General features: G+C 76.7%; 56 protein-coding genes (1 of these 56 only partly in view). 19 read left to right on the plus strand and 37 right to left on the minus strand.

Annotated features, from left to right (window positions below):
• The 6 genes from SK069_RS12185 to SK069_RS12210 form a co-directional block, all read right to left on the minus strand.
• A protein-coding gene (locus SK069_RS12185; RefSeq protein ID WP_319954511.1) for a hypothetical protein crosses the window boundary here: on the minus strand, positions 1 to 353 show its 5' portion. 124 nt of this gene lie to the left of the window's left edge; the window shows 353 of its 477 coding nt (coding positions 1-353); it begins with the start codon at positions 351 to 353; its stop codon lies off the left edge, out of view.
• A 58-nt stretch (positions 354 to 411) separates the two neighbouring features.
• Positions 412 to 711, minus strand: coding sequence for a PRC-barrel domain-containing protein (locus SK069_RS12190; RefSeq protein WP_319954512.1), 300 nt, complete (start codon positions 709 to 711; stop codon positions 412 to 414).
• Entirely contained in the window at positions 708 to 1094 is a 387-nt protein-coding gene (locus SK069_RS12195) for a hypothetical protein (protein WP_319954513.1), read from the minus strand. Before SK069_RS12195 ends, SK069_RS12190 begins: the two co-directional genes overlap by 4 nt.
• A 2-nt stretch (positions 1095 to 1096) precedes the next feature.
• Positions 1097 to 2317, minus strand: coding sequence for an NRAMP family divalent metal transporter (locus SK069_RS12200; protein WP_319954514.1), 1221 nt, complete (start codon positions 2315 to 2317; stop codon positions 1097 to 1099).
• The gene (locus SK069_RS12205; protein ID WP_319954515.1) at positions 2314 to 2724 is read right to left on the minus strand and encodes a hypothetical protein; all 411 of its coding nucleotides are present in this window, start codon (positions 2722 to 2724) and stop codon (positions 2314 to 2316) included. Before SK069_RS12205 ends, SK069_RS12200 begins: the two co-directional genes overlap by 4 nt.
• 87 nt (positions 2725 to 2811) lie before the next feature.
• On the minus strand, positions 2812 to 3549 hold the full coding sequence (locus SK069_RS12210) for a SigB/SigF/SigG family RNA polymerase sigma factor (RefSeq protein ID WP_319954516.1): 738 nt from the start codon (positions 3547 to 3549) through the stop codon (positions 2812 to 2814).
• Positions 3550 to 3850: 301 nt separating this feature from the next.
• On the opposite strand from SK069_RS12210, the gene SK069_RS12215 reads away from it, so the two are divergent.
• On the plus strand, positions 3851 to 4906 hold the full coding sequence (locus SK069_RS12215; RefSeq protein WP_319954517.1) for an NAD-dependent epimerase/dehydratase family protein: 1056 nt from the start codon (positions 3851 to 3853) through the stop codon (positions 4904 to 4906).
• Between the two features lie 66 nt (positions 4907 to 4972).
• On the opposite strand, the gene SK069_RS12220 is transcribed toward SK069_RS12215, so the two are convergent.
• From SK069_RS12220 to SK069_RS12230, 3 genes are all read right to left on the minus strand, one after another.
• Positions 4973 to 5329 (minus strand): DUF1360 domain-containing protein, encoded by a 357-nt coding sequence (locus tag SK069_RS12220; RefSeq protein ID WP_319954518.1) that lies wholly within the window; start codon positions 5327 to 5329, stop codon positions 4973 to 4975.
• Positions 5330 to 5437: 108 nt separating this feature from the next.
• Positions 5438 to 5659, minus strand: a complete 222-nt coding sequence (locus SK069_RS12225; RefSeq protein WP_319954519.1) for a CDGSH iron-sulfur domain-containing protein — start codon at positions 5657 to 5659, stop codon at positions 5438 to 5440.
• Between the two features lie 4 nt (positions 5660 to 5663).
• Entirely contained in the window at positions 5664 to 6407 is a 744-nt protein-coding gene (locus tag SK069_RS12230; RefSeq protein ID WP_319954520.1) for a HemK2/MTQ2 family protein methyltransferase, read from the minus strand.
• Positions 6408 to 6510: 103 nt separating this feature from the next.
• On the opposite strand from SK069_RS12230, the gene SK069_RS12235 reads away from it, so the two are divergent.
• From SK069_RS12235 to SK069_RS12245, 3 genes are read left to right on the plus strand one after another with little or no spacing between them, the layout of a single operon-like run.
• Entirely contained in the window at positions 6511 to 7527 is a 1017-nt protein-coding gene (locus tag SK069_RS12235) for an iron-containing redox enzyme family protein (protein WP_319954521.1), read from the plus strand.
• 3 nt (positions 7528 to 7530) lie between these two features.
• The gene (locus SK069_RS12240) at positions 7531 to 8442 is read left to right on the plus strand and encodes an SDR family NAD(P)-dependent oxidoreductase (RefSeq protein WP_319954522.1); all 912 of its coding nucleotides are present in this window, start codon (positions 7531 to 7533) and stop codon (positions 8440 to 8442) included.
• Positions 8439 to 9290: an SDR family oxidoreductase gene (locus SK069_RS12245; RefSeq protein ID WP_319954523.1), complete on the plus strand. Its 852-nt coding sequence runs from the start codon at positions 8439 to 8441 to the stop codon at positions 9288 to 9290. The genes SK069_RS12240 and SK069_RS12245 overlap by 4 nt, the downstream gene beginning before the upstream one ends.
• 47 nt (positions 9291 to 9337) lie before the next feature.
• Here SK069_RS12245 and SK069_RS12250 read toward each other — a convergent pair whose 3' ends face one another.
• A complete protein-coding gene (locus SK069_RS12250) occupies positions 9338 to 9604 on the minus strand; it encodes a hypothetical protein (RefSeq protein WP_319954524.1) in 267 nt (88 codons plus the stop codon).
• Between the two features lie 234 nt (positions 9605 to 9838).
• On the opposite strand from SK069_RS12250, the gene SK069_RS12255 reads away from it, so the two are divergent.
• Both SK069_RS12255 and SK069_RS12260 read left to right on the plus strand, forming a co-directional pair.
• On the plus strand, positions 9839 to 10399 hold the full coding sequence (locus SK069_RS12255) for a cysteine hydrolase family protein (RefSeq protein ID WP_319954525.1): 561 nt from the start codon (positions 9839 to 9841) through the stop codon (positions 10397 to 10399).
• Positions 10400 to 10461: 62 nt separating this feature from the next.
• Complete coding sequence (locus tag SK069_RS12260; protein ID WP_319954526.1) at positions 10462 to 10899, plus strand: hypothetical protein; 438 nt, start codon at positions 10462 to 10464, stop codon at positions 10897 to 10899.
• A gap of 67 nt (positions 10900 to 10966) precedes the next feature.
• On the opposite strand, the gene SK069_RS12265 is transcribed toward SK069_RS12260, so the two are convergent.
• Positions 10967 to 12382, minus strand: a complete 1416-nt coding sequence (locus tag SK069_RS12265) for an aldehyde dehydrogenase family protein (RefSeq protein WP_319954527.1) — start codon at positions 12380 to 12382, stop codon at positions 10967 to 10969.
• A 235-nt stretch (positions 12383 to 12617) separates the two neighbouring features.
• On the opposite strand from SK069_RS12265, the gene SK069_RS12270 reads away from it, so the two are divergent.
• Entirely contained in the window at positions 12618 to 13811 is a 1194-nt protein-coding gene (locus SK069_RS12270) for a zinc-dependent alcohol dehydrogenase (RefSeq protein ID WP_319954528.1), read from the plus strand.
• A 55-nt stretch (positions 13812 to 13866) separates the two neighbouring features.
• Here the strand turns inward: SK069_RS12270 and SK069_RS12275 are convergent, their stop codons facing one another.
• From SK069_RS12275 to SK069_RS12300, 6 genes are all read right to left on the minus strand, one after another.
• Complete coding sequence (locus SK069_RS12275; protein ID WP_319954529.1) at positions 13867 to 14517, minus strand: TetR/AcrR family transcriptional regulator; 651 nt, start codon at positions 14515 to 14517, stop codon at positions 13867 to 13869.
• Position 14518: 1 nt separating this feature from the next.
• On the minus strand, positions 14519 to 15670 hold the full coding sequence (locus SK069_RS12280; RefSeq protein WP_319954530.1) for a thiolase family protein: 1152 nt from the start codon (positions 15668 to 15670) through the stop codon (positions 14519 to 14521).
• The gene (locus SK069_RS12285; RefSeq protein ID WP_319954531.1) at positions 15667 to 16968 is read right to left on the minus strand and encodes a phytoene desaturase family protein; all 1302 of its coding nucleotides are present in this window, start codon (positions 16966 to 16968) and stop codon (positions 15667 to 15669) included. Before SK069_RS12285 ends, SK069_RS12280 begins: the two co-directional genes overlap by 4 nt.
• Before the next feature lie 23 nt (positions 16969 to 16991).
• Positions 16992 to 18323: a protoporphyrinogen/coproporphyrinogen oxidase gene (locus SK069_RS12290; RefSeq protein ID WP_319954532.1), complete on the minus strand. Its 1332-nt coding sequence runs from the start codon at positions 18321 to 18323 to the stop codon at positions 16992 to 16994.
• 252 nt (positions 18324 to 18575) lie between these two features.
• Positions 18576 to 19163: a TetR/AcrR family transcriptional regulator gene (locus SK069_RS12295; protein WP_319954533.1), complete on the minus strand. Its 588-nt coding sequence runs from the start codon at positions 19161 to 19163 to the stop codon at positions 18576 to 18578.
• Between the two features lie 68 nt (positions 19164 to 19231).
• Complete coding sequence (locus SK069_RS12300) at positions 19232 to 19867, minus strand: TetR/AcrR family transcriptional regulator (protein WP_319954534.1); 636 nt, start codon at positions 19865 to 19867, stop codon at positions 19232 to 19234.
• A gap of 166 nt (positions 19868 to 20033) precedes the next feature.
• Between SK069_RS12300 and SK069_RS12305 the strand changes: the two genes are divergently transcribed.
• Positions 20034 to 20678, plus strand: coding sequence for a TetR/AcrR family transcriptional regulator (locus SK069_RS12305; RefSeq protein ID WP_319954535.1), 645 nt, complete (start codon positions 20034 to 20036; stop codon positions 20676 to 20678).
• Between the two features lie 70 nt (positions 20679 to 20748).
• On the opposite strand, the gene SK069_RS12310 is transcribed toward SK069_RS12305, so the two are convergent.
• The 5 genes from SK069_RS12310 to mobA all read right to left on the minus strand — a co-directional run bounded on the left by SK069_RS12310 (position 20749) and on the right by mobA (position 25190).
• Positions 20749 to 21894 carry a 5-(carboxyamino)imidazole ribonucleotide synthase gene (locus SK069_RS12310; RefSeq protein ID WP_319954536.1) on the minus strand — a complete coding sequence of 382 codons (1146 nt, stop codon included), beginning with the start codon at positions 21892 to 21894 and terminating at the stop codon, positions 20749 to 20751.
• Positions 21891 to 22406: a 5-(carboxyamino)imidazole ribonucleotide mutase gene (gene purE, locus SK069_RS12315; RefSeq protein ID WP_319954537.1), complete on the minus strand. Its 516-nt coding sequence runs from the start codon at positions 22404 to 22406 to the stop codon at positions 21891 to 21893. Before purE ends, SK069_RS12310 begins: the two co-directional genes overlap by 4 nt.
• Positions 22407 to 22491: 85 nt before the next feature.
• A complete protein-coding gene (locus SK069_RS12320) occupies positions 22492 to 23406 on the minus strand; it encodes a PAS domain-containing protein (protein ID WP_319954538.1) in 915 nt (304 codons plus the stop codon).
• Positions 23407 to 23524: 118 nt separating this feature from the next.
• Complete coding sequence (locus tag SK069_RS12325) at positions 23525 to 24574, minus strand: phosphotransferase family protein (protein ID WP_319954539.1); 1050 nt, start codon at positions 24572 to 24574, stop codon at positions 23525 to 23527.
• Between the two features lie 55 nt (positions 24575 to 24629).
• Positions 24630 to 25190: a molybdenum cofactor guanylyltransferase gene (gene mobA / locus SK069_RS12330; protein ID WP_319954540.1), complete on the minus strand. Its 561-nt coding sequence runs from the start codon at positions 25188 to 25190 to the stop codon at positions 24630 to 24632.
• 112 nt (positions 25191 to 25302) lie between these two features.
• On the opposite strand from mobA, the gene SK069_RS12335 reads away from it, so the two are divergent.
• The 3 genes from SK069_RS12335 to SK069_RS12355 all read left to right on the plus strand — a co-directional run bounded on the left by SK069_RS12335 (position 25303) and on the right by SK069_RS12355 (position 29418).
• Positions 25303 to 26559 (plus strand): molybdopterin molybdotransferase MoeA, encoded by a 1257-nt coding sequence (locus tag SK069_RS12335; protein WP_319954541.1) that lies wholly within the window; start codon positions 25303 to 25305, stop codon positions 26557 to 26559.
• Positions 26556 to 28508, plus strand: coding sequence for a cyclic pyranopterin monophosphate synthase MoaC (gene moaC, locus SK069_RS20300; RefSeq protein WP_406628286.1), 1953 nt, complete (start codon positions 26556 to 26558; stop codon positions 28506 to 28508). The genes SK069_RS12335 and moaC overlap by 4 nt, the downstream gene beginning before the upstream one ends.
• Positions 28509 to 28584: 76 nt before the next feature.
• Entirely contained in the window at positions 28585 to 29418 is an 834-nt protein-coding gene (locus tag SK069_RS12355) for an alpha/beta fold hydrolase (RefSeq protein WP_319954542.1), read from the plus strand.
• A 36-nt stretch (positions 29419 to 29454) separates the two neighbouring features.
• Here SK069_RS12355 and SK069_RS12360 read toward each other — a convergent pair whose 3' ends face one another.
• From SK069_RS12360 to SK069_RS12370, 3 genes are all read right to left on the minus strand, one after another.
• Positions 29455 to 30063 (minus strand): flavodoxin family protein, encoded by a 609-nt coding sequence (locus SK069_RS12360; RefSeq protein ID WP_319954543.1) that lies wholly within the window; start codon positions 30061 to 30063, stop codon positions 29455 to 29457.
• A 101-nt stretch (positions 30064 to 30164) separates the two neighbouring features.
• Positions 30165 to 30800 carry a TetR/AcrR family transcriptional regulator gene (locus SK069_RS12365; RefSeq protein WP_319954544.1) on the minus strand — a complete coding sequence of 212 codons (636 nt, stop codon included), beginning with the start codon at positions 30798 to 30800 and terminating at the stop codon, positions 30165 to 30167.
• A gap of 60 nt (positions 30801 to 30860) precedes the next feature.
• Positions 30861 to 32639 (minus strand): cytochrome P450, encoded by a 1779-nt coding sequence (locus tag SK069_RS12370; RefSeq protein WP_319954545.1) that lies wholly within the window; start codon positions 32637 to 32639, stop codon positions 30861 to 30863.
• 124 nt (positions 32640 to 32763) lie between these two features.
• On the opposite strand from SK069_RS12370, the gene SK069_RS12375 reads away from it, so the two are divergent.
• From SK069_RS12375 to SK069_RS12385, 3 genes are all read left to right on the plus strand, one after another.
• Complete coding sequence (locus SK069_RS12375; protein WP_319954546.1) at positions 32764 to 33432, plus strand: TetR/AcrR family transcriptional regulator; 669 nt, start codon at positions 32764 to 32766, stop codon at positions 33430 to 33432.
• A gap of 167 nt (positions 33433 to 33599) precedes the next feature.
• Positions 33600 to 34706 carry a phosphotransferase family protein gene (locus SK069_RS12380; RefSeq protein ID WP_319954547.1) on the plus strand — a complete coding sequence of 369 codons (1107 nt, stop codon included), beginning with the start codon at positions 33600 to 33602 and terminating at the stop codon, positions 34704 to 34706.
• An 11-nt stretch (positions 34707 to 34717) separates the two neighbouring features.
• The gene (locus SK069_RS12385; protein WP_319954548.1) at positions 34718 to 35710 is read left to right on the plus strand and encodes a DUF7065 domain-containing protein; all 993 of its coding nucleotides are present in this window, start codon (positions 34718 to 34720) and stop codon (positions 35708 to 35710) included.
• A gap of 95 nt (positions 35711 to 35805) precedes the next feature.
• Here SK069_RS12385 and cydC read toward each other — a convergent pair whose 3' ends face one another.
• The 4 genes from cydC to SK069_RS12405 are packed head-to-tail and all read right to left on the minus strand — an operon-like array spanning position 35806 to position 41863.
• Entirely contained in the window at positions 35806 to 37479 is a 1674-nt protein-coding gene (cydC, locus tag SK069_RS12390; protein WP_319954549.1) for a thiol reductant ABC exporter subunit CydC, read from the minus strand.
• Entirely contained in the window at positions 37476 to 39329 is a 1854-nt protein-coding gene (gene cydD, locus SK069_RS12395) for a thiol reductant ABC exporter subunit CydD (protein WP_319954550.1), read from the minus strand. Before cydD ends, cydC begins: the two co-directional genes overlap by 4 nt.
• 1 nt (position 39330) lies before the next feature.
• A complete protein-coding gene (gene cydB / locus SK069_RS12400; RefSeq protein ID WP_319954551.1) occupies positions 39331 to 40389 on the minus strand; it encodes a cytochrome d ubiquinol oxidase subunit II in 1059 nt (352 codons plus the stop codon).
• Between the two features lie 19 nt (positions 40390 to 40408).
• On the minus strand, positions 40409 to 41863 hold the full coding sequence (locus tag SK069_RS12405; RefSeq protein ID WP_319954552.1) for a cytochrome ubiquinol oxidase subunit I: 1455 nt from the start codon (positions 41861 to 41863) through the stop codon (positions 40409 to 40411).
• A gap of 241 nt (positions 41864 to 42104) precedes the next feature.
• Between SK069_RS12405 and SK069_RS12410 the strand changes: the two genes are divergently transcribed.
• A complete protein-coding gene (locus tag SK069_RS12410) occupies positions 42105 to 42335 on the plus strand; it encodes a dodecin (protein WP_319954553.1) in 231 nt (76 codons plus the stop codon).
• Positions 42336 to 42411: 76 nt separating this feature from the next.
• On the opposite strand, the gene SK069_RS12415 is transcribed toward SK069_RS12410, so the two are convergent.
• Positions 42412 to 43608 (minus strand): FAD-dependent oxidoreductase, encoded by a 1197-nt coding sequence (locus SK069_RS12415; protein ID WP_319954554.1) that lies wholly within the window; start codon positions 43606 to 43608, stop codon positions 42412 to 42414.
• Between the two features lie 126 nt (positions 43609 to 43734).
• Between SK069_RS12415 and SK069_RS12420 the strand changes: the two genes are divergently transcribed.
• Entirely contained in the window at positions 43735 to 44304 is a 570-nt protein-coding gene (locus tag SK069_RS12420) for a TetR/AcrR family transcriptional regulator (protein ID WP_319954555.1), read from the plus strand.
• Between the two features lie 51 nt (positions 44305 to 44355).
• Positions 44356 to 45234 (plus strand): DUF5718 family protein, encoded by an 879-nt coding sequence (locus tag SK069_RS12425; protein ID WP_319954556.1) that lies wholly within the window; start codon positions 44356 to 44358, stop codon positions 45232 to 45234.
• Between the two features lie 121 nt (positions 45235 to 45355).
• Here the strand turns inward: SK069_RS12425 and SK069_RS12430 are convergent, their stop codons facing one another.
• Both SK069_RS12430 and SK069_RS12435 read right to left on the minus strand, forming a co-directional pair.
• Positions 45356 to 46522, minus strand: a complete 1167-nt coding sequence (locus SK069_RS12430; protein WP_319954557.1) for a glycoside hydrolase family 3 N-terminal domain-containing protein — start codon at positions 46520 to 46522, stop codon at positions 45356 to 45358.
• A 117-nt stretch (positions 46523 to 46639) separates the two neighbouring features.
• Positions 46640 to 47125, minus strand: coding sequence for a hypothetical protein (locus SK069_RS12435; protein WP_319954558.1), 486 nt, complete (start codon positions 47123 to 47125; stop codon positions 46640 to 46642).
• A 205-nt stretch (positions 47126 to 47330) separates the two neighbouring features.
• On the opposite strand from SK069_RS12435, the gene SK069_RS12440 reads away from it, so the two are divergent.
• Positions 47331 to 47912, plus strand: coding sequence for a hypothetical protein (locus SK069_RS12440; protein WP_319954559.1), 582 nt, complete (start codon positions 47331 to 47333; stop codon positions 47910 to 47912).
• A gap of 93 nt (positions 47913 to 48005) precedes the next feature.
• The gene (locus SK069_RS12445) at positions 48006 to 50720 is read left to right on the plus strand and encodes a phosphoenolpyruvate carboxylase (protein WP_319954560.1); all 2715 of its coding nucleotides are present in this window, start codon (positions 48006 to 48008) and stop codon (positions 50718 to 50720) included.
• A 9-nt stretch (positions 50721 to 50729) separates the two neighbouring features.
• Here the strand turns inward: SK069_RS12445 and SK069_RS12450 are convergent, their stop codons facing one another.
• The 5 genes from SK069_RS12450 to SK069_RS12470 form a co-directional block, all read right to left on the minus strand.
• The gene (locus SK069_RS12450; protein ID WP_319954561.1) at positions 50730 to 51314 is read right to left on the minus strand and encodes a helix-turn-helix transcriptional regulator; all 585 of its coding nucleotides are present in this window, start codon (positions 51312 to 51314) and stop codon (positions 50730 to 50732) included.
• Between the two features lie 80 nt (positions 51315 to 51394).
• Entirely contained in the window at positions 51395 to 52858 is a 1464-nt protein-coding gene (gene cls / locus SK069_RS12455; RefSeq protein WP_319954562.1) for a cardiolipin synthase, read from the minus strand.
• Positions 52859 to 52932: 74 nt separating this feature from the next.
• Complete coding sequence (locus tag SK069_RS12460) at positions 52933 to 53988, minus strand: SAM-dependent methyltransferase (protein ID WP_319954563.1); 1056 nt, start codon at positions 53986 to 53988, stop codon at positions 52933 to 52935.
• A 105-nt stretch (positions 53989 to 54093) separates the two neighbouring features.
• Complete coding sequence (locus SK069_RS12465; RefSeq protein ID WP_319954564.1) at positions 54094 to 55434, minus strand: patatin-like phospholipase family protein; 1341 nt, start codon at positions 55432 to 55434, stop codon at positions 54094 to 54096.
• Positions 55435 to 55570: 136 nt separating this feature from the next.
• On the minus strand, positions 55571 to 55809 hold a 239-nt coding region (locus SK069_RS12470; protein WP_319954565.1), incomplete at its 5' end, for a hypothetical protein.

A 55809-nucleotide genomic window follows, 5' to 3' on the forward strand; every position in this document is an offset into this window, starting at 1 on the left:
CGCAGGGCGACCCAGAGCGCCCGCTTGCCGCGCACGGCGATCGTCAGCCCCTCGAGCTCGATCACCGTCGAGAGCGGCGAGCGACGCAGCACCGCGCCGTTGGGCTTCAGCCGCCCGACGAGCTCGCCGACCCGCCCCGCGACGACCTTCACCGGGTTCGGCCGGACCTCGAGCGCGCGCATCGCGTCGCGCAGCGCGCGGTGGTCCTCGCCGATCTGACGGGCGGCCTCGACGAGCGTCGCGTGCAGCTCCTGGTCGCGGCCGTCCTGGGCGTCGCGCGCCCGCTCGGCGAGCGCGAGGCCGCCGGTCGCAGCCGTGAGGTGGTCGTTGAGGTAGGTCTCGAGGTGGCTCATCGTCCTGGGGGTCGGGGACCGTCGCCGACGGGCTGCCCCAGCGCCGACGCTCGCAAACTCAGCCGGCGCGGAGCCGGACGACCCCGGGCGCGATCTCGGCGACGCGGTCCCACGGGACGAGGTCCCCCTCGTGCAGCGGCTCGGGACGACGCGCGGCGCGCGTGCCGAGCCGCGCGCGGATCCCGGCGGTGCCGAGCACGAGCCCCTCGACGAGGAACCGGTCGTCCTCGCGCCGGGCCCGGACGTCGCGGACCCGGCCGACGACCCGCCCGTCGGCCCCGACCACCCGGGCCCCGAGCAGGTCGGACAGCCGCAGGCGCGGGGCGACGCCCTTCGCGTCCTCGAGCGGCTCGGTCATGCGCCCGGCACCCGCCCCACGAGCGTCGAGAGCTCGAGGTCGTCGCCGGCCAGGCCGAGGTCCGCCGCGTCGCGCCGCAGCGCGATCCGCGTCGTGACGTCGTCGACCGCCGACCACGGCACGCGGCGCGCCGTCCTGCCCCACACCGGCGCGCCGGCGCGCCGGCGCCACCAGCGCCCGAGCCGCCCGGGCCCGCGTCCCGCCCGGATGCCGGAGCCGACGAGGATCGCGGTGACCTCCAGCCGCCCGCCCGGCGCGCCGGTGAGCTCGAGGTCGTCGACCTTGCCGCAGCGCCGACCGCCGGCGTCCACGAGCTGGTCGTCCAGCAGGCGGTAGGCGAGGTCGATCCGGGACTCGGCGAGTCCGTGGCCGTGGTGCTCCATCGTCAGCCTCCTCCGGCGTTCGTCGCCAGCAGCAGGGGGATCGCGGCGACCGCGAGGCCGCAGATGAGCACGAGGTAGACCCAGCCGAGCGTCGTCGCGATCCGCCCGTTGGCGTGCTCGCCCATGTAGGTCCGGTCGCGGGCGATGAGCAGCACCGGCAGGTACGTCAGCGGCAGCGCGACGACCGAGAAGATCACGGAGTACTCCGTGATGTCGACCGGGTCGACGCCGGTGCACACGAGCGCGAACCCCGCGGCGAGGAAGCCGATCCAGGTGAGCGTGAACCGGGGCGCGTCGCGGGCCCGGCGGTAGCGCCCCCACTCCCAGCCGTGGAACTGCGCGAGGTTGTAGGCGCCGGCGAGGCTCGCGTCGACGGCCGCCCCGCCGATCGCGGCGAGCATCCCCAGCAGCGCGACGAGCAGCCCGACCTCGCCGAACGGGATCTGCGCGGCGAGCGCGACGGTGCCCAGCGACGTCGGGTCCACGCCGGTCGGCAGGAAGAGCTGCGCGGCGACGACCATGAGGGACATCGACAGGATCGCCCCGATCCCGTAGCCGACGACGACGTTCAGGCGGTTGACGCGCAGGTCGCGCGGTCCCCACCGCTCCTCGACCGCGCCCGACGAGTAGAAGTAGACCTCGTAGGGCATGAGCGCCGCGGCGATGACGCCGACGACGAAGTACCAGTAGAGCGTGGAGCCCTTCGCCTCGGGCACGAGCCCGCCGGCGGTCGCCGACCAGTCCGGGCCGTGGTGCAGCGCCGCGGCGAGGAAGACGAGCAGCAGCAGACCGGTATAGCCGAAGACGCGCTCCAGGCCTCCGAACGGCAGGACCCAGATGATGAGCCCGAGGCCGACGGTGGCGAGCAGCGCGAAGAGCGAGAACGGCGCGTCGAAGAGCAGCTGGAGGATGATCGCCACGCCGCCGATCTCCGCGGCGATCGTCAGGAGGTTCACCGCCTGGGACGCGAGCAGCGTCACGAGGCCGGCGGTGTAGCCGAGCCGCTCGCGGATGACGTCGAAGACCGGGCGCTTCGTCACCGCGGCGACGCGCCCCGACATCTCGGCGTAGACCCCGATCCCGACGACGCCGACGACGACGGCCCACAGCAGGTCGTACCCGAACGTCGCGCCCGCCTGGATGTTGAAGACGAGGTCCCCGATGTCGAGGAACCCGCCGATCGCGGCGATGATGCCCAGCGCGATCTGCAGCAGCGTCCTCATCGGCGCGCGATCACCTCCGCGGCCTGGTCGGCGGCCTCCTGCAACCGGTCCCGGACGACGCGGGCGCCGGCGCGGGCGCCGGGCCGCGTCTGCAGCGCCGAGAGCGCGCCGGCGACCCGCCCCGCGATCGCGACGGTGCGGTCGCGCGCGGTCTCCAGGCCGGGCTCCGGCGTCGCGTCGGCGACCTTCTCGGCCTCGTGCTGGGCGCGCTCGGCGAGGTCGCGGGCGTGGACCCGCACGAAGAGCGACCGCGTCCGATCGCGGACGACGCCGTCGGCGAGGATCCGGCCCTCGACGGCGAGCGCCTGCACCGCGCCCGCCCGTCGCTCGAGCTCGTCGCGACTCGTGTCGCCGCACCCCGCGAGGAGCAGGACGCAGGAGGCTGCCAGCACGCACGGGCGCCGCACGGCCCGAGGGCTACCCGCCCGCGGCGCGCGGCATGCGCGGTCCGTCTCGTCCCCGGCGCGACCGAGGACGAGACGGACCGGCCGGCGTCAGGCGGCGACCCCGACGCGCTCGCCCATCGCGTCCAGCGACTGCCGGATGAGCCGCGAGACCTGCATCTGGGAGACTCCCACGCGCTCGGCGATCTCGCGCTGGTACATGTCGCGGTGGTAGCGCATGAAGAGGATGCGGCGCTCGCGGTCGTCGAGCCCGGCGAGCGCGTCGCGGACGGCGATCACGGCCTCGGCCTGCTCGTAGCCCTCGTCCTCGGCGCCGAAGCGCTCCCGCATCGTCGGGCGCCCGTCGTCGGCGGTGCCCTCGAGGGAGTGGGAGCGGAAGGCCGCGCCGGCGCGGGTGGCGTCCTCGGCGTCCGCGACGGAGACCTCGAGGATCTCGGCGATCCGCGCGGTCGAGGGGAGCTCGCCGTGCTCGCGCTCGTACCGGTCGCGGGTCCGCCGCACCCGGGCGTCGAGCTCCTTCATCGCGCGGGGGACGTGCACGGCCCAGCAGCCGTCGCGGAAGTGGCGCTTGATCTCGCCGGTGATCGTCGGGACGGCGTAGCTGGAGAACTGCAGGCCGCAGTCGAGGTCGAAGCGGTCGATCGCCTTGACGAGGCCGACGCAGCCGACCTGGACGAGGTCCTCGAGGGTCTCGCCCCGCCGCTCGTAGCGCCGGGCGCAGGAGCGGACCAGGGGCATCGCTCGGCGGACGAGCTTCTCGCGAGCGACCTCGTCGTGGTGCTCGCGGTAGCGGCGCAGGAGCGCCATGTCGTGCTGATGGGTGGACACTGGGTCCTCCTGTTCGGGGGGAAGCGAACGGGGGAAGCCCGACGGGGATGCGACGCGGCGCACCGCCCAGGAAGGGGAAACCACCTCTTGCGTGATGCCGTCGCCCTACGCGAGTGCGTCCGTCGCGCGGCGTCCGCTCCCGATCCGCAGACGAATCGCGAGCCGTGGGCCGCCCGTCAGGGCCGTCGGCACTGCACCGAACCTAGCGCGCCCGGACCGGCGACGCAACCGCGGATCCGGCCCCCGGAAGAGCTTCGCGGGCGCGCGTTTGGCGCGCCCGCGCGAGGGGAAGCACCGCCCCATGCGGATCGTGGTCACCGGAGCGACCGGCAACGTCGGATCGGCCCTCGTGCGCGCCCTCGAGCGCGACCCCGACGTGGACGAGGTGGTCGGGATCGCGCGGCGCCTGCCCGCCGGCGGCGAGGGCGGCAAGACGGCCTGGGTCGCCGGCGACGTGCGGGAGACCGACCTGCGGCCGCTGTTCACCGGCGCGGACGCCGTCATCCACCTCGCATGGGCGATCCAGCCCTCGCGGGACCGCGACACGACGGCCGGCATCGACCTCCTCGGCACCGAGCGCGTCCTCGACGCCGTCGCGCACGCCGGGGTACGGACCCTCGTGCACGCTTCCTCCGTCGCGGTCTACGCGCCGGCGCGACGCTCGCGCGACCGCGTCACCGAGGGCTGGCCGCGGCGCGCCGTCGCGTCGTCGTTCTACTCGCGCGACAAGGTCCGCGCCGAGGAGCTGGTCGACGCGTTCGCCCGCGAGCACCCGGACGTGCGGACCGTCCGGCTGCGGCCCGCCCCGATCGTGCAGCGCGCCGCCGCCGAGGAGCTGCGACGGTACTTCTTCGGTCCCCTGCTGCCGAGCCCGCTGATCGCGCCCGGGCGCACCCCGATCGCTCCGATCCCACTCGGCCTCTGGTTCCAGGTCGTGCACGCCGACGACGTCGCCGACGCGTACCGCCGCGTGACGCTGGACGAGTCCGCCAGCGGCGCCTACAACGTCGCGGCCGACCCGCCGATCGGCGCCCGCCGACTCGCCGGGATCCTCGGCGGCGTCCCGCTCCCGATCCCCGGCCGGCGCGTGCTGCGGACGATCGCCGGCCTCACCTGGCGCGCGCGCCTGCAGCCGACGCCGCCCGGCTGGGCCGACCTGGCCTACGCCGCGCCGCTGCTGGACACGAACCGCCTGCGCGCGCTCGGCTGGGCGCCCCAGCACGACGGGCCCACCGCCCTCGCCGAGGTGCTGGCGGGGATCAACGCCGGGGCCACCGGCGAGACGCCGCCCCTGGCGGCCGCGGGCGGCCGCTGGCAGGAGCTGCGCACCGGCATCGGCGCGCGCAGCGGCGTCTGATCGGCGGGGCGCCCGCCACCGGCGTTCCGGCCGGGACGCCGTGCTCGAGGGGCCGCCGGCGGCCGCTCAGCGGCGGCGCAGCCACGCGAACCCCGCCTGCGCGACGTCGTTGATCGCCTCGATCGTGCCGGTCGCCGCGGCGAGGCGACCGGCGCGCGGCACGGTCACGCGCAGCCCGACGAGCCCGAGCCCGACCCAGGCGCCGGTGCAGCGGGTGCAGAGCAGGAGCTCGCCGACCGCGTAGCGCAGGCCGGTCCCGCGCGGTCGCCGCGCACCCCCGGCCGGCTCCTCGACGAAGGGCCGCCGCAGCCACTCCTCGACCTTCTGCTCCGTCACGACGCGCGTGTAGGCGGAGGTCGCGATCCCCAGCGGCAGCAGCTCGGACCGGGCCGGGAGCTCGCCCGTGCGGCGCGACGCGAGCACGATCGAGCCGAACGCCGCCGCGTAGGCGGCGGAGATCAGCGCGTAGCTCGACGGGCGGGTGGGGGTCTCCGCCGTGGGCCTCAGCGCTCGGTCCTCCGGGGCACGTGGCTACCGATCCTCGCGGCCGCTCGGCGCGCGGAAGCGCGTCGTGGCGTGGGTCCCGTCGCAGAACGGGCGGATCCGCGACCGTCCGCAACGGCAGAGCGCGACGGGCGACCGGCCCGGGTCGATCTCCTCGCCCTCCTGGTCGAGCAGGACGATCGGGCCGCGGACGATGAGCGGTCCATCCCGGTAGGGCGTGATCGTCACGGTGGGGCGCTCGTCGCCCATGCGATCACTCCCCCGCCCGGCGGCCGCGCACGACGACGAGCTCCTCGTCGGTGGCGCCCGGCCGCAGCCGCCCGGCGCGCCGCAGCGCCTCGGCACGCCGCTGCATGACCGGACCGAAGGGGATCCGCTGGCGGGCGGCGACCTCGACCTCGAGGCCCTGGTCCCGCAGCCGGCGCAGCGTGAGGTCGACGTCGGCGACCTCGCTGTGCACGAGCAGCAGCGAGCCGCCCGGTCGCAGCCGGGCCGGCGCCGCCGCGCAGATCGCGTCGAGGATCGCGCGCCCGCTGCGACCGGCGTCCCAGGCCCGACGGGCACCGGCACGCGGGAGGTCGTCCTCGCGCGCCGGGACGTACGGCGGGTTGCTCACGACGAGGTCCCAGGTGCCGTCGGGCGCCGCGTCGAGGAGGTCGCCCCGGCGCACCTCGCCGCGACAGCCGAACCGGCGCAGCGTCATCCGGGCGGTCAGCACGGCGCGGCGCGACACGTCGACCGCGGCGACCTGCGCGCCGTGGCGCGCGGCGGTCGCGGCCAGCAGCCCGCTGCCGGTGCAGAGGTCGAGCACGCGCGCGCCGTCCAGCGGCTCGGACGCGAGGACCGACGCCAGCAGCAGCGAGTCCTCCTGGGGCGCGTAGACGCCGGGCAGGGTCCGGATGCGCGGCGCCGCGGGGCGGGGGCGCGCGGCCGGCGCGGTCGGTCCGGGCACCGGGGCGGCGCGGGGGGCGGGGGCGATGAGGGAGTCGTCGAACACGGGGAGGGCGGACCGGGTCTGGATCGAGGGACCGGTCTGGTGCCGTGGTCTACCCAGGCACGCGCTCCGGATATCGCGGATGCGACCCGGGTATCCCGGGGACATGACCCCTCCCGGCCTGCCCAGCCCGCGTGGCCCGCTGTCCGCCCGCGTCCTCGAGCTCCTGTCCCGGGCGCCGGGGAGCGCCGCGGCGGACGCGGTCCTGCCCGCCGTGCCGGAGGACGCCGTCGGCGATGAGGACCTGCAGCTGGCGCTCTACCTCGCCTACGAGCTGCACTACCGCGGGCTGCCCGGCGTCGCCGACGCCTGGGAGTGGGACCCGGCGCTGCTGACGCTGCGCGGCGCGATGGAGGCGGCGTTCGAGGCCGGGCTGCGCGAGCTCGTCCCCTACCCCGACGCCGTCGCGCCGACGGAGATGGACGTCGCGCTGCGGGAGATCATGGACGCCGACGACGGCCCGTCGCTCTCGCGGTTCGTCGAGCGCGAGGCCGACGCCGAGCAGGTCCGCGAGCTCGTCGTGCACCGCTCGGCGTACCAGCTGAAGGAGGCCGACCCGCACTCCTTCGCGCTCCCGCGGCTCCACGGACGGCCGAAGGCGGCGATGGTCGAGATCCAGGTCGACGAGTACGGCGGCGGCAAGCCCGACCGGATCCACGCGCTGCTCTACGCCGCGACGATGCGGGAGCTCGGCCTCGACGACGCCTACGGGGCCTACGTCGACGTCCTGCCCGCGACGACGCTCGCGACGGTGAACCTCGCGTCCTTCTTCGGCCTGCACCGGCGCTGGCGCGGCGCGTGCGCCGGGCACCTGGCCCTGACCGAGATGACCTCGTCGGCCCCGAGCCGACGCTACGCGGCCGGCCTGCGGCGCCTGGGCTTCACGAGCGCGGCGGCCACCGAGTTCTACGACGAGCACGTCGAGGCCGACGCGGTCCACGAGAGCATCGCGGCCGTCGACCTCGCGGGGGGCCTCGCCCACCAGGACGAGGGTCTGGGCCGCGACGCGCTCTTCGGCGCGGCCGCGCTGGCCGCGCTGGAGGCGCGCTTCGCGACCGCGATCATGGACGCCTGGGAGGCGGGCCGGACGTCGCTGCGCACCCCCGGCCTCGTCCTGGCCTGAGCGATGCGACCGCTCTCCCTCGCCGGCCGCGGCGTCCTCGTCACCGGGGCCGCCGGCGGCATCGGCACCGCCGTCGCCCACCGGCTCGTGGCCCTCGGAGCCACGCCGGTGCTGCTCGACGTGCCCGGTCCCCGACTCGACGCGCTCGAGCAGGCGCTCGGGGACCGGGCCGTCGTGGCGCCCGCCGACGTCCGCGACCGCGGCGAGGTCGTCGCCGTCGTCGACGACGCCGCCGCGCGGACCGGCGGGCTCGCGGCCGCCGTCATCGGTGCCGGCCTCGTCCGTCCCGACACGCTCGTCGGCCAGCACGAGGACGACGCCCGCCGCGTCATCGACGTGAACGTCTACGGCACCCTCTGGTCGTTCCAGGCGGCGATGCCGCACGTCGACGCGGCCGAGGGCCACGCGCTGGCGCTCTCCTCGATCGCCGGCATCGCGCCGATCCCGCTCTCGGGCGTCTACCCCGCGTCGAAGGCGGCGGTCGACAGCATCGTCGCGACGGTGCGGACCGAGGCGATGAACCGCCGCACGAGCGCCGGCGTCGTCTACCTCGGCGCGGTCGACACCCAGATGAACCGCGACGTCCAGCGCGATCCGCGCACCGCGCGCGCGACGCAGCGGTCGATCTCGTTCCTCACGCGGCCGTCGCGCGCGGAGGACGTCGCCGTGGCGATCGTCGACGGCCTGCGGGACCGCCGAGGGCACGTCGTGGTGCCACGCTGGATGACGCCGGCGGTCTGGCCCCACGCGCTCGTGCGCGCCGTGGCCGAGCGCGTCATGGCCCGGACCGCGCTGCGCGACGAGCTGCCGGGCGGCGCGCAGGCGACGGACCGGACGCTGCAGCGCTCGACCGATCCCGGCGAGACCCAGGATCCCCGCCACGACGCCGACGCCGGACAGGAGGTCTCCTCGTGAGCCGCATCGACCTCACCGGCCGCGGGGTCGTCCTGTCGGGCGCGACCGGCGGCATCGGCCGCGAGATCGCCCGGGTGCTGCTCGAGCACGGCGCGCGCGTGGCGCTCGTGAGCCGCCCGACGGAGCGCCTCGAGGAGCTCGAGGCGCAGCTCGACCACCCGGACGCCGTCGCGTTCCCGGCCGACGTGACCGACCGCGCCCAGGTCGTCGAGGCCGTCGATGCGGCGGCGGAGCGCTTCGGCGGGTTGTGCGGCGTCATCGCCGGCGCCGGCGCCGTCGTGACCGGGACGATCGCCGAGCAGTCCGAGGAGGACTGCCGCCGCGTCGTCGACACGAACCTCTACGGCACCCTCTGGACGATGCAGGCGGCGCTGCCGCACGTCGACCGCGCCGGCGGGCACCTGCTGGCGGTCGCCTCGATCGCGGGGATCGTGCCGATCCCCCTCTCCGGCGTCTACCCGGCGACGAAGGCGGCGGTCGGCGAGCTCGCCGCCCAGCTGCGGATCGAGCTCATGCACCGGCCGACGAGCGCCGGCGTCTTCTACCTCGGCATGGTCGAGAGCGAGATGGCCGAGGCGGTCGCCGAGGACGAGCGGATCGAGCGGACCCTGGAGCGGAGCCCCCGGCTGCTGCGCTCGGCGCTGCCGGTCGACGAGGCGGCGGGGCGGATCGTGCACGCGCTCGCGCACCGGCAGGCGTCGGCGGTCGCGCCGTGGTGGCAGCTGCCGGTCGCCGCTCCGCAGCTCGGGCTGCAGCTGGCGGTCGAGACCGGCATGCGGGCGTTCGCGATCGCCCGCGAGCTGCCGCGGCGCGCGGTCGGCCGGGGGCCCGGCGCCGCGGACCGGTGAGGTCGCTCCGCGGCCCGGCGGCGCGGAGCCGCCCGGCGGCGCGGAGCTCAGCGCTCGACGAACTCGTGCGCGGTGCTCAACGCGCCCTGCGCGTCGGTCTCGCGATAGAGCATCGCGAGACCGAGCTCGTCGAACAGGGCCAGGAACTCGTCCCAGCCGAGCGGCTCGAGATCGCTGCCCTCCTCGCCGATGCGGAAGCCGATGCTGCTGTGGCCCTCCGGCGCGACCCGTCGCCCCGGCTCGGCGCCGCGGCGCTCCGCCCAGCGGCGGATCTCGTGGTGGTCGATGGTGTGGCCGGCGCTCCCCTGCGGCACATGAGCTCCCTTCGGGGCCCGGCGATGGCGCGCCGGGCCGTCGTTTGCCTCGTGGCTACCCGACCCCCCCGGCACCCCAAACAGCGCGATGGGCACCCGCGGATCGTCCCGCGCGCGAGCCGTGTGCGCCGGGGAGGCGCCGGGTAGCCCTGCGGCACCCCGATCCGACCCCGAGAGGAGCCCGATGACGACCCCTGCACGACCGCGCCGACGACCGGCGCGCGGAGCGGCCCGATGAGCGCCGCCGACCGCGACGGCGGCGGACGGACCGCGCTCCTCGTCATCGACGTCCTCAACGACTACGACCACCCGGACGGCGACGCCCTGCGCCCGAGCGCCCACGCGGCGGCGCCGGTGATCGGGCGGCTCATCGACGAGGCGCACGCGCGCGACGTGCTCGTCGTGCACGTCAACGACCAGCACGACCGCTGGGACATCGGCGCGGAGGACCTCGTCGCGCTGGCCCGGCGCGGCTCGCCCGACGAGCTCGTCGATCCGATCGTGCCGCGGAAGGGCTCGCCGTTCCTGCTCAAGGCACGCCACTCGGCGTTCTACGCCACGCCGCTGGAGTACCTGCTCGAGCGCGCCGGGGTGGCCCGGGTGATCCTCACCGGGCAGGTGACCGAGCAGTGCATCCTCTACAGCGCGCTGGACGCCTACGTCCGCCACCTCGACGTCGTCGTGCCGCGAGCGGCCGTGGCCCACATCGACGAGGAGCTCGCGGCGGCGGCGCTGCGGATGATGGAGGCGAACCTCCACGCCGAGGTCGTCGACGAGCAGGTCGACTGGGGCTGAGGGCCGCCGGTCCGGGGATCGCGTCCGCGCATGCCCACCCGCGCCCCGGGTAGGCGGAGACCATGACCTCCGAGACGCGCAGCACCCATCAGCGCTCCTCGACGCCGAGCCACGGCGAGGGGGAGCACCCCGCCCACACCGGCGGCCACCCCGCTCCGGGGGAGGAGAAGTACCCCCACCTGACGCCGGACGAGGACCCGCCCGGCGACCTCCACACGACGCGGCTGCTCCTGGCGATGCCCGCGATCGTCCTCGCCGTCACCGTGCTCGTCGTGGTCCTCCACGCGATCGCGCCGGTCCTCATCGTCATCCCGCTGCTCGGCGTCGTGGGCGGGATGGCCTACCTGCTCGTCACGCTGCTGCAGGCGACCGACGACGAGCAGCCCGAGCCGACCGCGCGCGAGCACGACCGCCCCGAGGGCCCGCAGCGCCTCGTGATCCCGGAGCATCCGCACCAGGGCCGCCGCCGGCCCGACCAGCGCCCGCTGCTGCGGATCTGAGCGCTCGCGGTGCGGCGACCGCGAGCGCGCCGTCGCCCGCCCGCGGGGGCGCACGAGCGCCAGCGCCTCAGCGCGTGGCGGCCGCGCACCGGTGCACGACGCGCCAGCTCGTCAGCTCGTCGAGCAGCTCGGGGCCGAAGCCGGTCCCGAGTCCGCTGTGGCGCCGCGGCTCCGCGGCGCCGGCCGGCGCCCCGCCGAAGACCGCGTTGATCTTCAGGGTCCCGACGTCCAACCGCCGGGCGGCCTCGCGCGCCGTGCGGTCGCTGTTGGTGAGGACCGTCGCGGCGAGCCCGTGGCGGCCCTCGGCGGCGAGCGCGAGACCCTCCTCGACGTCGTCGACGACGATCACCGGGGCGACCGGCCCGAACGTCTCCGTGGCCCAGACCGCCATCTCCGGGCGCACCTCCGTGAGCACGGTCGGCGGGTAGAAGCAGCCGGGACCGTCGGGCACGACGCCGCCCGTGCGCGCGACGGCGCCGCTGGCCAGGGCGCCCTGGACGTGGCCGTGGACCATCGCGCGGTGGCGCTGATCCACGAGGGGCCCGAGGGTCGTGCGGCGGTCCTCCGGCGGTCCGGGACGCAGCGCCTCCGCCCGGCGCACGAGGTGCTCGAGGAACGGGCCGGCGACGCGCCGGTGCACGACGATCCGCTCGACGGCGGTGCAGAGCTGACCGGCGTTCGCGAAGGCCCCGCTGGCGGCCTGGGCCGCCGCCCACCCGGGGTCGACGTCCCCGTCGACGACGAGCGGATCGTTGCCTCCGAGCTCGAGGATCGTGCGCCGCAGGTGCCGGGCGGAGGTCGCCGCGATCGCCTGGCCGGTCTCGATCGCCCCGGTGTGCAGGACGACGTCGACGGCGGGATCGGCCACGAGCCGCGCGCCGAGCCGGCCGTCGCCCTGCAGCAGGCGGACCGCGGGTCGCAGCGCCTCCGGCAGCAGGTCCACGGCCCACGCCACCGCGAGCGGCGCGCGCTCCGACGGCTTGACGAGCACGACGTTCCCGGTGACGAGGCAGGCCGCCAGCTGGCTCGCCGCGAGCGCGATCGGGTCGTTCCAGGGCAGGAGGACGAGCGCGACGCCGAGGGCGCGCGGCTCCATGACGTCGTCGGCGTCGGGATCGCCGAGCAGCCGGCGGCCGCGATGGCCGAGGCCGAGCTCGGCGTACTGCGCCGCGCCCTCCACGCCGGCCCGGACGCCGGCCAGCGCCTCCCGCAGCGGGCGACCCGTCTCGCGGGTGACGAGCCGCGCCAGCTCCTCCTCGTGCTCGGCGAGCGCGCGGGACCACGCGCGCAGGCCCGCCGCGCGGTCGCCCGCGGGACGGTCGCGCCATCGCGGTGCCGCCTCGGCGAGCTCGCGCAGCGCGCGGGACGCCGCGTGGTCATCGGCCTGCGCGACCTCGGCGACGAGCTCGTCGGTCGCCGGGTCGTGGATCCGCAGCGGCGCCGGGCGACGGCCGATGACGGCGGGCGGGTCGATGGTGGCCATGGTCGTTCCTCCGGAGGTCGGCGCAGGGGGTACCCGCCGGGGGCGCGCGGCAAGCGCGACCGGCGGCCGCGGGTCGCCTCGGGCGGGACGACCGGCGAAGCGCGACGTTCGTCCCCGCCGGAGTCGGGTAGCCCTAGGCAGGAGGGGCGCACCGGCGCCCCGCCCGGCGCTCCCGCCGCCGCGTCCGCGCGGCGACCACGCGTCCGCCGCCCGACCCTGAACGGAACGGAGACCCATGAAGGCCCTCACCTGGCACGGCCCCCGCGACGTCCGCATCGACACCGTCCCCGACCCGCGGATCGAGCACCCCACCGACGCGATCATCCGCGTCACCTCGTCGGGGATCTGCGGCTCCGACCTCCACCTCTACGAGGTCCTGGGCCCGTTCCTCGAGCCCGGGGACATCCTCGGTCACGAGCCGATGGGCGTCGTGGAGGAGGTCGGCGCCGAGGTCTCCGGCATCGCGCCGGGCGACCGCGTCGTCATCCCCTTCAACGTGAGCTGCGGGCACTGCTGGATGTGCGGGCACGGCCTGCAGTCGCAGTGCGAGACGACCCAGGTGCGCGACCAGGAGAAGGGTGCCGCGCTGCTGGGCTACACGAAGCTCTACGGCCAGGTCCCCGGCGGCCAGGCGGAGTACCTGCGGGTCCCCCAGGCGCAGTACGGGCCGATCAAGGTCCCGCACGGTCCGCCGGACGAGCGCTACGTCTACCTCTCCGACGTCCTGCCGACGGCGTGGCAGGCCGTCGACTACGCGCACGTCCCCGACGGCGGCAGCGTCGCGGTCTTCGGCCTCGGGCCGATCGGGCAGATGTCGGCGCGGATCGCCCGGCACCGCGGCGCCCAGCGCGTCTTCGGCCTGGACCTCGTTCCCGAGCGCCTGGCGCTCGCGGCGCGGCACGGCATCGAGGTCATCGACGTCCGCGAGGTCGACGACCTGCGCGGCGAGCTGCAGGAGCGCACGGACGGTCGGGGACCGGACAGCGTCATCGACGCCGTCGGCATGGAGGCCCACGGGGCGCCGCTCGGGAAGCTCGCCCAGGGCATGACGAAGTACCTGCCGAAGAAGGTCGGCCAGGTCGTGATGGAGAAGGCCGGTCTCGACCGGCTGAGCGTCCTGCACGCCGCGGGCGACGTCGTGCGACGCGGCGGGACGATCTCGCTGTCGGGCGTCTACGGCGGCGCGGCGGATCCGATGCCGATGCTGCAGCTCTTCGACAAGCAGGTGACGCTGCGGATGGGCCAGGCGAACGTCAAGCGGTGGATCGACGACCTGCTGCCGCTCGTCGAGGACGACGACGACCCGCTGGGCGTCGGCGACCTCGCGACGCACAAGCTGCCGCTCGAGCAGGGCCCCGAGGCCTACGGGACGTTCCAGCGCAAGGAGGACGGCATGATCAAGACCATCCTCCAGCCCTCCGCCGCCTGATCGTCGCCCGCCGGCGTCGCGCCCCGGGGCGGCGCCGGCGATCGCGTGGCGGGCGTCAGCGCGGCGCGTCGAGCCCGCGGCCGTAGAGCGCCAGCCAGGCGATCTCGGCCATCGCGGTGGCGTTGCGCCGCCGCGCGACCGGCCCGGCGGCGGCGAGCAGCCGTCCCGTGCCGTGCAGGAGCATCCCGACGAGCCACGCCGCCGTCGGTCCCGGGTCGAGCCCCGGACGGGTGGTGCCGGCCTCGACCTGGGCCGCGATGCTGCGCTCGAAGCGCCGGCGCACGTCGTCGATCCGGCCCTCGAGCTCCGGGGCGAGCCAGGCGTGGCCGAGTCCGGGCAGGAACGCCGAGCAGACGTGCGGGTAGCGGTTCAGGCCGTCGGCGAGCTGCGCGGCGCCGAGCGCGATCTCGTGGACCCCGACGACGCCGGCGCCGTCGAGCAGCCGCAGGCCGGGCTCGAAGACGAGCTCGACGAGGTCCTGCGCGATCGCCAGCTGCAGGTCGGCCTTGCCGTCGAAGGCGTAGTAGAACGTCGACCGCGCGACGCCGGCGCGCTCGAGCAGTCCGCCGAGGTGGACGTGCTCGTAGCCGCCGACCTCGCGCAGCGTGGCGTCGAGCGGGCCGAGGAGCGTCGCCGCGAGGTCGGCGCGCCGCGCGTCGCGCCGCTCCCCGGCGCTCGTGCGCCGGCCGGTGGCGACGCCCGCCACCTCAGAGCGCCTCGACGATCGTGGCGTTCGCCATGCCGCCGCCCTCGCACATCGTCTGCAACCCGTACCGCAGGCCCTGGTCGCGCAGGTGGTGCACGAGGGTCGTCATGAGCCGCGCCCCGGAGCCGCCGATCGGATGCCCCAGCGCGATGGCCCCGCCGTTGGGGTTCAGCCGGGCGTGGTCCGCGCCCGTGTCCTGCAGCCACGCCAGCGCCACCGACGCGAACGCCTCGTTGACCTCGAACGCGTCGATCTGCTCCAGCCCGAGCCCCGCGCGCTCCAGCACCTTCGCCGTCGCCGGGATCGGCGCGGTGAGCATCGTCACCGGATCGTTGGCCACGACCGTCGCGGCGACGACCCGCGCGATCGGCCGCCACCCCAGCTCCGCGGCCCGCTCGCTCGTGGTCATGAGCAACGCGGCCGAGCCATCGCTGATCTGCGACGCGTTGCCCGCCGTCACGACCCCGCCCTCGCGGTACGCCGCCCGGATCCCGGCCATCGACTCGACGGTCCCGCCGCGCCGGACGCCCTCGTCCGTGTCGATGACCGTCCCGTCCGGCGTCGTGACCGGCGCGATCTGCGCCGCGAACCGGCCCTCGTCGATCGCCGCGCCCGCCCGCGCGTGCGACTCCAGGGAGAACTCGTCCAGCTGCGTGCGCGAGAGCCCCCACCGCTGCGCGATGAGCTCCGCCCCCGTCCCCTGGTTCGGCGCCACGCCGTCGTAACGCGCCAGGAAGCTCGGACCCAGCGGATCCGCGCCGGCCATCGAGGAGCCCATCGGCACCCGCGACATCGACTCCACCCCGCCGGTCACCACGACGTCGTACTGGCCGCTCACGAGCCCCGCCGCGGCGAAGTGGATCGCCTGCTGCGAGGAGCCGCACTGCCGGTCCAGCGTCGTGCCGGGCACCGACTCCGGCCACCCCGCCGCGAGCACCGCGGTCCGCGCGATGTTGAAGGACTGCTCGCCGACCTGGGACCCGCAGCCCCAGACGACGTCGTCCACGAGCGCCGGGTCCAGCCCGGAGCGCTCCGCCAGCGACCGCAGCACGTGCGCGGACAGCTCGGCCGGGTGGACCGTCGAGAGCCCGCCGTTGCGCTTGCCGACCGGCGTGCGGACCGCCTCGACGATGACCGCGTCGCGCGCGCTCACGCGGGGACCCGGTCGCCGGTGAGGATCTGGTCGGCGACGATCTTCGCCGTCTCCGCGCACGCGGTGGTCCCGCCGTTGGCGTACTCCTTCACGCCGTCGCCGACGTTCCAGAGGTTCGGGATCGGGGTCGTGTGCGGCATGTCGAAGCCCGCGACCGCGCGCTGCGGCGGCCACTCGTCGCGGCGCACGACCTGCGAGAGGATCCGCGCGTCGGCGAAGCCCTCGATCTCGTCGTGGAGGTCCTCCAGGAGCAGCGCCATCTCCTGCTCCTCGTCGAACGGCCCGACCGCGGGCCGCGGGACCGACGAGGCGACGTAGAGGTTCCAGCCCTCGGGGGCCATCTCGGGGCAGGTGGCGGTGAAGTTCGCCACGTAGCAGAGGCGCCGGGTCTTCGCGAAGGAGAGCATGCCCTGCGCCTTGATCAGCGGCTCGCGGCTGGCGAAGTTCACGGCGAGCATCGCGCACGGGCGGTCGCGCTCGCGGACCATCCGCACGTGCTCCTCGCCGAGGTGCTCCTCGCCGACGAGGCCGACGGTCGCCGCCGGGCCGACGTCGCTGACGAGCACCGAGCAGGGCACGTCGACCGTCTCGCCGCCGCGGCGGACGCGCACCGAGCGCACGAGCCCGTCGGCGACCTCGACGCCCTCCGCCTCCGCGTCGAGCCAGATCTCGCCGCCGAGCTCCTCGATCCGCTCGGCGAGGGCGCGCCAGACGCCGATCGTGCCCTCGGGGCAGAAGCCGAAGCGCTTGAAGGCGCTCTTGCGGGTCATGTACGTGAGGAAGACCCGCGCCGGGAGCTCCTCGGCGGTGACCGCGAAGATCGACGCGATCATGTTGTTGAAGATCCCGTGGACCGACTCGTTCTTCGTGTACTTGCGCAGCCAGTCCGCGGTCGTCTGCTCGTGGTCGGGCAGCCCGTCGTCGGTCCGCGCGGCGCCGAGGCCGCCGAGGAGCTTCGCGCCCTGCTTCGTGAGCTTGCCGAGCAGCAGCCCCCAGCCGCCGCTGGAGACGTCGACGTCCTTGCCCTTGATCCGGTAGAGGATCGGCGGCTTCGGCTCGCGGACCTCGAACCGGGCGCCGACCTCGGCGAAGGTCTCCTCGGTGATCCCGCCGCGCTCGATGACGATCGCGCCGACGTTCACCTTGAACCCGTCGATGTCGTGGGTCGAGGCGCGGCCGCCGACGCGGTCCAGCCGCTCGACGACGAGCGTGCGCAGGCCGGCGTGCTGGAAGCGCGCGGCGGTGAAGAGGCCGCCCGCGCCGGCGCCGATGACGACGGCGTCGAAGTTCTCGGTCATGTCGAGGGTCCTGGGTCGAGGGATCAGACGGTGGTGGGGGCCGCGGCCACGCCGGACGCGGAGGACGTCGCGGCGGCCAGGGCGTCGAGGTCGGCGGCGGCGCGGTCGCCCGAGCGCAGCGCCCCCTCGATCCCCGAGTGCGTGAGGAAGTCGCCCGCGAGCCGGATCCGGTCCGGCATCGCGTCGCGCAGCGCGAGCATCCGGCGGTAGTGCCCGGGCGTCGGGGCGATGAGCCCGGCCTCGAGCTCGAAGACCCGCTCGACGTCCGCGCGCGCGGGCCCGAAGGTGTCGGCGACCGCGGTGCGCGCCGCCTCGAGCGGGTCGCGGCCGGCGAGCTGCGCGGTGTCGAGGTAGACGCTGACGGTCTCGCCGCCGGGCGGGGCCGAGCCGGGCGCGCGACGCGCGTTGCGCAGCACGCCGTAGTCGTGGTGGCGCCCGCTGCCGGCCCGCACGACGAGGTCGTAGGGCACGTCGGCCCACGGGTCGCGGTGGTAGCCCAGCAGGACGTGGAAGGTGCGGATCGGCGTCACGCGCTCGAGCTCGACCGTCAGGTCGGGATCGAGCACCGGCCGGAGCAGCTCCGTCGTCGTGCGGACGTCGGTGGCCACGACGACGCCGTCGGCCTCGAGCGTCTCGTCGTCGAGCCCGACGACGATCCCGGCGTCCGTCGCGGCGAGCGAGCGCGCCGGCGCGGACAGGCGGACCTCGGCGCCGGCGTCCTGGAGCAGCCAGTCGGCGATCGCCCCCATGCCCCCGGCCGGCACGGTCAGCTGGGTCCGCGTCACCTGGTGCATCAGCGCGCGGGCGAACCCCGCGGAGATGACGTCGGGGTCGGCGCCGGTCAGCGGCCCCATCAGCGGGCGCAGGACGTACTCGTACCCCCGGTCCCCGAGGGTCCGGCGGCCCCAGTCCGACAGCGTCGTGCCGTCGTCGCCGACCGCGAGCTCCTCCAGGGTGAACGGGCCCGGGCCGCGCGTGAGGACGAGCCGCCCGATCCGCGCCGCCATCCGCAGCCGGTCGCCGAGACGCAGCTGCGGCAGGCCGAGCAGCGTCCACGGCCGGTCGAACCGCACGCGGTGCAGGCGCCCGTCGTCGGCGAGCACGGCGGTCCGCGCGGGCCAGCGGCCCATCGCGGTCGCGTGCCCGGACTCGCGCAGGAACTCGAGCGTCCGGTCGTACTGGCCCATGACGAAGATCGCGCCGGTGTCGACGCGGAAGCCGTCGACCTCGACGGTCCGCGTGCGGCCGCCGACCCCGTCCGCCGACTCGACCACGACGACCTCGTGGCCCTGCGCGCGCAGGCCGCGCGCGGCGGCCGCGCCGGCGATGCCCGCTCCGATGACGATGACCCGCATGACGCTCCCGCTCTCTTCGCGATCCGTGACCTGGACGGAACGTCCAGACATATTGCCCGACGACTTTACGACCGTCAAGCGCCCAGCGCCCCGACCCCCCGTGGGCAGCGTAGGGGACTCATTGACTCGCGTCAAGTTTTTTTGGTCACGCTGTCCGCACAAGACGTCTGGACGCCACATCTACCCCGTCGTCACGGGCCTTCGCCGGCCTCCGGCGAGGTCGTCCGCATCGCGGGCCGGCGCCGCCGCAGGTCAGGCGCGCGGCGCGGCGGCGGGCGCGTAGAGCGCCTGCCAGACGAGCTCGACCACGGCGTCGATCGCCGCCTCGAGCTCGGCGTCCGGGACGTCCCGGACGAAGCGGTGCATCGACCGCTCCCACATGTGCACGATCCACGCGGCGGCCTGGCGCGGCGGGAGCGCCGGGTTCACGAACCCCTCGCGCTGGCCCCGCAGGAGGTGCCCGGTGGCCTGCTCGACGCTGTCGGCGATCAGCCCCTCGACGAGCTCGCGGACGGCGGGATCGTAGGCCGCCGCGTCGTGGACAGCGGACATCAGCGGCGTGTGCGGGCGGTAGGACCGCACCAGCCCGTCGAGGACCCGGTGGACGTCGGCGCGCGCGACCGGTCCCTCGAGCTCCCACCACGGCCGCGTCGCGGCCCCGAGCGACGCCCAGCTCTCGTGGAAGATCGCGCGCAGCATCTCGCTGCGGTCGGAGAAGTAGACGTAGAACGTCGAGCGCGGGATCCCCGCCTCGGCGACGATCCGATCGACGCCGAGCTCGGTGTAGGCGGTGCCGTCGGCGAGCAGCCGCTCCAGCGCGTCCCGGATCCGGAGGACCATCTCGGCCCGCCGGTCGGCGCGGGTCCCGGGGGACCCGGCCCCCCGCCCGAGGGCGGCCCGACCGCTCGTCACCCGCGGACCTCGCCGTAGAGCGCGTTGGCGTAGACGAAGACGAGGGCGTCGACGAGCTCGTCGAGCGACCCCTCCGTCCCGGCGAGGACCGCGGCGACGTCGCGCTCCATCGCGAAGAAGACGCCGCCGACGAGCGTTTCGGCCACGAGCTCGGCCCGCGGTCCGGGCAGCATCTCGCCCGCCTCGCGCTCCAGGACGATGCGGGCCGCCACGCGCTCGACGAACGCCATCCGCCACGCGTCCCAGAGCACGCCGACCTCCGGGTCCGCGTGCGCCGCCTCGATCATCGCCCGGAAGATCCGCGCGTTCTCGCGCCAGAGCCGCGCGGTGCCGGCCATGCCCTCGCGGACCGCCGCGATCGCCGACGCGGGGTCGGGATGGTCGCCGCCGTACCACGACGCCGCGACCTGGTGCGTGGCCTCGAAGAGGTCCTCGAGCAGCGCGGCGACGGCCGCCGACTTCGTGGGGAAGTAGAAGTAGAAGCCCGGTCGCGTGACCTCGGCCCGGGCCGTGAGCTGGCCGATCTTGATCTCGGCGAACGGCGTCGTCTCGAGGAGCTCCTCGAGCGCCCGCAGGATCCGCTCGCGGCGATCGGCGCCCTTCGGCGTGACGGCGGCCCTCTGCGCTCGCATCGAAGTAGGGGATTGCATCACACGCCGAGGCGGCGGCCCCGGCGCGCCGCCCGCCGCGGCCGGCACGAAGTTGTCATCCGTCAATTCTGGCAGCGCGCGCCGGGATCGGCCAAGGTCGCGACGACCGGCAGGACGAGCGCCGCGGACGGCGCGTAGCGTCTCCGCGGTGAGCACCCCTGCCCCGGGCGACCCGTCGGACCTCAGCCCCCGCGGCCAGCGCCGCCGCGCGCAGCTGCTCGAGGCGCTCGAGGCGCTGCTCGACGACCGCCCGCTCGCCGAGATCGAGATCGACGACATCACGCGTCGGGCGGGGATCACGCGCTCGGGCTTCTACTTCTACTTCCCCGGCAAGAGCGCGGCCGTCGCCGCGCTCATCGACGGGGTCCGCGACGGGATCCTCAACCTCGGCGTCGACTGGTACGACCCCGAGGCACCCGACGGCCCCGCCCAGATCGAGGTGGCGATCAGGAACTCCGTCGCCTTCTGGCGCGAGCACGCGAGCCTGCTCGTGGCGATGATGGACGCCGCGGCCGTCGACGAGGAGACGCGGGCCGACTGGGACGCGATGGTCACCCACCTCGCCGCGACGTTCGCCGAGAAGTTCTCGCGCGACCCGATCGCCAGCGCGCAGCTCGCGCGCGCCGGCGTGGCGGTCGACGAGTTCGCGCGCCTGCTGCTCGACAGCTCCGTCGGCGTGATGGAGCGGGACGTCCGCTCGATCGTCGCCCGCGGGACGCCGGAGCCCGGCCTCGTCGCCGCGATGCTCCACCTCTGGCAGGTCGCCGTCTGGCCGCCGGCCGAGCGGGCCTGACGCCGCGGGGTGGCGGCGGCCACGCGCCTGGACCGCTCGGCCGCCGCGCACGGCGCCGGACCGCAGCGGGCTACGGGCTGCCGAGCGCGTCGGCGACCGCCCGTGCCCGCGTCCGCGCCTGCTCGACCGTCGCGCCGACCGCGTTCACGTGGCCGAGCTTGCGCCCCGGCCGGTGGCCCTTGCCGTAGAGGTGCAGGGTCGCGTCCTCGACGGCGAGGGCGTCGGTCAGCCCCTCGCGGTCCCACGGGTCCGGTCCGCCGAGGACGTTCACCATGACCGCCGCGTCGACGAGGGGGTCCGGGGCGCCGAGGGGCAGGTCGAGGACCGCGCGCAGGTGCTGCTCGAACTGATCCGTGACGCAGCTGTCCATCGTCACGTGCCCGGAGTTGTGCGGACGGCAGGCGAGCTCGTTGATGCGCAGCTCGCCGTCGCGGGTGACGAACAGCTCCACGGCCATCACCCCGGTCAGGCCGGCCTGCTCGGCGAGGTCGAGGGCGAGCTCCCGCGCGCGCTCGGCGAGCCCCGCCGGACCGGCGTCGCCGCCCAGGATCACCTCGGTGCAGATCCCGTCGACCTGGGTCGTGACGAAGGTCGGCCACGCGCGCCGCTCGCCCGACGGCCGCCGGGCGACCATCACCGAGACCTCGGCGGCGAGGTCGACGAGCTCCTCGACGAGGAAGCCCGGGATGCCCTCCGCGTCCGCCAGCACCGTCGCGGCCGCGTCGCGGTCGGCGAGGATCCACACGCCGCGGCCGTCGTAGCCGCCGCGGCGCGCCTTCAGCACGACCGGCCAGCCGTGCTCGCCCGCGAACGCCGCCACGTCCTCGGCCGTGGCGACCTCGGCGAACGCCGGGACCGGGAGCCCGCGCGCGGCGAACGTCGTGCGCGCGTGGAGCTTGTCCTGCGCGAGGAGCTTCGTCGCGGGACCCGGCCGGACGGGGACGGGCGACTCCCGCTCGAGCACGCGCAGGTCGGCCGGATCGGTCAGCTCGTGGTCGAACGTCACGACGTCGACGCCGGAGCGGGAGAAGGCGACGAGGTCCTCCGCCGACGTCCAGGTGCCGTCGAAGCGCTCGGCGCCGGCCAGCGCGGCCGAGCAGCCCGCGTCGGGATCGAGCACGACCACGCGCACGCCGAGGCTGATCGCGGCCTGGTGGAGCATCCGGGCCAGCTGCCCGCCGCCGACGACGCCGACGACCATCGCCTCGCTGCTCATGCGTCGAGCGTGGCCTGCAGGCGCGCGTCCTTCGCACGCGCCTGGTCGGCGAGGCCGGCCTGGAACGCGACCATCCGCGCGCGCACCGCGGCGTCCGTCGCGGCGAGGATCTGCGCCGCGAGGATCCCGGCGTTGCGCGCCCCGTCGACGGCGACGGTGGCGACCGGCACGCCCGCGGGCATCTGGACGATCGACAGCAGGGCGTCCATCCCGTCGAGCTTCGTGATCGCGACCGGCACGCCGATGACCGGCAGCGGGGTGAGCGACGCGACCATGCCGGGCAGGTGCGCGGCGCCGCCGGCGCCGGCGATGATCACCCCGATCCCGCGATCGGCCGCCTCGCGGGCGAACGCGACCATGTCCTCCGGCGTGCGGTGCGCGGAGACGACGCGGGCCTCCCACGGGACGTCGAGCTCCTTCAGCGCCTCGACCGCGGCCGCCATGACGGGCCAGTCGGAGTCGGAGCCCATGATCACCGCGACGCGCGGCAGGGCGGAGGGGTCTGCGGTCATCGAGGCGGGCGCCGGGGTCGCTCGGGTCGGCGCCCCTGCAGGGTATCCGGCGCGGCCCGCGACCCCCGGCCGGCGGGCCGGCTCGTCAGGTGACCGCGGGGGGACGCGCGGCGACCGCGGGGGACGGGGCGGCCGGGACCGGCGCCCCCGCGGCCGGGCGCCAGGCCGGCAGCTCGTGGGCCAGGCGGCGCAGCGCCTCGTCGGCGGACAGGTCGGTCCGCAGGTGCCCGCCCCGGATGACGAGCCGGTCGACGATCGCGTGCGGCAGACGGATCCGCAGCGCGTCGCCGCTGGTCCGCGCGGCCCGCGTCAGCTGCTCGCCGTCGAGGCCCGGCAGCAGGACGAGCAGCCGGTGGTCGGACCATCGGCCGGTGACGTTCGGGGGCAGGAAGAGCTGCTCGAGGACCCCGAGCGCCTCCCGGACGTGCCCCTCGCCGGTGCCGGCCAGCGCGTCGGTGGGCAGCTCGAGCAGCAGCGCGCCGACGGTGCGGTCCAGCACCGCGAGCTGCTCGGCCCGCTCCTGCAGCGCGTCGCGCCCGTGGGCTCGGGCGTCGACGGCCTCGGCCGGATCCGCCTCCCCGCTCCGGTCGCGCTCGAGCCGGTCCAGGTGCTCCTCCGTGACGTCGCGGTGGTTCAGGACCGCCGCCGCGCCGGTCGCCCGCGGCAGGCCGGCGATCCGCAGCGAGAACCAGCGCAGCTCGTCCGGGGCGTGACAGGCGTACTCGATCTCGAACTCGCGGCGCCGTCCCTCGAGGACCGCGCGCAGGCCGTCGGCGACGGCTCGGGCGTCCGGATCCCCCACGTCGCAGACCGCGAGGTAGTCCGCCCCCTCCCACTCCACCCCCGTCCACGCGTTGCGCCGGGCGAACGCGCGCCACGCCGCGTTCACGTGGAGGACGCGCCCGTCGTGATCCACGAGCGTCACGTGGTCCTCGAGGGCGTCCATCGCGGCACGCATCTCGGCGAGGCGGACGTACTCGGGATCGGGGGGCATCGACATGCGCAGGACTCGGATCGGTCGGGTGGGGCACGGTGCACGGCGCCCCGTCCATCGATGCGGTACCCGCCCGGCTCCGCGATTACCCACCCCGGCGCGGGACCGGACGAACGGCCCCTCGTCAGCCCGCGACGACACTCGCGGCGCGGTCGAGGATCTCGACCGCCGCGTCGTGGAGCTGCGCGCCGATCGACGCGTCCGCCTTCCCCGCGCGCGCCCGGGCGCAGGTGCCCTCGAGGATCACGGCGAGCTTGAACCCGGCCAGCGCGACGTACCAGTCGAGGTCCGCGAGGTCCCGCCCCGTCCGCTCGGCGTAGCGGCCGGCGAGCTCGCGCCGGTCCGGCAGCCCGCCGAGCGTCGCCAGCTCGCCCGCGATCAGCGCCGGGCGGCCGGGCTCCGGCCACGTGACGAGCATCCAGCCGAGGTCGAGCAGGGGATCGCCGATCGTCGCCATCTCCCAGTCGACGATCGCCGCCACGGCGGGGGCGTCGGTCCGGAACATGACGTTCGCCAGGTGGTAGTCGCCGTGCATGACGCCCGGCGCGAACGTCGCCGGCCGGTGGCGCTCGAGCCAGGCGGCGAGCTCCTCGACGCCGGGCAGCCCGTGGTCCGCATCGCCGGTGAGCTCGGCGTAGCGCGCCAGCTCGCCGCGCCACCGGGGGACCTGCCGCTCGAGGAACCCGGCGGGGCGCCCGAAGTCGCCGAGACCGACCGCCTCGTGGTCGACGAGCGCGAGGGTCGCCAGCGCGTCGACCATCGAGATGCCCATCGCGTGACGCGCCGCCGCGTCGTCGGCCACGCCGTCGGGCAGGCCCAGGACCGGGTTGCGCCCCTCGACCCGCTCGGCCAGGTAGAAGACCGAGCCGCCGAGGACGTCCGGGTCCTCGCACGCCGCGACGACCCGGGGATGCGGGACCGGCGTCGGCGCGAGCGCCCGGAGCAGGCGCATCTCGCGGCGCAGCGCCTCGTTCGTGCGCTCGCGCGGGTGCAGCGGGCCCCGCCGCAGCACGACGTCCAGCGCGCCGGAGCGGAACGCGACCATGATGTTCTGGGTGCCGCCGCCGACGGCGCGCACGTCCTCGACCGGGGCGTCGCTCGTGCCGCTCTCGCGCAGCCACGCGGTCAGCCGGTCGAGGTCGACGCCGGGGATCGCCGCGGTCGGCTCGTGCATGCCGCGAGCCTCGCACGTCGCGCGGCCGCGGTGGGACGATGGCGCGGCGCCGTCCTCAAGCGGCCGGCAGGTCCTCGGGACGGTTGACGTTGCGCAGCAGGACGGCGGGGTCGCCGTGGACGCGGAGCTCGTCGTCGCCCAGGACGGCGGCGCCCAGCGCCTCGACGGTCGTCACGACCGGCGCGCCGGCGTCGGCCGCCCGCTCCAGCGCGTCGGCGTGCTCCGGTCCGAACCGGCCGAGGAGGGGGTGCAGCCGGCCGGCGCCGCGCACCACCACGAGCGGCTCGGGGCGCGCGGCGAGGGCGGCGAGCAGGCCCGCCGGCACCCCGGGCAGGTCGACCGGGAGGACGACCACCGGGGCCGCGGCGCGTCGCAGGGCGGCGGCGACCCCGGTCAGCGGGTGGCGCGGGGCGGCCGGCTCGCGCCAGCGCTCGACGGGCAGGGCCGGCAGGGCGCTGTCGTCCTTCGCCACGACGACGGGACGGAGACCGGCGTCCTGCGCGGCGGCGACCGCGTGCGCGAGCAGCGGCCGCCCGTCGAGCAGGACGCCGGCCTTCGGCGTGCCCATCCGCCGGGAACGTCCGCCGGCGAGGATCACCGCCACCCGTGCCTCCATCGCCGCCAGTCTCGCATCGCCCGGCGTGGGGAGACGACGGCCCATCGACCCCCGGAACGGGGTGTCCGCGCCCCGGGTGTCCGCGCGGGGAACTCGACTAGGCTCGGGCGCGATGCCGCCCGTCGACCCCACCCGCCGCGCCGGGAGCACGACCGTCGCCGACGCTCGCACCGTCGCGATCACGATCGGCGGCGAGCACCCGACCGCGGTGGAGCGCCTGTCGCCGGCCGCCGCGGCGGGCCGGGTGCTCGCCGAGGACGTCGTCGTCCCGCTGAGCCTGCCGCCGTTCGACAACTCCGCGATGGACGGCTTCGCGGTCCGCGCCGCCGACACCGCCGCCGCCCCGGTCGCGCTGCCGCTGGTAGCCGAGTCGCGGGCGGGGCATCCCGCCGCGGAGGGTCTCGTCCCCGGGACGGCCGCTCGGATCAGCACCGGCGCCCGGATGCCGGAGGGCGCCGACGCCGTCGTCCGCGTCGAGGACGCCGACGAGGAGGACGGCGCGGTGCGCGTCCGCGTCGCGGTGACCGCCGGCCACGACGTGCGCCGCGCGGGCGAGGACGTCCGCGCCGGCGAGCCGGCCCTCGCCGCCGGCGCGCTGCTGCACGCCGGGCGGATCGCGCTGCTCGGCGGCCTCGGGATCGCCGAGGTCGCCGTGGCCCGGCGGCCGACGGTGACCGTCGTGGCCACCGGCGACGAGGTCCTCGTCGGGGGCGGCGAGCTCGCCGACGGCCAGGTCCACGACGTCAACGGGCTCGTCCTGCCCGCGCTGCTGGCCGCGGCGGGCGCCGGGACGGTCGACGTCGTCCGGGTCGGCGACGACCGCGATGCGACGATCGCCGCGATCGGCGGCGCCGGCGGCGACGTCGTCGTCACCTGCGGCGGGGTCTCGGTCGGGCGTCACGACCACGTGCGTCCGGCGCTCGCGGCGCTCGGCGCCGACGAGCGGGCCTACGGACTGGACCTCCAGCCCGGGCGCCCGACGTGGATCGGGACGCTCCCGGCCGCGGACGGGCGCGGCGCGCGCCCGGCGTTCGGCCTGCCGGGCAACCCCGCCTCGGCGCTCGTCACCGCCGCGCTGCTCGTGGTGCCCGCTCTGCGCGCGATGACCGGCGGGGTCGTGCCGCCGCCGCTGCGCCTGCCGCTGACCGAGGCGGCGCCGCCCGGGCGCCGGACGCGCGCCCTGCGCGCCCGGCGCGTCGCCGACGCGGACGGCATGGCCGTCGCGCTGCTCGGCCCGCAGCAGTCGCACCGCCTGCGCCCGCTGGCCGACGCGGACGCGCTGGCGATCGTCCCCGCCGCCGACGCGCCCACCCCCGCGGGCACGCCGGTCGACGTGCTGCCGCTGCCGGGCGCGGAGGCCGGGGCGTGAGCAGCGACGTCGTGGGGCAGGATGGGGACGTGCGCGACGGGACGATCGAGGTCGAGGTGCGGCTGTTCGCGGCGCTGCGCGAGTCGGCGGGCGCGGACCGGATCGCGCTGCGGCTGCCGATCGGCGCGACGGCGGGCGACGCGTGGCTCGCGGCCTGGGCGTTGGTCGACCAGGACCCGCCGGCCGCGCTCGAGCACGTCGCCCTGGCGGTGAACCGCGAGTACGCGAGCGCCGGCACGCGGCTCGGGTCGGGCGACGAGGTCGCGTTGATCCCCCCGGTCTCCGGCGGCCAGGACCCGGGTGCCGTCCGCGTCGTCCACGCGGCCGTCCGACGCGCGCCGCTGGACCAGGCCGCGCTGCACGCGCTCGTCGCCGACCGGCGCGCCGGGGCGATCGCGACGTTCTCCGGGACGCCGCGCGACGTGCCGCAGCTCGACTACGAGGCGCACGAGGAGATGGCGCGCGAGCAGATGGCGGCGATCCTCGCCGACGTCGCCGCGCGACACGGCGCCTGCGCGATCGCCGCCGAGCACCGCGTCGGACCGGTGCCGTGGCCGGAGCCGGCCGTCGTGGTCGCCGTCTCCACGCCGCATCGCGACGCGGCGTTCGCGGCCGCGCGCGAGGCGCTGGACCGGATCAAGGCCTCGGCGCCGATCTGGAAGGAGGAGGTCGACGGCGAGCGGCGCGCCCGGCCGGCGGGGACGCTGCCGGCGCGCGAGGGGATCCCCGCGACGGTCCCGGCGCCCGCGACGTCGCCCTCGGCCCCCGCGGCGCCGGTCCCGGCCGACGACCCGGAGCTCGGCCGGCCCGGCGGCCTCCTCCCGCACCTCCGTCCGGACGGCGGGGCGACGATGGTCGACGTCGGCGCGAAGCCCGTGACCGCCCGCCGCGCGGTCGCCGCGGCGCTCGTGACGATGTCGCCGGCGACCGCCGCCCTCGTCGAGCGGGGCGACCTGCCGAAGGGCGACGTCCTGGGCACCGCGCGGCTCGCCGGGACGCTCGCCGCCAAGCGCGTCCCGGAGCTCGTCGTCCTCGCCCACCCGCTCCCGCTGAGCAAGGTCGACGTGCGCACGACGGTCGTCGCGTCGCGCGGCGAGGTGCGGATCGAGGCCGAGACGCGGACGGTCGGCAAGACCGGCGTGGAGATCGAGGCGATCACCGCCGCGCTGATCGCCGCGGTGAACGTCTACGACATGGTCAAGGGGATCGAGCGCGGCGCGACGATCGGGCCGGTGACGCTCGTCCACAAGAGCGGCGGGCGCACGGGCGACCACGACGCGCCCGCGCCCTGGGAGGACGCCGCCGCGCGGACGCCGGGTGCCGCCGGCCCGCACGCGGTCGTCGCGGCGCGGCCCACCCCCGGGGCGGCGCCGTCCGGCGCCACGACGGACGCCGTGTCCTCCTCGGCCTCCCCCGCGCCGACCCCGTCGCCCTCCGGCGCGTCCGCGCCGCGCCGGGACGCGCGCCGGCCGGTCGACCCGCCGATCCGGGCTGCACTGCTGACCGTCTCCACCACGCGCGCCGGCGGCCCCGCCGAGGATCCCGGGACCCAGGCCCTGCGCGCGCTCGCCGCCGGTCTGCGCGCCGAGGTGGCCGTCGCGGAGCGGGTCCGGGACGACCGCGCGGCGATCGCCGCCGCGATCGCCCGCTTCGCCGACGAGCACGCCGTCGACGTCGTGCTGACCGCGGGCGGCACGGGGATGACCCTCGACGACGTGACCCCCGAGGCGACGCTCGAGGCGTGCGACCGCGAGGTCCCGGGGATCGCCGAGGCCCTGCGGCTCGCCGCGCGCGAGCACACCCACGCGTGGCCGCTCTCGCGCGGCGTCGCCGCGGCCCGCGGCCGGACGCTCGTCGTGAACCTGCCGGGCACGCCGAAGGCGGCCGGCGAGGCGCTGCCGGTGCTCGAGCCGGTGCTCGACCACGTCGTGCGGCTCCTGCGGCGCTGAGGCGGCGTCGCGTCCCCCCGGCCGACCCGGGCAGCGGCCGCACGCGCCGAACACCCTGTTCGGCTAGCGTGCGGCCATGCCCACCGTGACCGACGAGACGACGACCGTCCGCACCTCCGACGGGGTCGCGCTGGTCGTCGAGGACGTCGGCCAGGGGGACCCGATCGTCCTGCTGCACGGATTCCCCGACGACCGGACGATGTGGGACGGCGTCGTGCCGCTGCTCGTCGCCGGCGGGCACCGGGTGATCCGCTACGACCAGCGCTCGGCCGGCGCGTCCGACGCGCCCGCGGGGGTCGGCCGCTACGCCGCGGACCGGATCGTCGCCGACGTGCTCGAGGTCCTCGACGCGCGCGGCGTCACCGAGCCCGTAACGCTCGTCGGCCACGACTGGGGGGCGATGATCTCCTGGATGGCGGCGATCGCGCACCCCGCCCGGTTCCGCCGCCACGTCGCGCTCTCCGTCGGCCATCCCTCCTCCTACCGCTCGGCCGGCCTCGAGCAGCAGCGCAAGGGCCTCTACGTCCTGCTCTTCCAGGTGCGCGGGCTGCCGGAGCGGCTGCTGCTGGCGTCCGACCTGCGGCTCGCGCGGCGGTTCCTGCGGACGCATCCGCGCTTCGAGCACGTGCGCGCCCACGTGACGCGGCCCGGGCGGCTCACCGCCGGGATCGACTGGTACCGGGCGAACCTCGGCGCGCTGCTCACGCGCCGCTGGGGCCGCTGCCGCGTGCCGACCCTCGGGGTCTTCAGCACCGGCGACGACTACCTCACCGAGCGTCAGCTCGTCGGCTCCGCCCGCTACGTCGACGGCGAGTTCGCCTACGTCCGGCTGCCCGGGCCGGGGCACTGGTTCCCCGTCGAGGAGCCGGAGCGGACCGCCGAGCTCGTGCTCGGCTGGGCCGCCCGCTGAGCGTCGTCGGCGCGGCGGGTCGGGCCGGGGCCGCGATCAGGAGGGCGGCGCGGGGATCGGCGACGCCGCCAGGGCGGTCGCCACGGCGAAGAGGTTGCTCGCGCACGCCTTGCCGGTGCTGATCGTCCAGTCCTTCTCGTCGGTGGTCGACCACTCCTCCTCCCCCGGTCCCGGGCCCTTGTTCCAGTAGGTCCAGTTCTGGGGCGGCTGCGTGTAGCCGATGTCGTTGAGCGCGCCGCCGACCTCGCCGATGCAGTGGTGGGCGCCGTCCTCGTTGCCGGTCACCACGACGCCGGCCACCCGGTTGTACGCGACGGGCACCCCGTCGTCGTCGGTCTCCGAGAGGAAGGCGTCCATCCGCTCGAGCACGCGCTTGGAGACGCTCGACGGCTGACCGAGCCACGTCGGGGTGGCGATGATGAGGATGTCGGCGGCCAGCACGCGCTCGCGCAGCGCCGGCCACTCGTCCCCGTCGGAGACGGCCTCCGACACGACGCCCGGATCGACCTGGTGGTCGACGACGCGGATCGTCTCGGTCGTGACGCCGCGCTCGGCGAGCGCGCCGAGGACGACCTGCGCCAGGTCGCCGGTGTTCGACGGCTCGGGGGAGCGCTTGAGGGTGCAGTTCAGGCAGAGGGCGTGCACGACCAGGGGCTACCCGCGCCCCTCCCGCCACGAAACGTCCGCCCGGGACGCGAGCCCGCCGAGCGGCGGCTGGCTGACCCCGAAGGTCGCCGGCTCCCGGCTCAGGGCAGGTCGGTCCGGCGCGCGTAGAACGCCGCCCAGGTGGCGCGCGCCAGCGCGGTGGCCACGGCGGCGTCCTCCGACGGCGGCCGCTCGTCGGCGATGTGCCGCGCGACCGCCCGCTCGATCCCCCACGCGACGAACCGCACGGTGGCCGGGACGTCGAGATCGGCCGGCGCGCGGCCCGCGCGCTGGTCGGCGGCGATCGCGTCCTCCCAGACGGCGGCGAACCGATCGACGAGCGCCTGCCAGTGCGCGGCGACCTCGCCGTCGTACGCCGCGACCTCGGTCACGGCGGCCAGCGTCCCGGCGTGCGCCCGGTACTCGCCGATGACCTCCGTGATGCCGATCTCGAGGCCCTCGAGGCTGCGGTCGCGGTCCTCGACCCACGCCTCCGCGATCGCGAAGAGGTCCCGCGTGGCGGCGTCGCTGAGCCGCATGAGCAGGTCGACCTTGTCGGCGAAGTTCAGGTAGAAGCTCGACCGCGCGATGCCCGCCTCGTCGGCGATCCGCTGGACGCCGACGGCGGTGAACGACTCCCCCGCGGCGAGCAGCCGCTCGACCGCCTCGAAGATGTGGCCCTCGACCGTCCCGCGACCGGCGCGGCCGTTCTTCCCGCGTCGGGTCACCGAGGCCATGCGGGAAGCGTAGGGATGCCCGGCCCGGCCGGGGGCCGCGATCGACGTCCGGCCGGGCGCTCAGCCCGCGAAGACCTGGACCCAGTAGTGGCGCCAGGGACCCCCGGTGGCGTAGCCCACCCCGAGGACGCGGTAGCCGCGGCGCCGGATGTTCGCGCGGTGCCCGGGGCTGGCCATCCACTGCCGGCAGGTCGCCGCCGCGCCGGCGTTGCCGGCCGCGATGTTCTCGCCGATGGTGGTGAACCGGCTCGTGAAGCGCCGGACCCGCTCGCGCGGCCCGCGGCCGGCGGGGTCCTCGTGGGCGAAGAAGCGCTTCGTGCGCATCTGCCGGGCGTGGAGGCGCGCCGCCCGCGTGAGCGGCGAGGAGCGCCGCAGCGTCGGGAGCCCGCGCGTCGCCCGCTCCCGGTTCACGCACTGGAGGATCTGCCGCTCCTTGCTCGCCGCGGACGCCGCGTCGGCGGCGGGCGGCCCCGCGGCCGGCAGCACGAGCGCCAGGGCCGCGGCGGCGACGGCGAGCCGCGCGAGCATCCGGCCGGCGGAGCCCCGCCGGGACGGCGCGACGGCGAGCCCGCTGCGCCGCGGCACGACGACGGTGGCGCGCTGGACGGGGCGCTCGTGTCCGCGGGTGAGCGGGCGGATCCGGCGATCGCGCAGCACGAGGGGCACCATGACACCGAGCTCCAGCCGCGCGAGCCGCTCGCCCGGGCAGCGCCGTCGGCCGCCGCCGAAGGGCAGGAACGTCGCGGGACGCTCCGCGTCCGGGAACCGCTCGGGCCGGAACGCGTCCGGCGCGGGGAAGGCGTCGGGGTCGCGGTGCAGCAGGCCGATCGGCACGAGCACGTCCGTCCCGGCCGGCAGCCGGTGGCCGCCGGCGTCCAGGGGCGCACGCAGCCGGCGCAGCGCGCCCATCGCCGGCGGATCGAGGCGCAGGCACTCGTCGAGGACCGCCGCGAAGCGCGGGTGCGCGTCGCCGGCCTCGGCCAGCTCGTCGGCGAGGTCCGGATGGCGGCCGAGGCGCTCGAGGACCCGCGTGAGCGCGATCGCCGGCGGCTCCTGGGCGGCGGCGAGCACGACGAGCAGCTCGGCGACCGCGTCGTCGGCCTCGGCGGACGGCCGAGCGCGCAGGAGGGTGCCGAGCAGCCCGGGACCCGGATCGCCGGCCCGGCGACGCGCGGCGAGCTCGGCCGCCAGCAGCGGGCGGAGCAGCCGCAGGCGGCGCTCGACGACCGCATGGGCGACCGGGCCGACGAGCGGCACGTCGCGATCGGGCGGCGTGAGCGGCGGATTGCCGGGCGTGGCGAGGACGCGCTGCATCGCGTCCACGAGCCGTGCCGCCCGCTCGTCGTCCTCCACGCCCAGGACCTCCCGGACGAACACCGCCTGCAGCAGGCGCCGCGCCCGCGGCAGCAGCCGCGTCGGCCGCGCGGCCGGCCACGTCGCGAGGTGCTCCGCCGCGATCCGCTCGATCGCGCCGCGGCGCTGCTCGAGGCGGTCCCCGTCGAACGGCCCGGACGAGCGCTCGCGCAGCGCTCGGTGCGCGTCGCCGTCGCCGCCGAAGAGCGACCGCGCCGAGGCCTGCGGCAGGACGGACCGGCGCGCGGCACCCGCCGCGGCGATCTCCGGGTCGCCGCCCACGAGCCGCAGCGCGGGCTCGGGGTCGGCGACCACCACCGTCCGCGCGCCCAGGGGCGTGCGCACGGTGAAGACCGGGCCGTAGCGCGCGCGGCAACGGCGCAGCGCACCGAGCGGGTCGCGCGCCAGCAGCGGCGCCTGGAGCGCGCTCGGGGCGGACGGGCCGGGCGGCAGCGCGGGGTCGGGGTCGGGCGCGTCGACGGGCACGCCGACCGGCTACCCGCGGACGCGCTCCGCGATCCGCCGCCCGCGGAGCGGCGCTCCGGGCGCCGGACGCCGTCCCGCCGCCCGGTACGGTGCGGGCGGTCGCGTCGACGCGACCGCCCGTCGCATGGCCGCTCCTCCGCCCCCCGCCCCCGACGCCGCGCCGTCGAGCCCCCGGGTCGAGCGCCGGCGCGAGCGCGCCCGCCAGCGGCTCGTCGCCGCGGCGCGCGAGCTCATCGCCGAGCGGGGCGTCGAGGCCACGACGCTGCGCGACGTCACCGCCCGCGCCGACGTCGGCTTCGCCTCGCTCTACCACCACTTCTCCGACAAGGACGCCCTCGTGGCCGCCGTCTTCGCCGAGGCGCTCGAGGCGGTCGCCGCGGTGGCGATCGGCGTGGCGAAGGACCTCGACGACGCCGCCGAGGCGGTCGCCGTGGCGCACCGGTGGTTCATCCGCCTCGCGCACGCCGACCCGCCGCTCGCGCGGCTCGTCGTCCAGCTCGACGGCGTGGATGCGCTCTTCGCGCGGCAGCTCGCCCACCACGCGCGTCCGGTGTTCGAGCGCGGGATCGCCGAGGGGCGCCTCGCGATCGACGACCTCGACACGATGCTCGCCTTCACGATGGGCGGCACGCTCGGCGTCCTGCGGTCCGCGCTCGCCGGCGAGCTCGACGAGGACGTCGGTCGACGCAGCGCCACCGTGCTGCTGCGCGCCGCCGGCGTCCCGCAGGCGGAAGCGCGCGCGATCGCCGCTCGGCCGCTGCCGGGCATCGCCGGCATCCCCGCGGCGGGCTGATCGGGCCGGCGGCGCGGGCCGCGCGGGTCGGCCGGGCCCGCTGGGTGCCTGCGGCTGCGGCTGCGGCTGCGGCTGCGGCTGCGGCTGCGGTGAATGAATACTTGTTCATTCGGGAGCCGATGCTCTATAAGTGACTGACGTCACCCTCTCGCGACCGGAGCACGCCCGTGGCCCTCGTCAACTCGATCGACCCCGACCACGCCCGTCAGCGCCTGGAGCCCTGGCTCGCGGCGCGCCTCGGCGTCCCCGCCGTGACCGTCACGGACGTCGTCGTCCCCCGCGCGAGCGGTGTCTCCAACGAGACGGTCCTGCTCGACGCGGCGTGGGAGCAGGACGGCGACGTCCGGCGGCGGAGCCTCGTGGTCCGCGTCGCGCCGCCGGCCGGCACCGGCGTCACGCCGACGACCTACGACCTCGGAACGGAGCTCGCGGTCCTCCGGGCGCTGCGCGGCAGCGCGGTCCCGGTGCCCGAGGCGCTCTGGCACGAGCCGGACGCCGACCTGCTCGGCGGGCCGTTCCTCGTCCTCGAGCGCCTGCCGGGCCGGACGCTCGCCGACGATCCGCCGTTCACCGTCTCGGGCTGGATCCATGAGCTCGACCCCGTGCGCCGGCGGACGCTCGACGACGCGGCCCTCGGTGCCCTCGTCGCCGTCCACGCCACCGACCCCGCCCGACTCGCGGACGTGCCCGGGCTGCTGCGGACCGTCGAGGAGCGGATCGCGCTGTACGAGGCGTTCTACGCGCGGGTCGCCGGCGCGCAGCGCGTGCCGGCGATCGAGGCCGGCTTCGCGTGGCTGCGCGAGCACCGGCCCGACGAGCCGGCGGAGCCCGGCGTCAGCTGGGGCGACGCGCGGCCCGGGAACCTCCTCCTCACCGACGACGGCGCGGTCGCCGGCGTCCTGGACTGGGAGATGGTCGGCCTCGGCGCGCCCGAGCTCGACCTCGGCTGGTGGCTCTTCTTCCTCCGGCATCACACCGAGGGCATCGGCGCCCCGCTGCCCGAGGGCCTGCGCGACCGCGACGCGACGATCGCCCGCTACGAGGAGCTCGCCGGCCGGGCCGTCGACCGCGAGGCCGTCGCCTTCCACGAGGCGTTCGCGGGACTGCGGGCCGCGGTGATGATGGTCCGCGCCGCGCAGCTCATGACCGACGCCGGCCTCCTGCCGCCCGACAACGGCATGGCGAGCAACAACCTCATGCTGCAGCTGTTCTGCGCGCTGGCGGGGATGCCCGCGCCCGACGGCGACGGCGTCCACTTCATCGGCAACCGCTGACCGAGGATCCCATGACCGAGCAGCAGATCCCCGAGGTCGTCGAGCACGACGACCGCTCCGAGCTCGCCCACGACTCCGACGGCACGACCTGGTGGCAGGAGAGCGTCGTCGTCGCCTGGCACGACGACGCCGCCGGCCTCGGCGGCATCGTCCGGATCGGGCACGAGCCCCACTTCGAGGGCGGCATCGCCGTCGTCACCGGCGGCGTCGTGACGGATGAGGGCACGAGCTTCCGCCGCAACGCCGCCGCGCCGCTGACCGACGCCGACCGCCCCGAGCTCGGCTTCGGCGGTCTCGGAGGCGCCTGGCGGATCGAGTACGACGGCCGTGCGCGCCTGAGAGCGCAGGAGGACGGGCTGGAGGTCGACCTCGTCGTCGAGGACTTCTACCCCCGGGTCGACTTCTTCCCGAAGAGCGCCGGGTCGCTCGTCGACGAGTTCGCCAGCAACCACTTCGAGACGTCCGGCCGGATCACCGGCACGGTCGTCCTCGACGGGCGCGAGCACGCGATCGACGGCCTCTGCCACCGCGATCACAGCTGGGGCGTCCGGCGGTGGGAGACGATCCTCAACCACCGCTGGACCCCGGTGGTCTTCGGCCCCGACCTGAGCCTCGGGACGATCGTCTGGCACGCCGTCGACGGGTCGCTCGGCGGCTACGGCTACGTCGTGCGCGACGGCGTCGTGACCCGCACGAGCGACGTCCACGTCGGGGTCCGGATCGAGGCGGACGGCATCACGTCGCGGGCGGGGACCGCGACGCTCGTGCTGCCCGACGGCGAGCGGCTCTTCGTCGACCTGCGCGCCGGCCAGGGGCTCCTCAACGAGCACCACGACGTCGCGTGGATCGACGCGATCGGCCGGGCCGAGCTGGACGGCCGGGTCGGCTTCGGCGACCTCGAGATCTCGACGAACCCGCGTGCCGGGCGAGGCCCGATCACGACCTACCTCGGCGGTCGCACCGACGAGGGCCTGCGGCGCGCCTCCTCGACCACGGCGGCGTGACCCGGGCCCGCCGGCTCTCGGGCCCGCTTCCAGCGACGCGGCGCGCGGACGCGCGCCGCTGACGCATCGCGTCGCGACCCCTCCGGAGGCGGTCCTCAGGCCGGCAGCCGGACGGCCCGGTCGGCGAGCGCCTGCTCCTCCACGCGGTGGGCGACGAGCAGCGCACCGCGTCCGGGGACCGCATCGAGCACCGCCCGCAGCGCGGCGACGGCGTCCGCTGCGGGCAGGTGGCTGGCGGGCTCGTCGAGCACGACGGTCCGCTGCGGCGCGAGGACCGCGCGAGCCAGGCCGATCCGCTGCCGCTCGCCGCCCGAGCAGCGCGCGCCGCGCTCGCCGAGCGCCGAATCGAGGCCGTCGCGCAGTCCGGCGAGCCACGGTCCCGCCCCGACCGCCGCGAGCGCCGCACGCAGCGCGTCGTCGTCCGCGTCGGGCGCCGCGAGCCGGAGGTTCGCCCGCAGCGTCGCGTCGAAGAGGTACGGCTCCTGCGGCACGTGGAGGACGAGGCACCGCAGCGCGATCTCGTCGACCTCGCGCAGATCGGCGCCGCCGACCGTCGCGGCGCCCGCGTGCGCCTCCGGCTCGAGGAAGCCCACGAGCAGGTCGCCGACGGTGCTCTTGCCCGCGCCGCTCGGGCCGAGCAGCGCGACGCGCTCGCCGCGGCCGATCGTCAGGTCCAGGCCGGTGAGGATCGTCCGGCCGGCGCGGCCGATCGACACGTCGCGCAGGACGATCGCGTCGTCCGCCGGGACGACGTCCGTCGCGGGGGCCGCCGTCCGGAGCAGCCCGCCGACCCGCGCGACCGCGTCGGCCGTCGCGTGCAGCTCCCGCCCCGCTGCCGGCACCCCCGCCAGCACCTCGCCGAGGCCGAGGGCCAGCAGGGCGAGCAGGCCGGTCAGGACCGGGTCCAGGGTCCCGTGCTCGACGGCCCGCAGCGCGACGGCGAGCATCGCGACGGCGCCGAGGCCGGCGAGCGCGCTGGCCGCCGCGCCCGTCAGGACGGTTGCCCGGTGTTCGCGGTCCTCCGCCCGACCGAGCGCGGCCGCCTCCGCGGCCAGGAGGGCGCGGCGGCCGTCGCCGGCGCCGTGCGCGACGAGCTCCTCGGCCGCGTCGAGCGTCGCGGCGAGGTCGCGCACCATCGCGGTGCGGTGCGCGGCGCGCGCCTCCCCGAGCCGCGCCGCGGCGACCTGCGCCAGCAGCGGGACGAGCACCCCGACCGCCAGCGCCGTGCCGAGCACGACGACCGCGGCGGCCGGCAGCAGCAGGCCGGCGACGACGGCGGCGGGCACCGTCACCAGCACGGCGGCGGCCAGCGGCGCGACCGATCGAAGGAACGCATCCTGCACTCCGTCGACGTCCGCGACCACCGCGTCGGCCACGGCGCTCGCGTCGCGCCCGCGACCGGCGCGCGCGGGGAGCAGCGCCGAGAAGAGCGACCCCCGCAGGCGCGCGAGCGTGCGCAGGACCGCGTCGTGGCCGACGAGCCGCTCGCCGTAGCGAGCGAGGGCCCGCACGAGGCTCAGCGCCCGGACGCAGACGATCGCCACCGTGAGCGAGAGGACCGGCGGCTGCTGGGCGGCGTGCGCGATGAGGTACCCCGACAGCGCCAGGAGCGCGGTCCCCGCGAGGCCGGCCAGCGCGCTGAGCGCGGCGGCCGCGGCGATCCGGCGCCGCTCGACGGCCGTCGCCAGGCGCAGCGCCGCGCGCACGGCGGCGACCGTCCCGGGACGGCGGTCGGGCGCCGGGACGGGCGCGGCGAGAGCGGAGCTCATCGGGGGTCCTTCGGGTCGGGGTCGGGCACCAGCGCGACGACCGCGCGGCCCGCGGATCCGCGCAGGGCGGAGCGGTCCGGTCCCGCGGTCCATGCGGTCCGGATGGCCGGCGCGGCCGTGGCCGTGGCCGGGAGCGTCGGGACGTGCACCGGCGGATCCGCCGGGACCGGGGCGGGCGGCGCCGGGCGCGCCGGGCGCTGCTGGACGACGCGCCCGGCCTCGAGCACGACGACGTCGTGCGCCAGCCGCAGCGGCGCGGGATCGTGGGAGGCGATCACCGCGGTCCGGCCCGTGACGAGCCGGTCGAGCGCCGCCACGACGGACGCCGCGGCGTCGGGGTCGAGGTTCGCCGTCGGCTCGTCCACGAGGACGAGCCGCGGCTCGCGCAGGAGCGCCCGCGCCACCGCCAGGCGGCGCAGCTCGCCCGCCGAGAGCGGCAGCCCGCCCTCCCCCATCGGCGTGTCGAGTCCCGCCGGCAGGGCCGCCAGCAGCGGTCCGAGGCCCGCGGTCCGCAGGGCCCCCGTCAGCGAGCGGTCGCTGCGGGACGCGGGCGGCTGGAGGTTGTCGCGCAGGGTCCCGGGCAGGAGCGTCGGGCGCTGCGGGACCCAGGCGATCCCGTCCCGCCAGGCTGCGAGGTCACCGGCGTCGATCGGGCGTCCGCCGCAGCGCACGCTGCCCGCATCCGGTGAGCGCAACCCGGCGAGCAGACGCAGGAGGGTCGTCTTGCCCGAGCCCGAAGGTCCGACGAGGGCGGTGGTCCGGCCGGCGCCGATCCGCAGGTCCACGCGCTCCAGCGCCGGTCGGGCGCGGTCGTCGGTGGCGCAGGTCACGGCGCGCAGCGCGAGGTCGTGCACGCCGGGGTCGCGCAGTTCCTGGACGCCCCGGCCGGTCGGGACCGTGGCCGGCCGTGCGGCGGCCGTCGCGAGCTCGCGGAGCACGGGCTCGGCGTCGGCGGCCGCGTGGTACTCGGCGCCGAGGCGTCGCAGCGGCCCGAAGACCTCCGGCGCGAGCACGAGCGCGGCGATGGCGGGTCCGAAGTCCATCGCTCCCTGGGCGAGGCGCAGGCCGCAGGCGACGGCGACGAGCGCGGTGCCGAGCATCGCGACGAGCTCGAGCACGAAGCTCGACAGGAACGCCTCCCGCAGCACGGCGACGGTGCCCGAGCGATACGCCTCCCCGGCCGCGCGGACCTGGTCGACCTGGAACCGGGCGCGACCGTGCGCCCGCAGGACCGGCAGTCCGCGCAGGACGTCGAGCAGATGCCCCTGGAGCAGGAGCAGGCCCGCGTGTCGCTCGTCGGTGGCCGCCTGCGCGCGCAGCCCGACGAGGGCGAGGAAGACGATCCCGATCGGCAGCGCGACGGCCAGCAGGCCCGCGCTCAGCGGGTCGACGACCGCGACGGCGCCGAGCGCCAGCAGCGGACCGACCGTGCCGACGATCCGGGCCGGACGGTAGCGGCCCGCGTAGCGCCCGACGGCGTCGGCCCCGTGGACCGCCGTCGCGGCCAGGGCGCCGGGACGGGTGTCGCCGCTGCCGGCGCTCGCGAGCGCGGCGTCGACCGTCGCCGCCCGCAGGCGCGCGACCGCACGCCGCCCCGCGCGGGCCCCGGCGAGCTCGGCGGCGGCGCCGGTGGCGGCTCGCGCGAGGATGACGCTCGCGAGCGCGGCGAGCGTCGGCGCGACCGCCCCGGGATCCGGCACGCCCGCGACGCCGAGGGCGATGGCGTGGGCGAGCAGCAGCGCCACGGCGACGGTCAGCGCCGCCTCGGCGAGCCCGAGCACCGCGGCCGCGCGGCGACCGCCGAGGAGCTGAGCGACGTCGTCGTCGCGTCGAGCGCGCGCGCCGCGCACGTCAGTCCCCCGTCGCCGGGCCGGCGGCCGGGGCGTCGCCGCCGACCGAGGGCGGGAACCCCTCGGCGGACACGCGGTGGCGGAACACCCAGTACGTCCAGCCCTGGTAGAGCAGGACGACCGGGGTCACGAGCACCGCGACCCAGGTCATGACCTTCAGCGTGTAGGGCGAGGAGGCCGTCTCGGCGACGCTCAGCGTGCCCGCCGGGTCGCCGGTCGACGGCAGGACGTTCGGCCAGAGCTGCGCGAAGAGGACGATCACCGCCGCGGCGATCGTGAGCGCCGTGCCGGCGAACGCGATGCCCTCGCGTTCGGCCCGCAGCGCGAGCCCGGTGCCCGCGAGGCCGATCACGGCCAGGAGGACGCCGACGGTGCCGGCGAGCGAGATCCCCCGCGCGACGTCGCTGGCGCCGAGCAGCGTCCAGAGCCCGAACGCCGCGACGAGGACCGTCGCCACCGGCCAGAGCGCCAGCGCCAGCGTCCGGGCGCGCGGCCGCAGCTCCCCGTCCGTCCGCAGGCCGAGGAAGGTCGCGCCGTGGAGCAGGAAGAGCGCGATCACGGCGACGCCGCCGAGCAGCGCGTACGGGTTCAGCAGGTCCAGCAGCGAGCCGGTGAAGTCGTGGCCGGCGTCCAACGGGATCCCGTGCACGACGTTCGCCAGCCCGACCGCGGCCATCAGCGGTGCCCCGAGCGACGAGATGGTCAGGACGCGGTCCCAGCGATCGGTCCAGCGCGGATCGTCGACCTTGCGCCGGTACTCGATCGCCAGCACGCGGACGATGAGGCAGACGAGCAGGAGCAGCAGCGGCAGGTACATCGCGCTGAACATCGACGCGTACCAGTTGGGGAACGCGGCGAACATCGCGCCGCCGGCGACGAGCAGCCAGACCTCGTTGCCGTCCCAGACCGGGCCGAAGGCGCGGACCATCTGGTCGCGCTCCTCGCGGCGGCGGGCGAGGACCGGCAGCAGCATGCCGACGCCGAAGTCGAAGCCCTCGAGGACGAGGTAGCCGGTCCAGAGGACGGCGATGAGGAGGAACCAGAGGGTGGGGAGATCCATCGTGATCGCCTTCGCGAGGTCAGTAGGCGAGGGCCGGCACGCGCGCGGCGCCGGGGGCGTCGTCGTCGCCGGACGGCTCGATCGGGTCGGGGCCGGCGATCGCGAGCCGCTTGAAGAGGCGGTACTCGATCGCGGCGATGACGAGGTAGAGGACGATGAAGACCGACAGCGAGATCACCATCGTCGGGACGCCGAGCTTCGACACCGCGTCCTGCGTCTTCAGCAGGCCGGTGACGACCCACGGCTGACGACCGACCTCGGTGAAGATCCAGCCCATCGCGTGGGCGAGGAACCCGAAGGCCAGGACGCCGAGCGCGAGGCGCCGGAACCAGCGCCTCGCGGCCCATCCCGCGAGGCCGTCGACCGAGCGCCGCGCGAGCAGCAGTCCGACGACCGCGAAGGCGAGCATGAAGAAGCCGAGCCCCATCATCAGCCGGAAGGTCCAGTAGGTCAGGCCGACGATCGGGTAGTACTCGGCCTTCGCCGGGTCGCGGCCGTGCAGGCGCTCGTAGGCGGCGTACCGCGCCTGGCTCTCGCGCTGCAGGTCGTCGATCCCGCGGACGGTGCCGTTCGGGTGGTCGGTGGCGATGAACGAGAGGAGCTTCGGGACCTTCACGTCGAAGGCGACGCGGTCGGGCTTCTTCTCGAACGGCGCGATCGCCATCAGCGACAGGCCGGCGCCCTTCTCCGTGTCGTAGAGCGCCTCGGCGGCCGCCATCTTCATCGGCTGCTTCTCGGTCATCACCTGACCGAAGAAGTGACCGACGACGATCGTCAGCAGCGCGGTGACGAGCATCCCGCGCAGGCCCCACTGCGCCGAGCGGCGGAAGAACGCCGTCTCGTGGCCCCGGCGCGCCCCGAGGTGCCAGACGGAGATGCCGACGATGAGCGCCGAGGCGGTGAGGATCGCGGCCGGGATCGTGTGGAGGTAGGCCATGACGGCCGTCGGGCTGCTGAGCACCGCCCAGATCGACGTGAGCACCGCGTTGCCGGTCTCCGGGTCGATCCGGGAGCCGACCGGGTTCTGCATCCACGCGTTCGCGGCGAGGATGAAGTACGCCGAGAGGTTCGTCCCGACGAAGACGAGCCAGATCGACGCGAGGTGCACCCTCCGGGGCAGGCGGTCCCAGCCGAAGATCCAGAGGCCGAGGAACGTCGACTCGAGGAAGAAGGCCGCGAGGCCCTCCATCGCCAGCGGCGCGCCGAACACGTCGCCGACGTAGCGCGAGTACGCGCTCCAGGCCATCCCGAACTGGAACTCCTGGACGATGCCGGTCGCGATCCCGATCGCGAAGTTGACGAGCAGGAGCTTGCCCCAGAACCGGACCATCCGCAGCGCCTCCGGGTCGCCGGTCCGCACCCACCGCGTCTGCATGAGGGCCACGAGCCCCGAGAGGCCGATCGTCAGCGGGACGAAGAGGAAGTGGACGACGGTCGTGAAGGCGAACTGCCAGCGTGCGAGCTCGAGGAGCATGGGGAGCGGAGGGGTCGGGACCGCCGTGGGGACGGGTCGTGGCCCACGGTAGGGCGACATCGACGCGCGGCCATCGGGTCTCGCCCGCGGCCCGTCGCAGGTGATCCCGGTCGCGGCGTGCGGGGAACTACGGAGCGACGCCGGCGCTCGGCGGAGGACCGACCGCGGACGCCGGGTTGCTCGGCGGTGACGCCGGGTATGCGCCCCGTGTCCCCCGACGACCGACCCCCAGGGAGCCCCGATGTCCGACAACGTGTACCGGCTGATCAAGGTCACCGGCAGTTCGACCGAGAGCGTCGCCGACGCGATCCGCAAGGGCGTCGCCGCGACCGCCGAGACGGTCGACGACGTCGAGTGGTTCGAGGTCACGTCGATCCGCGGCCACGTGACCGACGGCTCGGTCGAGCACTTCCAGGTGACGATGGAGATCGGGCATCGCGCCGGCGAGCAGTCCGGCTCCGGCGCGGCCTGACCGTCCCGGGGGCGTCCTCCGGCGCCCGCCGGCGCCGCGCCGGCGGCGCGCCGTGGGCCTCTGGCCGGGAGCGCGGTCAGGCGACGGGCGCCGGCCGCGGGGCGGTCGGCCCGGCGAGCAGCTCGGCGAGGCGGCCGCCGGCGATCTTCGTCGGCGGCCACCACAGCGGCTCGCGCGAGACCGTCGAGCGCCAGCCCCCGTCCTCGCGGTCCGCGCGCAGGTAGAGCGTGCCGGCGCCGTCCAGCAGGGCGGCGCGCAGCACGCGGGTGCCGTCCGGGGGCGGGGTCCCGTCGCCGGCGCCGAGCCAGGACGCGATGTCCGCCGCGGCCGTCTCGGCCTGCGCGACCGCCAGCCCGCCCTGCTTCACCGGGTGGTCGGCGCCGTCGCCGATCGCCCACAGGCCGTCGACCGGGTCGTCGTCCTCGTCGAGCGCGACGACGCGGCCGCGGTCGTCGACGGTCGCGAAGCCCTCCGCGTCGGCGGGGACCCCGGGGGTCGCGGGACCGGCCAGGTGCGGCATGGCCACGACGGCGTCGACGGCGATCGTCGGCTCGAGGGGGACCCAGAGCCGCCCGTCGGAGAACGCCTCGGCTCGCGTCCGGGTCCGCAGCTCGATCCCCCGGCGACGCAGGAGCGTGGCGAGCGTCGCGCTGATCGCCTCGCCGAAGACGGCCATCGGCCGGTGCTCCCCGGTGAGGACCCCGACCTCGACGTCGTGCGCGGCCCCGGCGTGCTGCAGCAGCAGCGCGCACTCGTACGCCGGCAGCGTCCACGAGACGCCGGACGGCACGACGACCGCCACCCGGCGGACCGCCCCGGCGCGAACCTCGTCGGCGAGCGCCCGCAGGCGCCCCGCGCCGTCGCGCGCGCCGAGCGGGATCGCTCCGGGCAGCACGCGGTCCGCCCGCGAGCCGACGGCCAGCGCGAGCGCCCGGCACGCGATGCGACCGCCGCTCACGGTGCGGGCCACGGGCGCGCCGTCGGGCCCCTGTTCGACCGCCGCGAGCGCGTCGTTCACGAACCCCGCGCCGTGCTCGGCGGTCAGCTCGTCGAGGCGCAGCACCGTCGTGGCGTCCGGCACGGCGCCGCCGTAGGCCGCCAGCGGCCGGTGATGGTAGCGGGCGTCGTGGGTCACGAGGGTGACGCGGGCGGCCCCGCCGAGGCGGGCCTCGAGCGCGAGCAGCAGCTCGAGCGCCGCGGTGCCGCCCCCGGCGACGAGGACGTCGGTCCGCGCCCCGGGGGCGCGACGGTCGGGGACGGCGGTCGGGAGCACCTGTCCGACGGTAGGCCCGAGGGTCTCGTGCGCCATCGGGGTGCGCCACCTGCGGGCTCCGTAGCTTCCACGGAACGCCGGTGGCCACGCCCCCCGCGTGCCGGCCAGGACCGTAGGATCCGCGGGATGGCCACCGTCGGCAGCGAGCGTCGGGACGAGCTCCTCGACCAGCTCGTCGAGCTGTTCCTCGCCGAGGGGTTCCGGCAGTTCACGCTCGGCGACCTCGCCGCGCGCCTGCGCTGCTCGAAGACGACGCTCTACGCGCTCGGCGTGAGCAAGGAGCAGCTGACCGGCAACGCCGTGCGTCACTTCTTCCGCCGTGCCACGGCGTTCGTCGAGGAGCGCACCGCCGCCGAGCAGGACGCGGCCGCGCGGATCGTCGCCTACCTCAGCGCCGTCGCCGACGCCCTGCGCCCCGCCTCGGCGACGTTCATGGCCGACCTCGCCGAGCACCCGGTCGCCACCCAGGTCTACGAGCAGAACACCGCGGCGGCCGCCGAGCGCGTGCGGCGGCTCATCGCCGAGGGCGTGGAGGGCGGCGAGTTCCGCGCCGTGCACGCCGAGTTCGTCGCCGACGTCGTCGCCTCGACGATGACCCGGATCCAGACCGGCGCGGTCCTCGCGACCACCGGGCTGCGCGACAGCGAGGCCTACGAGGAGCTCGCCGCCCTCGTGCTCGGCGGCGTGCGCCGGTGACGCCCGTCCCGGGCGGACCGGCGCCGGGCGCGCCCACGTAGGCTCCGCCCCGTGATCGACCTGCGCCTCGACGACCTCCGCGACGTCCTCGGCCTCGGGGTCGCCGGCAACTTCGCCGGCCACCTCGAGCAGGCCGGCGAGGCGGGCGACTTCGTGGGCGTCGAGGCCGCCGCGAGCGCCCCGAAGGGGATCTTCCCCTTCTACGTGCCCGGGGCCGCCGATGCGGACGCGGTGCCGTCGTTCCTCGGGACCTTCCCCCTGGCGACCGATCGGGTGAGCCTGCCCGCCGGTGAGGGCCTGAACCTGCAGATCGAGCCCGAGGTCGGCCTGCTGGCGCGCGTGACCTACGGCGCCGACGGGGCCCCCGCGGCGCTGCGCCCGGAGGCGGTCGGCGCGTTCAACGACTGCTCGATCCGCCGACCCGGTGCCCGCAAGATCAGCGAGAAGAAGAACTGGGGCCCGGCGAGCAAGGGCATCGCCCCGCGCCTGCTGCCCGTCGAGGACCTCGACCCCGAGGGCCCGACCCGGACCTTGCGGCTCGCGTCGTTCCTGCGTCGCGACGGCGCGAGCGCCGCCTACGGGGTGGACAGCCCGGTGGTCGGCTACTCGTACTACGGCGAGCAGCTGCTGGCGTGGCTCGTCGACCGCCTCCAGCACCAGCACGGCAGCGACGAGACGCCGCTGGAGCCGGTCGGCAGCTACCTCGCCGCCGCCGGCTCGCCGTCGCGGATCCTCGTCGGCATCGGCGCGACGCGGTACACGGCGCTCGGCGAGTCGACGTTCCTGCGCGACGGGGACACGGCGATCGTCGTCGTCTACGACGGCGAGCGGTGGACGCCCGAGGCCGTCGAGCAGGCCGTCGCCGCCGGCGACGAGGCGGCGCTCGAGGGCGCGTCCGTCCTCGTCCAGCCCGTCGTCGCCGCGGACTGATCGACCGCGGACCGCCGGCCGGCCGCGGCGCCCGCGCACGTCCGCGCGAGCGGCGGTCGTCGCGGCGCCGCGTTGGCCTGGAGCGCCCGCCGGGACGCCGCCGACGCTCGGCGGCTTCCGGTCAGCCGGCGGCGGCCCCGCACGCCCCGCGGGTCAGCGCGGTCCGCAGGCGCAGGATCCGGGCCACCGCCCGTTGCTGCCGCGCGCGATCCAGCCGGCCGGCGGCGAGGGCGTCCGCGAGCGCGTCGACGGCCGTGGATCCCTCGTCGGCGTCCTGGCCGTAGAGCAGCAGGTCGACCCCCGCCGCGGCCGCGGCGACCGCGAGCGACCCGCGATCGGTCGTCGCCCGGAACGCGCCGGCCTGCAGGTCGTCGCTGATCGTCACGCCGCGGAAGCCGAGCCGGCCACGCAGCTCGCCCTCCACCACCCGCCGCGAGAGGACCGCCGGCGTCCGGTCCAGCGCCGGGTAGATCGCGTTGGCGAGCATCACGAGCGGCACCCCGTCCCGGATCGCGGGCGCGAACGCGGCCTCGTCCTCGGCGCGCAGGGCCGCGAGCGGGCGGTCGACGACCGACCGCGCCTCGTCGGTGTTCGTCGTGGCGCTCCCGAGCCCCGGGAAGTGCTTGGCCGTCGCGGCGATCCCGCCGTCCCGCGCGCCGCGCGCGAAGGCCGCCGCCAGCGCCCCGGCGCGGGCGGCGTCCGCCGCGTAGGCGCGGTCCTGCCCGGCGATGAAGCCGCCGGCGCGGTCGGCGACGGGCGCGAGGTTGACGTTCACGCCGGCCCGGCAGAGGGCGCGGGCGGACCCGCGTCCCGCGGCGCGGACGGTCGCGGCGCCGGCCCGGGCCTGCTCCGCCGCCGAGCGCGCCGGCGGCGCGTCCTCGATCCGGCGCACGAGGCCCCCCTCCTGGTCGCTCATGACGAGCAGCCGCACGGCCTGCAGGCGCCCGGGCCGCTCGATGGCCTGCAGGCGGCGCGCGAGGGCGCGGACCGGCGCGACGGTGCGGCCGTTCTCGCCGAAGAGGATCACCCCGCCGACGCGCCCGGCGGCGATCGCGTCGCGCAGGGCCGGCGGGATCGTCGCGCCGTGCTGGCGGAACCCGACGATCACCGACTGGCCGGCGAGCTGCTCGTCGTCGAGTCCCTGCGCGGTGGCCAGGAAGACGTCGCCCCCGCGGACGGACGCCGGGTCGTCGTCACCGCCGCCGCCGCAGCCGGCGACGACGAGGGCGGCGGCCAGCGCGAGGACGCGCAGGGCCGGCGGGCGGGCGGGACGCGGGGGACGGCGCACGGCCGTCCGAGCCTACCCGCGCGCCGCCGCCGCCGATCCGGTCCTCGTGGGGCGCGGGCAACCGCCCTCCGCGCGCCCGGCGCGACCCTCGTCCAGCGCCGGGCGCGACGCGGTCGATCAGGTGCGGCGGTCGCCGCGCACCACGGCCCGGCGCAGCATCTCGGCCCGGTCCCCGTCGCGACAGCCGAGGGCGATCGCGTCGGCCGCGTGCAGCAGGACGAGCCGCAGCGGACCGGTCGACGCGCCGGCGCCCGGGGCGCGGCGGTAGAGCGTCGCGAGCTCGGCCATCGGGAGGTCGAGCTGGCGCAGCGCCGCGATCCGCGCCGGGCCCTCGGGGACCGCGCCGATCGTCCCGCAGGTCTCGTCGATCCGGCGCGCCGCGCCGCGCATCACGGTGTCGGCCGCGGGCCGCAGCCGGCCGCTCGCCGCCGGGGCGCCCGGAGGCAGCGCGACCGTCGCGGGCACCGGGCCCTCGACGCGATCCTGCAGGGCGTACCAGCCGTCCGTCGCGTCGCGGGCGACGGCCGAGGGCCCGCCGGCGGCGAGCAGGCCGCCCCCGACGACGGCGAGGGCGAGGACCACCCGGGGCAGGCGCAGGCGCACGCCCGTCCCATCGGCTCGGTCCTCGACCGGCCCGCGCCGTGCCGCACCCCGGTGGACCGACGTCGTGCTCGGCGGCGCCGGCGCGCGTCGTCCGGGCGGACCGACGACCGGACGCGGGGGCCGGCGGTGTCCGGCCGGACCCCGGGACCATCGCCGCGGCGCCCGTCCTTACCCGCCGCTCACCGGGGCGTGCCACGCTGGGTCCATGAGCGACGAGCGGCGACGCGGATTCGACGAGGCGCTGCGCGCGATCGCGCGCGAGCTGGAGCAGACGGTCGACCGCCTGGCGGACGCCGACCTCGACGGCCTGGCGCGCCGCGCGGGCGTCGACCCCGACGAGGCGCGCGCCTGGACCGACGGCGCGCGCACGTGGCTCCACGCCCAGGCCGAGCAGCTCGGCGAGCACGACCCGCTCGGGGCGCTGGACGACCTGCTCGGGCGCGTCGCCCGGCCGGGAGCCCGCGACGCCGAGACGTCGCGACCGGCCGCGGACCGCCGTCCGGCGACGCCGCCCACCGGCGAGGACCCGCTGGACGCCGCCCGCCCCCATCCGCTCGACGTGCCGAGCGACGAGCAGGGCCTCGCCCTCAGCGCGCTGGCCTCCGGCCGCTGGACGGTCGAGCCCGGCACCGCGACGCTCGCCGCCCGCGGCGACGGCCCGGCGCCGACCGACGCGCTCGGGCTCGTCCGCGAGCTGCGCGTGCGCGACTGGCTCGACGCGGACGGGCAGGTGACCGTCGTCGGCCGCCACGCGCTGGAGCGCTGGCTCGCGACCGCCACGCGCTGAGCCGGGGCCCGCCGCCGCGTCGCCCGCGCGGCGGCCCGTCCTGGACGACCGTCGATGCGGGTCCCGCGCCGCGGCATGGCACGATCGCAGGCGATGCCCGACGCGGCCCCCGGTCCCCCGCTGCCCGACGACGCGCCGCTGCGCCAGGACACCGAGCGCCTGGAGCGGCTGCTCGGCGACGTCCTGGTCGAGCAGGAGGGACGCGCGTTCCGCGACCGCGTCTTCTGGCTGCGCGACCGGGCCGCCGGCCTGCGCTGGGGCGACGCCGACAGCGAGGACCTCGTCGGCTTCCTGCACCGCCTGCCGTCGGCGCAGCTCGGGCCGTTCGTGCGCGCCTGCTCGATGCAGCTCCAGCTCTCGAACATCGCCGAGGAGCTCGAGCGGCTGCGCCGGCGCCGGGCCTACGACTCCGACGCCCGCGGTCCCCAGCGCGAGTCGCTCGCCGCGGTGGCCGCCGCGGCCGCCGCGCTGCCCCGCGCCCAGCGCGACGCCGTCGTCGCCGGCCTCGACGTCGGGCTCGTGATGACCGCCCACCCGACGGACGCGACGCGCCGCTCGATCTTCGAGCACCAGCAGCGCGTCTGGGACCTCACGGAGCGGCTCGCCGACCCCCGCGTGGGCCCGGCGCGGGCGCGGGCGCTCGAGGACGAGCTGCGCGAGACGCTGACGATCTGGTGGCAGACCGACGACGTCCGCGCGATCCGGCCGCGGCCGGAGGACGAGGTCCGCCGGACGCTGCGCGCGCTCGAGACGGTGCTCTTCGACGCCGTCCCGGCCCTCGCCGACGAGCTCGCCCGGCGCCTCGGCACGGCGTGGCCGCCGGTGCGCCCGGTCGTCCGCTTCGGCAGCTGGGCCGGCGGCGACATGGACGGCAATCCGAACGTCGGGCCGGAGACGATCGCCGAGACGCTGGACCGCCATCGCGCCGCGGCGCTGCGGACCCTCGGCGAGCGCGTCGACGGGCTCGGCCGGCGGTTCTCGCAGGCGAACCGGAACCTCTTCGTCACCCCGGAGCTGCGCGCCTCGCTCGCGCGCGACGCCGCCGCCCTCCCCGGCGTCGTCCCGACGGGCACGAGCCCGCACGAGCCGTTCCGGCGCAAGCTCGCGTTCGTCGCCGAGCGGCTGCGACGCGCCCAGGACCGGTCCGACGGCGGCTACGCGCGGCCGGCGGAGCTCGTCGAGGACCTCGAGCTCCTGCACCGCAGCGCCAGCTCGCAGCGCGTGGCCGACGGGCAGCTCGCCGCGCTCGTCACCCAGGCGCGGACCTTCGGCTTCCTCCTCGCCTCGCTCGACGTGCGCCAGTCCGCCGGCCCGCTCCAGCGCGCGGTCGCCACGCTGCTGCCGGGCTACGCGGTCGCCGACGAGGACGAGCGCCAGGTGCTGCTGGCCGACGCGATCGACGCGCTGGAGCGTCGCGCGCCGACCGACGCGGGCCCGCCCGACGGCCCGGACGCCGGCGCGGCGCCGGCCGATCCGACGCTCGCCGAGCCCGACGAGGAGTCCGCCCGCACGATCGCGGCGGCCGCGGCGGTCGCGACGGCGCTGCGCGACCACGGGCCCGACGCGATCGGCTCGCTCATCATCGCGATGGCGCGCCGGCCCTCCGACGTGCTCTGCGCCCTCTTCCTGCTGCGCCGGACCGGCGTCGGCGGGGCCGAGGGGCTGCCGGCCGTGCCGATCGTCCCGCTGTTCGAGACGGTCGAGGACCTCGACGCCGCGCCCGGGACGATGGAGCGGCTCTACGGGATCGCGGTCTACGGGCGGCAGATCGCCCGCTGCGACGGGCAGCAGGAGCTCATGCTCGGGTACTCCGACTCGGCGAAGGACGGTGGCTTCTTCGCGTCGCAGTGGGGGCTCTACGCCGCGCAGGAGCGCCTCGTCGCGCAGGCCGACGAGCACGGCGTCGCCGTGCGGTTCTTCCACGGCCGCGGCGGGTCGACCTCGCGCGGCGGCGCCCCGGCGCACCGGGCGATCCTCTCCCAGCCGCCGGGCTCGATCCGCGGCCGGATCCGGATCACCGAGCAGGGCGAGGTCATCTCCCAGCGCTACGCGCATCCCGAGCTCGCCCAGCGATCGCTCGAGCAGACGCTCTCGGCGGTCCTGCTCGCGTCGATGACCCCGAGCGAGGAGCCCCCGGCGGCGTACCGCGAGGAGATGGCGCGGCTCGCCGGCGACGCGCGCCGCGCCTACCGCGCGCTCGTCTACGAGGACGATCGGTTCGAGCGCCTGCTCCACCAGGCCTCGCCGCTGGCCGAGCTGGCGGCGCTGAACATCGGCTCCCGGCCGGCGTCGCGCGGCGCGGGCGGCACGCAGTCCGTCGAGCAGCTGCGGGCGATCCCGTGGGTGTTCTCCTGGATGCAGAACCGGATCCTCCTCCCCGCCTGGTTCGGCTGCGGGACGGCGCTGGCGTCCGGCGAGCGCGACCTGCAGCGCCGGATGCGCGAGGACTGGCCGTTCTTCGCGACGCTCGTCTCGATGCTCGAGATGTCGCTCTTCAAGACCGACCTCGGCGTCGCCGAGCGCTACCTCGAGCTCGTCGAGGACGACGTGCGGCCGCTGTGGGACGTCATCGTCGACGAGCACGCACGCGTGCACGACGCCGTCCTGGAGATCACCGGCGGGACCGCGCTGCTGTCCTCCTCGCCTGCCCTCCAGGCGCGGCTGGAGCACCGCAACCCCTGGATCGACCCGCTGTCCCACATCCAGGTCGCGCTGCTGCAGCGATCGCGGGCCGGCGAGGAGGCCGCCCACGACCCGCTGCTGTCGACGATCGCCGGGATCGCCGCCGGGATGCGGAACACGGGCTGAGCCCGGCGCTCAGGGCCGCGGCCGCCGGGGCGGCTCGAGCAGGCCGGCGGCGCGCGCGACGGCGAGCGCCTCGGCGCGCGTCGTCGCCCCGAGCCGCCGGTAGATCCGGCGCACGTGGGACTTCACGGTGTTGCGCGTGAGGTACAGCTCCTCGCCGATCTGCGCCAGCGTGCGATCGGAGTCCAGCGCGCGCAGGACGCGGTGCTCGGCGCGGGAGAGCGGCGACCCCGGCGCGACGTGCCGCATCGGGCCGGGCTTGGTGGGCGCGGCCGGCTCGGCCGCGGCGACGGTGCCGGCGAGCCGGGCGGCCTCGCGCGCGAGGGACGAGGCGACGAGCAGCATCGCGGCCGCGACCTCCTCGTCCTCCGCGGGCGCCGCCGGATCCCGCTCGAGCGCGCCGAGCGCCCCGGCCACGACGGCGTTCACCCGAGCGACCGGCGAGCCGGGCGCGGCCCCGCCGAGCAGCCGCAGGCGCGGCGCGGTGGCCCCATCGGCGGTCCGGGCGTCGCCGCGCGGCGCGCCGGGGTCGGAGGACGCGTCGCGCACGCGACCTGAGCGGTTCTCGGGGACGTCTGCAGCGCCGAGGCCGGACACGGGAGGTGCAGTACCCGCGAGACCCCGTTCCTGAACCGGGTCGCGCCACGCGCGCTCCGGGACGCGCCGGGACGCCCGGATCACTGCAGCGCGGAGGTCAGCCGCGCGAGGTTGTCGAGCACCCGCGAGGGCAGCCGCAGTCGCCGGTGCTCCTCGAGCGTCAGCTCCCGGCTGAGCGCCCGGTAGTGGTCCTGGACGGTCCCGAGGCGCTGCGCGAAGTCGCGCCCCGACACGAGCAGCGAGAGCTCCATGTTCAGGTCGAACGAGCGCATGTCCATGTTCGACGAGCCGATCACCGAGACCTCGTCGTCGATCGTGAGGTGCTTCGCGTGGAGGATCGACGGCGCCGGGTAGCGCCAGATCCGGACCCCGGCGCGCAGCAGCGCCTCGTAGTACGAGCGCTGTGCGTGGAACACGAGCGGCTGGTCCCCGATCTCCGACACGAACAGCTCGACGTCGAGGCCGCGCTGGGCGGCGGTCGTCACCGCGTGCAGCAGCGACTCGTCGGGGACGAAGTACGGGCTCGTGATGCTCACGCGGCGCCGCGCGTTGTAGATCAGGGTGTTGAACAACCGGAGGTTGTTCTCGTTGTCGAAGCCGGGTCCGGACGGCACGACCTGGCACTCGAGCGTCGTCGGGGCGTCGGCCGGGTCGCCCGGCAGGATCTCGCCCTCCCACGCCTCGCCGCGCTCGCTGTGCCAGTCCGTCGTGAACACGGCGTTCACGCTGCCGACGATCGGGCCCTCGAGCCGCACCATGAGCTCCTGCCACTGCAGTCCCCGCCGGACGTTGGCGCGCTTGAGGTAGCTGCGATCGATGAGGTTCTGCGAGCCGACGAACGCCACCTCGCCGTCGACGACGAGGAGCTTGCGGTGGTTGCGCAGGTCGGGGCGCTGGTAGCGCATCCGCCACGGCTGGACCGGGAGCGCGGGGCGCCACTGGACGCCGATCCGCCGCAGGTGCCGGACCGTCCGCCGGTAGCGCGGCACCCGCAGCGAGCCGACGTGGTCGTAGAGCACCCGGACGGGGACACCGCGCTGCACGGCCCGCTCCATCGCGGCGAAGAACGGCGCCGTGGTCGCGTCCGAGGCGAGGATGTAGAACTCGACGTGGACGAAGCGCTCCGCGGCGTCGACGGCGTCGGTCATCGCCTGGAGGGAGGCGTCGTACTCCTCGATGAGCTCCGCCCGGTTCCCGGTGACGAGCGGCAGCGCCCCGAGCTCGCGGTTCAGGGCGACCACGGGTGCCAGCCAGTCCGGTCCGGGATCCGTGGCGGGAACGACCGGGAGCGCGGCGGTGCGCTCGGCGATCAGCCGGTTGACCTCGCGCTGGCGGCGCCGGCGGTCGGCCGGGAGCTTCGGGCTGCCGATGAGCAGGAACGCGACGATCCCGACGTAGGGCAGCGCGAAGATGAGGATGAGCCACGCCATCGCCGAGGACGGGCGGCGGTTCACGGGCACGACCGCGAGCGCGACCGCGCGCACGACGAGGCCGAGGACGTCGAGCGCGACGGTGCTGTGGAGGAGGAGGTCGAGCGGCCCCAAGCGGCCCCCACGCTACCCGCGGCCGGCGCGGGCCCGTGCCGCGGGCCCCGGGTCGGCCGGGCGGCGGGATCCGGTCAGTCCGTCGAGCGCGGGCGCAGGAGGTAGTGCGAGACGAGCCACTCCTGACCGCCGCTCCTTCCCCAGATCTGCTCCGTCGAGAGGAGGAAGAGCCGCCAGCCGCCCAGCAGCCGCCGCGCGGCCCGGCGCCCGCCGTGGGCCTCCAGCAGCGCCAGCGCCTCGTCGCGGTGGGCGTCCAGCCGCGCGAGCCACGCCTCGAGCGTGCGGGCGTAGTGCGTGCCGTCGACCGCCCAGCGCCGCTCCACGACGAGGTCGTCGGCGAAGCGCTCCAGCAGGTCGTGGGAGGGCATCGTGCCCTCGGTGAAGAACCGCTCGGCGGCCCACGTGCCGACGAACCGGTAGGCGATCCGCCGGTGGCTGAAGACGTGCACGAAGCACCGGCCGTCCGGCCGCAGCCAGCCGGCGACCCGCCGCAGCAGCTCGTGCCAGTTGCGCAGGTGCTCGAGCATCTCGATCGAGATGACCCGGTCGAAGCGCCGGTCGGTGTCGAAGTCGTTGATGTCCTGCGTGACGACGCGCAGGCGCGCGGGATCGATCCCGCGGGCGTCCCGCTCGCGCTCGAGGTGCTCGCGCTGCCCGTGCGAGTTCGACACGGCGAGGATCCGGCACGCGGGGAACCGCTCGGCGACGTAGAGGCTCAGCGAGCCCCAGCCGCAGCCGAGGTCCAGGAGCTCCATCCCGTCGCGCAGGCCCGCGCGGCGGACCGTCAGGTCGAGCATGGCGTCCTCGGCGCCGGCCAGGTCGGTGACCCCGTCGCTCCAGAGGCAGCCGCTGTACTTGCGCCGCGGGCCGAGGATGAGCCCGAGGAACTCGGCGGGCAGCTCGTAGTGCTGCTCGTTGGCGCTCTCGGGCCGCTCGGCGATCGGCCCGCTCGACATCCGCTCGATCAGCGCCTGCCGCCGGTCGTCCTGGACCGCGACGCCGCCGCGCTCCTCTCGCCGCAGGCGGCGTCCGGCGCCCCAGCGCGACCCGGCGCGCAGCAGCGCGTCGGGCAGGAGGCCCCGCTCGAGGGCGAGGTCGAGGGCGGCGTAGCGGCGGGCGGTCGAGCTCATGGGTCGTCCAGGGCTACGCCGGACGCGCGCGGTCGGATGCCGCCCCTCCGCTCCCGCGCTCGGGGCCGGGGCGGCGCCCGGTGCCCGGGCGAGGACCCGAGCGCCTCAGGCGGCCGCGGCGGTGGCCCGCTCGGCGGCCGTCGCGCCGTCCTCGCGGGGGCGGGGCGCGCGGCCGGTGTCGAAGTCGAAGTCGTGCCCCGCCTCCGAGCACCAGAGGTCGGGATGGCGCGCGAGCCACGCCTCGGCGTCGCGCTTGCCCGCCTCCATGAGGAGGTCGAAGTACAGGTCGTCGAACAGCAGGAACGACAGCAGCTCGCCGCGAGCACGGGTCTGGTCGCCGCCCAGCAGGCGCGAGAGGACCGGGAAGTCGGGGCGCAGCAGGGCGCGCCAGCCGGAGTACCGGCGGTCGAGGACCTCGGCGGCGAGCTCGCCGAGCTCGCCACGCCGCTGCGGGGACACGAGCGCGTACTCGATCCGCCGGTACGCCGGCCGGCCGCGCGCGCTGCGCATCTGCCCGGCGACGCGCGCGGCGCGGCTGCGCGGCGCGGCGAGCATCTCGTTGAGCGTCACGAGGCTGTGGAGGTCGTCGTTGATCTGGTCGACGAGCAGGCCGTCGACGATGTTGCTCACGACGTCCGAGATCCGCGGGACCCGCGGGGCCCGCGCCGCCTCGTGGCCGGCGCGGTGGCCGAGCGGCTCGAAGCCGACGACGATCACGCGGTCGGCGCCGAGGTTCAGCGCCGGCGAGAGCGGCGTGTTGAGGCGCGTCGCGCCGTCGACGTAGAAGTCGGCCGCCTCGGCGGGCTCGTCGACGCGCACCGGCGCGAAGAGCAGGGGGATCGCGGCCGACGCGCGAACGTGCTGGCTCGTCAGCCGGGTCCGGACGTAGCGCAGGTTGTCCGAGGGCCGCGAGACCGGCATCTCCGCGCCGCCCTGCACGAACGCCATCGGCCCGCTGCGTCCCAGCGACGTCGCCACGACGCAGACGGCGTCGTACGCGCCGTCCTCGCCGTTGCGCTCCAGGGCGTCCCAGTCGACGATCCGGTTCAGGGTGCGCCGCAGCGGGTGCGGATCCATGAGGCCCGCGAGCCGGACGCCGGGCACGTGCAGGACGTCGCCGGCGAAGCGCGCGATCGTGCGCGGCAGGCCCGGGCCGATGATCGGGCGGATGACGTCGCCCTTGCCGATCCGCCGCCAGTGCGCGAGGCCCTGGGCGACCTGCTCCTCGGCGGGGAGGTGCGCGACCGACCCGAGGTAGGCGGCGTTGATCGCCCCCACCGAGGTGCCGCAGAAGATCGTCGGCCGCTCGCCGCGCCGCTCCAGCTCGGGGAGCAGGACGGCCAGGGCCCCGACCTCGTAGGCGCCGCGCGCGCCGCCGCCGGGGAGGACGAGGGCGACGCGGCCGGGGCGGTCGCCCGCGGCGGTGCTCTCGGCCGGCAGCGGCATCACGCCAGTATCGCGCGTTCGGCGGCCGGGCCCGCCGCCAGGCGCCGCGACGTGGGCCGCTCGTCCGCGGCGGCGGGTCCCCCACGCGACGGACCCCGGCGCGGCCCGGATCCGTCGGCGCGCGGTCGAGCGGGGCTCAGAAGTCGAAGTCGCGCGGCGGCTTCTGCTCGAACCACAGGCGATCGTGGTCCGGCGTCTCCTGCAGGAACTCCGGCGTGTCGGAGAGCACGTCGCCCTGCGTCGCCTCGCCGCCCGTCGACTCGTCGATCCGCCGCCGGGGCACCGGGGCCACGGGCGGCGGGGGCGGCGTCGCGCCGGTCAGCGGCGGCGGTCCGGCCGGCGGCTGGGCGGGGGCGGGCGGGGCCGCGGCCGGCG

Source organism: Patulibacter brassicae, from assembly GCF_033949425.1.
Lineage (GTDB): Bacteria > Actinomycetota > Thermoleophilia > Solirubrobacterales > Solirubrobacteraceae > Patulibacter > Patulibacter brassicae.

Coding starts and splice junctions, on each gene's coding strand:
- SK069_RS12215 (WP_319954517.1), top strand. CDS start 3,851: ATGCGGATCGTGGTCACCGGAGCGACCGGCAACGTCGGATCGGCCCTC.
- SK069_RS12300 (WP_319954534.1), bottom strand. CDS start 19,867: ATGCGAGCGCAGAGGGCCGCCGTCACGCCGAAGGGCGCCGATCGCCGC.
- SK069_RS12385 (WP_319954548.1), top strand. CDS start 34,718: ATGACCGAGCAGCAGATCCCCGAGGTCGTCGAGCACGACGACCGCTCC.
- SK069_RS12355 (WP_319954542.1), top strand. CDS start 28,585: ATGCCCACCGTGACCGACGAGACGACGACCGTCCGCACCTCCGACGGG.
- SK069_RS12325 (WP_319954539.1), bottom strand. CDS start 24,574: ATGCACGAGCCGACCGCGGCGATCCCCGGCGTCGACCTCGACCGGCTG.
- SK069_RS12265 (WP_319954527.1), bottom strand. CDS start 12,382: ATGGCCACCATCGACCCGCCCGCCGTCATCGGCCGTCGCCCGGCGCCG.
- SK069_RS12200 (WP_319954514.1), bottom strand. CDS start 2,317: ATGAGGACGCTGCTGCAGATCGCGCTGGGCATCATCGCCGCGATCGGC.
- cydB (WP_319954551.1), bottom strand. CDS start 40,389: ATGGATCTCCCCACCCTCTGGTTCCTCCTCATCGCCGTCCTCTGGACC.
- SK069_RS12320 (WP_319954538.1), bottom strand. CDS start 23,406: ATGTCGATGCCCCCCGATCCCGAGTACGTCCGCCTCGCCGAGATGCGT.
- SK069_RS12445 (WP_319954560.1), top strand. CDS start 48,006: ATGCCCGACGCGGCCCCCGGTCCCCCGCTGCCCGACGACGCGCCGCTG.
- SK069_RS12405 (WP_319954552.1), bottom strand. CDS start 41,863: ATGCTCCTCGAGCTCGCACGCTGGCAGTTCGCCTTCACGACCGTCGTC.
- SK069_RS12260 (WP_319954526.1), top strand. CDS start 10,462: ATGACCTCCGAGACGCGCAGCACCCATCAGCGCTCCTCGACGCCGAGC.
- SK069_RS12270 (WP_319954528.1), top strand. CDS start 12,618: ATGAAGGCCCTCACCTGGCACGGCCCCCGCGACGTCCGCATCGACACC.
- SK069_RS12335 (WP_319954541.1), top strand. CDS start 25,303: ATGCCGCCCGTCGACCCCACCCGCCGCGCCGGGAGCACGACCGTCGCC.
- SK069_RS12255 (WP_319954525.1), top strand. CDS start 9,839: ATGAGCGCCGCCGACCGCGACGGCGGCGGACGGACCGCGCTCCTCGTC.
- SK069_RS12295 (WP_319954533.1), bottom strand. CDS start 19,163: ATGGTCCTCCGGATCCGGGACGCGCTGGAGCGGCTGCTCGCCGACGGC.
- SK069_RS12225 (WP_319954519.1), bottom strand. CDS start 5,659: ATGGGCGACGAGCGCCCCACCGTGACGATCACGCCCTACCGGGATGGA.
- SK069_RS12240 (WP_319954522.1), top strand. CDS start 7,531: ATGCGACCGCTCTCCCTCGCCGGCCGCGGCGTCCTCGTCACCGGGGCC.
- SK069_RS12190 (WP_319954512.1), bottom strand. CDS start 711: ATGACCGAGCCGCTCGAGGACGCGAAGGGCGTCGCCCCGCGCCTGCGG.
- SK069_RS12460 (WP_319954563.1), bottom strand. CDS start 53,988: ATGAGCTCGACCGCCCGCCGCTACGCCGCCCTCGACCTCGCCCTCGAG.
- SK069_RS12440 (WP_319954559.1), top strand. CDS start 47,331: ATGAGCGACGAGCGGCGACGCGGATTCGACGAGGCGCTGCGCGCGATC.
- SK069_RS12465 (WP_319954564.1), bottom strand. CDS start 55,434: ATGCCGCTGCCGGCCGAGAGCACCGCCGCGGGCGACCGCCCCGGCCGC.
- SK069_RS12235 (WP_319954521.1), top strand. CDS start 6,511: ATGACCCCTCCCGGCCTGCCCAGCCCGCGTGGCCCGCTGTCCGCCCGC.
- SK069_RS12375 (WP_319954546.1), top strand. CDS start 32,764: ATGGCCGCTCCTCCGCCCCCCGCCCCCGACGCCGCGCCGTCGAGCCCC.
- SK069_RS12285 (WP_319954531.1), bottom strand. CDS start 16,968: ATGACCGAGAACTTCGACGCCGTCGTCATCGGCGCCGGCGCGGGCGGC.
- SK069_RS12410 (WP_319954553.1), top strand. CDS start 42,105: ATGTCCGACAACGTGTACCGGCTGATCAAGGTCACCGGCAGTTCGACC.
- SK069_RS12290 (WP_319954532.1), bottom strand. CDS start 18,323: ATGCGGGTCATCGTCATCGGAGCGGGCATCGCCGGCGCGGCCGCCGCG.
- SK069_RS12310 (WP_319954536.1), bottom strand. CDS start 21,894: ATGAGCAGCGAGGCGATGGTCGTCGGCGTCGTCGGCGGCGGGCAGCTG.
- purE (WP_319954537.1), bottom strand. CDS start 22,406: ATGACCGCAGACCCCTCCGCCCTGCCGCGCGTCGCGGTGATCATGGGC.
- SK069_RS12420 (WP_319954555.1), top strand. CDS start 43,735: ATGGCCACCGTCGGCAGCGAGCGTCGGGACGAGCTCCTCGACCAGCTC.
- SK069_RS12195 (WP_319954513.1), bottom strand. CDS start 1,094: ATGGAGCACCACGGCCACGGACTCGCCGAGTCCCGGATCGACCTCGCC.
- mobA (WP_319954540.1), bottom strand. CDS start 25,190: ATGGAGGCACGGGTGGCGGTGATCCTCGCCGGCGGACGTTCCCGGCGG.
- cydC (WP_319954549.1), bottom strand. CDS start 37,479: ATGAGCTCCGCTCTCGCCGCGCCCGTCCCGGCGCCCGACCGCCGTCCC.
- SK069_RS12365 (WP_319954544.1), bottom strand. CDS start 30,800: ATGGCCTCGGTGACCCGACGCGGGAAGAACGGCCGCGCCGGTCGCGGG.